This window comes from Nonomuraea sp. 10N515B (genome assembly GCF_052245915.1).
In the GTDB taxonomy this organism is placed as follows: Bacteria; Actinomycetota; Actinomycetes; order Streptosporangiales; family Streptosporangiaceae; genus Nonomuraea.
Genome location: NZ_JBQQBQ010000061.1, coordinates 1 through 55696 on the forward strand (window position 1 = coordinate 1; position 55696 = coordinate 55696).

The window sequence follows — 55696 nt, forward strand, 5'->3', positions numbered from 1 at the left end:
CCGGCGTTGCTCGCGATCCAGGCGGTGGTGCTGATCGCACTTCCACTCGCCTGGTGGGTGCACACGCACGCTTCTTCGCGCCGCGCGGGCGCTGGGACGGTGACGGGATGAGCGCCTTCTCGGCCCCTGCCAGGCCTGCGGTCGACTGTCGGCCGGACGCCCAGGAGTTCTGGATACTCCTGGTCGCCGGCCGGCAGGGTGATCAGACGTCGAGGAGCTCGACGGTCACGCTCGCCAGGTCCCCCACGTCGAGCCCTTCGGTCTCGCGCACGGTTCGCTTGATCGGCAGCGCGTAGCAGCCGCGCCCCTTGTCCGGGAAGATGGAGGTCTTCCAGCTGCTCCCGCCGATCGTGACCCGCACCCGCAGCGAACCGAACCCACGCCGCGACCCGCCGGTCATGTCCTGAATCGCCTCGGACTCCTCGACGGGCAAGCTGACGAAGGTCCAGCTATCTGCCCGCCGAGCATCCCAGATCCACAGCTCGGCATCGAAGACGATCATCACGGGCACAGCATGGCACACGGGTCCGACATACCTTCGGCATACCGCCACTTCGTAAGTTGTGATCAAGACTTACGAGAGGGACACCATGAAGATCCTGCGTAACGTGGCTGTCGTCGCCGCCATGGGCCTGGCCACGTCGATCACGGCGGCGCCTGCCATGGCATCCGCCGACCAATACCTCATCGCACGCTGCGCGAAGGGCAACTTCGGCATCGAGATCAGGGCCCGCTACCTGACGTCCGGGACAAAGCACGTGTTCAACCAGCTGTCCTGGCGGATCTCCGGCAATGTCGGTAGCAAGAACACCGTCCGCTTCTCCTTCATGCAGGACGCCCAGCCGGACTTCGTGTTCAAAGTTTTCAACTACGAGGGCGGCAAGACGGGCTCGCGGAACATCTCGGTGATCAGGCCGAAGGCGCACCAGGTCTTCGTGAGGTTCGGTGTCCGGTTCGACACGAGCGCCTCCTCCGACCCGGGCTGCACGTACCAGACCCGCGGCATCTAGAGTGATGGGCCGGTCACCTCCGAGAGTGTGACTGGCCCGGGGAATCGACCCACGTAGTAGGGGCGGACGGCGTGGTTCTCTGCGGGATGTGGTCTCAGCGCGGTTGATAGTTGAGCGTCCCGAAGGGCCAATGCGTGGACAGCCAGGCTGTCACGGCTTCATACAAGGGCACGTCCAGTTCGGCACGGTTGGCCCGGACCCAGGAGGATACGTCAGCGTCGTGGTCGTCGCTGGGAGAGGGATAGATGTAGACGCATCCGATCACCTCGTCGCCGGCCGCATCGAGGACGGTGTAGGTGAATCCGCGGCGCTGAGCGAAGTCGTTCGCGTGGCGCTGCAGGTCGGCGAGGTTCGCCTCCAAAGTCATGCCGCCTACGGGGGGCCATGCTCCATCCGGGAAACCCGGGGTCGCGCGGATGTGCTCGATGCTGCTGGTCCAGGCAGCGTGGTCGGCGGCGTTGTGCTGGGGTCCCAGGGGTTCCAGACGGAACTGTGGGGTGGCCAGGTAGGAGGGAACAGCGAAGTCGTCGGGGACGAACGCATGGTCGTTCATGAGACCGAGGCTATGGGGCTGACCTCGCGGGTTGCATCTGGATTGATCCGCCCCTCATGCCGCTCATCAACCGGCCCATCTATCGCGACGCCAACAGCAGTCGACTCCGCCGCTGAAGATGCCCTTGGCCGCCACGTATCCCGCTCTGGCGGAAAGTGTCTACCGGCGCGCCTGAATCACCGCCGACCGGGCACCTGCCGGTTTTATTGCCGGCCTGAACCCACCGCGCCGTGCCTATGTATTCCCCGGTTTTCGGGCTTGCGTACTCGACCTTCCAGGCAGCGCTCAAGCTGGCCGCGCTCGCCGGTTCCTGAGCCGTTCTGTCGAGAGGTCGGTGCCTACGGCGCCCCTTGCTTCCGGCCATCGAACACCGTAATGACCGGAGGGGCATCATGCACGCTCGATGTGGCCCCGGCGGCCATCACAAGTGCGGCAGCGGAAAACGTGGGACCCGGTTTCCGTATGTGCGGGGAAGCGGTCAGGCAGATGCTCCCATACGCCAGCCGAGTCGCTGTCGCGCATGGCCATCAGGAAGGCTCCCTCCGGATCCTCTGGTGCATAGGCGGAGAAATCCTCCTTGCCCCACTCCCCGAGGTACGTCATGGCCTGGCCACAGCAGAACAGCCACACTTCTCCTTGCCAGGTCGAGTACGTCGGCGTGCGCACGAGTTCGAGAAGGATCTCCGAAGAGATGAAGACTCCCACCCAGTCGTCGCCGTCGGGCATGTCCAGCTCGAACCCAGGGGCATGGTGAAGAACGGGGACGCCGTGGGTGCGACCGCGCATCGCATCCTCCCAGCGCACCATTCCGTACTCGGTGTCCTTGGTCAGGGCCGCCTTGCCCTGGCGCAAGCAGGAGACGCAGACCGCCGGGTCTTCCAGCCTGGCCACCGGCATCGCGGCTCGGCAGTGCGGACAATCCACTGTGGCCGTCTCATGCTCGTCGGCCGGCACCGCGAACGACCGAGCGCAGTGCGCGCATTCGTGGATGACATCGGCGCCGATACCGAGATCGAACGTGGGATCGGCCTCCAGGGAGCACAACGAGCAGCGACCCGTTCCGGCGTACTCGCTGGATTCCGTCAGGGGCGCGGCGAACAGGAGGAAGGGGGATGGCTGTATGGGCGAGCCAGACATGGACGCAAATATAGGGCCGGAGGGAATCGGATCCGGAGTGCCACGGTCAGGACTAGCCACGCCGACCCCCATCGACGCGGCGTCCTGCCCGCCCACCAGCATCACGGCGCCGCCAGCCGCGCCCGTACCACGAGACCGTGCAGCGCCTCCTCCGCCGTCGCCCGCTCCGGCAGAGACGAGGCGTCCCGCGCCTCCTCCAGCGCGGCCGTCATCCGCTCCACGTCCGCCTCCACCCCCAGCACGGACGGCGACCGCCCGTGCTCGGCCTCCCGCTTCAAGGCGACCAGCTCGGGCAGGTACGCGGGCCCATACGTGTACAGCCGCGTCAGGTCGGCCTCCAGCTCCCCGGCACGCATGAGGTGCGTCCCCGTGGCCAGCACGCGGAAGGTGTAGAGCAGCGGCTTCAGCTCCATGGTCTTCGTGAAGAGCCCCCACTGCGTCCGCGCGAACCCCAGGTAGTGGTGGGCGTGGTGCCGCGTCACGCAACCCGGCGCCAGGGCCACCAGCTCCTCGTGGACCGGCGACGACGCCACCACCAGCGGCGACAGCAGCTGCTCCAGCACATAGCCGTTGCGCCCGAGCAGCAGGCGGCAGAACTTCGCGAGGTCGTGCGTGACCAGGTCCATCTCCACGCCGTCACGCGTCCACGTCCGCTCCAGCGTCTCCGGCCCGTGCCGCAGCCCCGCCACCTCCTCGACCGGCAGCACGTGCACGCCCCGCAGGTCCACGTCGGAGTCCACCGACGGGAACCCGTACAGGTGGGCCCCGCTCACCGTCGCGAACACCAGCGGGTACGGCTGCTCGCCCGGGATCTCGGACAGCCAGCCGGGTAACACGCTCACAGATTCTCCTTACGCACACCGAACAGGAACTCCTCGACCCGCTCCCGGTCCGGCGCAGCGGGCAGCACGCTGGGCGTGGCGGCCAGCTCGGCGGACAGGGCCGCACGCCAGCCGTCCACCTCCGCCCACGGCACCTCGCCCCGTTTGATTGCCAGCAGTTGCTCTCGGTACGGCCCCATATCGACCAGCGGTTCACCGTAACGCATCAGGTGCAGGCCGCTGAGCAGCAGTCGCACCATGTGCATGGCCTGCTTCCACTTCGGCGCGGCCGGGTCGAGCCGGCGGAACTGCGCGTCGGCGTATCCGGCGAAGGACTGCTGCGCCTTCGCCGACACGAACGCCCCGCGCAGGTCGCGCAGCTGCCGCCCGGCCGGCGTGATCAGCTCCACGATGGGGGACCACAGGCACTCCAGAACGGTGGGGTTGGCGTCGAGCGCGAGTACGCAGAAGCGTTCGACCTCCCACGAGAACTGCTCGGGCAGCGGCCCGTCCCGGTGCGTGGCGGGCTTGTCCAGCCGCCAGAACGCGGCCGTCGGCGCCACGAACACGCCCCGCCGGTCGGTGTCCGAGGTGTCCGTTTCGAGCCCGTACGCCCGCGACCCCATGACGACAGAAAGGATCAGGTCATCAGCAATTTCCGCTCCGCCCTTCACCTCAGGCCGGAGAGAGAACGACTCCTGTCAAGCAGGACAGGAACAGGCGATCCGCCGTCAGGCGAAACGCCGTCGAAACGGTCACATTGGCGCATCGTTTCCGCTTTCTGCCTGGTAGTGGTAGGCGTAGCCGTCGCCGCGTTGCAGCAGCCGGATATGCCGGTGGTGAACACCCTGCACGACACCCCTCACGGTAGTGATGTTGAACTTGCCGGTGGTACGGACCGAGACCCGGCCGATGTGTACTCCGGCATTCTTTCCGGACGGCACGCTCGCGCGGACCAGGTCGCCCGTGGCGAACCCGTGGACCTGCTTGACCCGGGGCAGACGCAGCCGGGGGAACCCGTACCGGTCGGTGCGGGTGCGGGCGTAACCGCCGCGCCCCGCCGCACCCGCCACCAGCACCGTGGCGGGCCAGCCTTGCACGTCGGCGAGCTCACCGACGTGCAGCGCGTCCAGGGTATGGGACTTGGGGGCGCCGGTCCGTGACCGGTTCCATTTCGTCCGCCCGCCCGAGGCGGCGTGCACGGGCAGGCCGGTCGCCGCCAGGGCCCGCCCCAGCGCCCATCGGGTGGCGTTGACCGCCGCCGCGTCCCGCAACGGAACCTTGGCGTTCGCCTGGATGCGGGCCGCCACCTCCGGCTGATCGGCCAGGAACTCGGTCACCGGCCGCGCGTTCTTGCGCTGGTTACAGCCGACGCAGGCCACGGCCAGGTTGCTGACCCGGTCCGAGCCGCCCCGGGATCGAGGGTGGATGTGGTCAATGTTCAGCGGCACGCCGGTCTTGCCACAGTACGCGCAGGCCCGGGCCCACTTTTCCAGCAGGTACTCGCGCACCTCGTACCCGGCCAGCGTGCCCTGCTGGTACTCCACTCCCTCCAACGGGCGGCCAGCGGACATGGCGTGGACATCGAACGCCACCCGCTCGATGTGCACGGCGCGGACCGGCGCCCACCGGGCCAGCCGCGTGACCCACGAGATCGTGGTGTCCACCCGGTGGCGCAGCGACGGGGCCAGCCACCCCTGCGGCCGGGCGCGGTTGTCAAACCGCGGCTTACGGTAGCGCAGATTCTTAGTGCGGCGGCGCCGCCGGAAGGCGGCCCGCGCCGCCAGCCGGTCACGGATGCGTCCGCCCCGGTGGTCGAGCTGCACCGCGAACAACCCGGTCCGGGTGCCCTCGTCGTTGTGGAAGACGGCCAGGCCGGTGTGCTTGCTGCCCGGGTCGATGCTGGCCTCGACACCGGGCACCCGGCAGGAGTCCACCTCGCGGTCCTTGAGCCGGATCACCAGCGGGGTGTGCCGGTGGATCACTGCCCGGCCCGAGGCCAGCAGCTTGCGCGCCATGCCCGGCCGGGTCGGCTGCAACGGTCGTCCGTGCTTGTCCAGCACGAAAACGTGGGGTTGGTGTGCGGCGGGAATGCCGCGGCCTCCCTCAGCGTCGCGCGACGCTGAGGGGTGACGCCCGCCGCGTGGTGCGGTGCGGCGGGTCTCCCCTCGCCCATGTCCCACACCGGGTGCGCGGCCTGCCGCGCGCCTGTCTCCCGTTTCGTCCCTGCTCCCGGGGTTGTCTGCTGAGACAGGTTCCAGAGCGTGCCGCTGAGGAAGCACGGCACGGTGGGTCTGCTGTCCTGCGTGAAACGTAGCCATCAAGGATGCACCTCCTTGTCGGTGATGGCTCGGGCTGGTCAAACAGGGCCGACCCGCCTACAACGGCGAACCGTCTATGGCGGGCAGGCCCCGGCCTTCAGCCTTCAGGCCGGGGAACCTTTGACCACTCACCCGAACATCTTGCGCCATAGGGCGGGTGGCTGGTCTGATCGATAAGTGGGCGGTTATGACGAAGCTTATCGGCACAGCATTCAGCATCCCGACGAGTTCTGGGCCGCGGCGGCCCGCGGCATCGACTGGGACGTGGCGCCCGCCACCGTCTTCGGCGACGGCCGGTGGTTTCCCGACGGTCGGCTCAACACCTGCTACAACGCGGTGGACCGGCACGTGGCGGCCGGGCGCGGTGAGCAGGCCGCGCTGATCTACGACAGCCCCGTCACGGGCGTGGTGCGCACCTTCACGTACACAGACCTGCTCGACCAGGTCGCGCGGACCGCGGGCATGCTGAGGGACCTCGGCGTGCGCGCCGGCGACACTGTCGTGATCTACATGCCGATGGTGCCGGAGGCTGTGGTCGCCATGCTGGCGTGCGCGCGGCTGGGCGCCGTGCACTCGGTGGTGTTCGGCGGGTTCGCGGCCAGGGAGCTGGCCGTGCGGATCGACCACGCCCGGCCGAAGGTCGTGATGTCGGCGTCGTGCGGGATCGAGCCGGCTCGGGTGGTGGAGTACAAACCGCTGCTGGACTCGGCGCTTGAGCAGGCCACACACCGGCCCGACCGGTGCGTGATACTCCAGCGGCCGCAGTGCGTCGCCGTGCTTGCCGAGGGGCGCGACGTGGACTGGGCGGAGGCCGTACGCGGCGCCGAGCCGGCCGACTGCGTGAGTGTGGCCGCCACCGACCCGCTCTACATCCTTTACACCTCCGGCACCACGGGCTCGCCGAAGGGCGTCGTGCGCGACAACGGCGGGCACGCCGTCGCGCTGCACTGGAGCATGTCCAACGTCTATGGTGCCGCGCCCGGCGAGGTCTACTGGGCGGCCTCCGACGTGGGCTGGGTGGTCGGCCACTCCTACATCGTGTACGCCCCGCTGCTGGCCGGCTGCACGACCGTGCTGTACGAGGGCAAGCCCGTCGGCACCCCCGACCCCGGAGCGTTCTGGCGGGTGGTGTCGACACACGGCGTCCGGACGCTGTTCACCGCGCCGACCGCGATCAGGGCCATCAAAAAAGAGGACCCATCCGGAAATTTCGCGAAAAAGTGGGATCTGTCTGGACTTCGCTACCTCTTCCTGGCCGGCGAACGCCTCGACCCCGACACCTACCACTGGGCGTCCGACCTGCTCGGCATCCCCGTCATCGACCACTGGTGGCAGACCGAGACCGGCTGGCCGATCGCCGCCAACTGCGTCGGCCTCGAGCCCCTGCCGATCAAGCCCGGCTCCCCGACCAGGCCCGTGCCCGGCTGGGACGTGCACATCCTCGACGCCGACGGCAACGACCTCCCGCCGGGCGTCGACGGCGCGGTCACCGTCAAGCTGCCGCTGCCGCCCGGCGCGCTGCCCACCCTCTACCGCGACGACGGCCGTTACCGGCGTTCCTACCTGGAGCGCTATCCCGGCCACTACCTGACGGGCGACGGCGGCCACCTGGATGCCGACGGCTACCTGTACGTCATGGGCCGCATCGACGACGTGATCAACGTGGCCGGGCACCGGCTCTCGACCGGCGCGATGGAAGAGGTCATCGCCGCGCACCCGGACGTCGCCGAGTGCGCCGTGATCGGCGTGGCCGACCAGCTGAAGGGCCAGCTCCCGGTCGGCTTCGTGGTGCTGAAGGCAGGCGCGGAACGCGACCCGGAGGAGCTCGAACGCGAGCTGACCGCCCTGGTGCGCGAGCGCATCGGCCCCGTGGCCGCCTTCCGCCGCGCCGTGGTGGTCGCCCGGCTGCCGAAGACCCGCTCGGGCAAGATCCTGCGCGCCACGATGCGGGACATCGCCGACGGCAACCCGTACACCATGCCGTCCACGATCGAGGACCCCGCCACGCTGCCCGAGATCGCCGAGGCCATAGGAGGAAAGTGACGGGAAGCCTGCGAGACGGTGGCATACGGCGCATGATGGGACATCCCAGTCCCGGGAGAAGGTCATGATCGAGACTCCGAGCTACGCAGACGCCCTGAGGACGCTCGGATGCAAGGACAGCAGGCTCGCCAAGGTGATCGGCTTCGCCGCGGCCGCCGAGCGTACCGGCTGGCCGCTGGCCGGCGGTCAGCAGCTGGTGACGGGGCTGGCCGACATGCGGCACTCCATCGTCCGCTACGGCGAGGACATCGCCGCCCGCATGGCCGAGCTGCGCGGCGGGGTGGACCGGCACACCCGCACGCAGCGCCTGGCCGCCGCGCACGCCGTGATCGTGGTCTCGGCGTACTTCGAGGCGCTCGGCGAGGCCAAGCTGCCGTTCACGCTGGAGCAGCTCGACCGGACCGAGGCGATCTCGCACGGCGTGCCGACCCCCGAGCGCTTCGCCAGGCTGATGGCGGAGCTGCTGCTCGAGCGGCTCCCCACGCCCGAGCCGCACCTTCCGTACGGTGAGACCCGTCAGGCCGTGGAACGTGCCTACCTGCGCATGTCCGAGGCCATGGCGGGGTATGTCGGCGGCCTGTCCATCTGGGACGAGCTGACCGTCGACGACCAGCTCCTGCTGCCCAGGATGCTCGCCGAGGGGCCGCCCGCGCACGCGCTGCGCATCTACGACGAGGACTACCGGTCACTGGCGCTGGACAGCCACGAGTTCGGGGTGCGCAGCCTCGTCACCGAGCGTCCGCAACCGGCGACGGCGCTGTCGCGGGTGGCGTGGCTGCTGGCCGAGCTGGCCCCGCCGCGGGTGGGCGACCGTCCCGTGATCCACCTGGCCAGGATGGCCGCGAACGCCCTCGACCAGCCGCTCCTGCTGGCCGGCAAGCTGCCGGAGGACGTCTATCTGCCGCTGCTCGGCGAGGGCTACCTCACCCCGCGCTGCCGGGTCGCCGAGCTCACCCGCGAGGCCACCCCCGCGTTACGCACCTGGTGGGAGAGCCGGCGGCTGCTGCCCGACACCGAGGCGTTCCTGGTCGGGCACCTCACCTCGCTGCGCGCCACCCAGGCGCCGCTGCTCGTGCTCGGCGAGCCGGGCTCCGGCAAGACGAAGCTGACCGAGGTGCTGGCGGCGCGGCTGGCCCGCTCGGAGTTCCTGCCGATCAGGGTGGACCTGCAGAGCGTGGCCGCGCGGGCGAGCGTCACCGAGCAGATCGAGCAGGCCGTCGGCGCGCTCCTCGGGGACCAGGTCGAGTACGCCGAGCTGGTGTCGGCCGCCGACGGGGCGCTGCCGGTGATTCTGCTCGACGGGTTCGACGAGCTGGTGCAGGGCGGCGTCGACCGCTACGACTACCTGGCGCAGGTGCAGGCGTTCCAGCACCGGGAGGCAGGCCTCGGCCGGCCGGTCGCGGCGATCGTGACCAGCCGCACCGTGGTGGCCGACCGGATCAGGTTCCCCGACGGCCTGCTGGCGCTGGAGCTGCAGCCGTTCGAGGACGACCAGGTGCGTCAGTGGCTGACCATCTGGGACCAGGCCAACCGCGCCCTGCTGGCCAGGCGCGACCTGAAGCCACTGCCCGCCGAGGCGGCGCTCGCCCACGGTGAGATGGCCAGGCAGCCGCTCCTGCTGCTCCTGCTCGCGCTCTACGACGCCGGCGGCAACGCGTTGCAGCGCGGCACGCCCGCGCCGCTCAAACGCTCCCGCCTGTACGAGGTCCTGCTGAGGGACTTCACCGAACGGGAGACCGGCGGGGCGCGGCGCGTACTGATCGACCAGGAGCTCGTCATGCTGGGCACAGTGGCACTGTCCATGCTGGCGCGCGGCCGCCAGGTCATCACCGACGAGTCCCTCGACCGGGACCTGCCCGCCCTGTGCCACGGCGGCGAAGACGACGGTGCCGACGAGCACGGCCACGTCGACTGGGCGCGCAGGGCCACCGAGCGGTTCTTCTTCGTGCGCAGGAACGGCCACGCGTTCCTGCATTCCACGTTCGGCGAGTTCCTGGTGGCCTGGCTGGCCATGTACGCGCTGCGCGACCTGGACCGGCGGCGCCGCCACGCCGGGGACGAGCCGCTCGCCCTGGTGCAGAGCGTGGACGACGACCTGCTGTACGCCGTCACGTCCCACTCCTGCCTGGCCGAGCGGGGGGCGACGGTCGGGTTCATCCTGGAACTGCTCGACGAGGTGCCGAGCGCAGTGCGGGCCCGCTGCGCCGAGCTGCTGACCGGGCTGCTGCGGCGCTCCCTGTACGAGCGGAGCCGCCGCCATTTCACCGGCTTCCGCCCGGTGCGTCACACGCTGACCCGGCGCCTGGCCGCGTACTCGGCCAACCTCACCCTGCTCATCGCCTGCGCCTCGGAGGAACCGGTCGCCGTCTCGTCGCTGCTGCCGGGACCGGACTACCTGGAGCGCTGGGCGTCGTTCACCCACCTGTGGAAGGGCCAGCTGGGGGAGGAGGGCTGGCAGGGCCTGGTCACCGCGCTGTCGGCGCAGCGGGTGGTCGAAGGCGGCAAGGAGGACGTCGTGCTCGGCGGGACGCGGCCCTCCGGCATGGGCGACGTCGTCGTGGCGGTCGCCACCGGCCACTCTCCGCGCCACCGCCGGCTGCTGGACCTGCTGCTGCGCGCGCTGGGGGAGGGGCGTGCGCTGCCCTTCCGGGACCGCGTCGGCATCCTGGAGGAGCTGCTGCGGACGGCGGCGGTCCGCTCGCCCGCCATGCACCAGGCGCTGGGGGCGCTGTGGGCGGAGCCCGGCGCCGACCACGCCGCGTTGCGGCCGCTGCTGCAGGCACTGCTCGCCGACCCGGCGGGCCGGATGGCGACCTGGGAGCAGCTCGTCAAGGCCGGCATCCCGGAGACTGAGCTGTGGGACCTCTACGACGACGTCAGGGAGCCGACGGATCCACCGGCGGCTCCACGATGATCGTCACCGGCCGTCCGCGCGGCTCCCACGCATGCCGTACCCGGCCGCTCTAGGCCGCTCGACCTGCTGGCTACGCGCTGCTTGGCTACGCGCTGCTCGGCGCGACGGCGCTTGGGGGCTCGGGCCGGCCTGGCTGTGCGCACGGCCCGAGGCCGCGCCGGGGCCGCTGCCGCGCGGCGCCCAGAGCCGCGGCCGCCGTCCTGGTATCTGGCCCGCGCTTGGCCGCCGCCTGGCGCCACTCCGTCGGCGCGCTACTGCGGGGTTTTCAACGACGCGCCAGGGAAGGGCACGCGGACTCGTCGATGCGCATCAAAGGGGGCGGGCCGGGGCGTCGGTGCTGGTCGACGCACGAGTCGCGGCGCCGTTCCGGTGCCCGCGACCGTGGAAAGCGCTTGGCGCGTGCACATGGGGTTCCCGGCCCTGACCTTTCCGAGGCTGACACTCCGCCCGAATGTTACGTAATATCCGAACATCACGAGCGTTGGGGGCGCCAGGGTGCCAGGACAGAGCGTGGGTGTGGTCGTCGATCCGGGAGTTCCCCCGGAGGTAGCCGGTTTGTTGCGTGCGAATGCCCCGCTGCTGTCGAGGGTGCGGGCAGGCTGGGTGCCCCCCGCCGCGGAGCACCACACACGCCGCAAAGGCCCCTCCAGCGTCATGCTCCTGGCCATCACGCCCGCCGTGATCGCGCTCATGGCCGTCCTCCTGGCCTCGCGCATGGCGCCGGCCGGGTTCGTGCTGCTCGGCACGTACGTCTTCATCGTCCTCGTCAAGATCGCCTCCATGAGCGAGGTGCCCGAGGACGACCGCCCGCACGAGCGGCACGTGTACGAGCAGGCCCGCTGGTACGACGGCCGCTACCTCCTGGCCGACGACTTCGACCACGACGCCAGGCTCGTGCTGGGCAGGGCGCAGCGGGCCATCGGCTCGGTGCTGCGCTCCCACGTCAACGCAGAGGGCCTGCTGGACGACACCCGCAACGCGGTGATGCTGCCCGCCCAGGAGTGGGAGATCGCCCGCCTGCTCGCCAAGCTGTCGGCGCTGCGCGGCGAACACAAGGAGCTGCTGGCCCGGGGCATCGCCCCGGAGGTCGCCTCGGTGATCGAGCCGCTCGAACGCGCCCTGGCCGGCAGCGAGGCCGCCGTGGTCGCCCGCGTGGAGGCCCTGGAACGTTACGCCGGCCACGTCGCCGAGGCCGAGCGTGCCTACCACGCGCGCGGCCAGATCGAGGAGCTGCGGTCGCGGCTGCCGCGCTACGAGGAACTGCTGGCCGAGTCGGGAGCCGACGCGCTGGGGGTGAGCGAGATCGAGCGGCTGGCCGAGGACGCCGACGTGCTGGAGCGGACTTTACGGCGCAGCGTCGCCTCCGCGCATGAGGCGTTCAAATATCTGGAAGGCTGACAGCCGGACAGACTGTCCCAGAGCATGAGTACATAGGATCAGTTACGTGGCCGGACGTCAGGCGAAGGTGATAGTCGATCCGGCGGTCCCCCGCGACGCCGCGGCCCTCTTACGTGACAACCCCGAGATCCTCGCCCGCATCCACGACGGCTGGGCGCCCGCGCACAAGCGCCTGCGCCTCGTGGCCGGTCTCACAGCCCAGCTGGCCGTCACCGGAACGGCCGCGCTCGCCGGGCTGTACGGCCTCACCCTCTTCGTCGCCGGTCTCTACACCCCCTTCGTCGTGATGACGACCGGAGCCGCGCTCATGGTCGTCGCCCTCCTGCTCAGGCCCAGGCCCGACGCCGAGGTGGAGCGCCGCCACGCGCTCGAACGTCTCGTCCACGACAAAAGCCGCGGCCACCACGGCCGCTACGTCCTGCGCGAGCACCTCGACGAGCCCGCCCGCGCGCTCATGGCCCGCGCCCAGGAGGCCGTCGAGCAGGTCGTGGGCTCCCAGGTCAACGCCGAGGGACTGCTCGACGACGCCGGCAACGCCGTGATGCTGCCCGTACAGGAGTGGGAGATCGCCCGGCTCCTGGCGAAGTTGTCCGAGCTGCGTGCCGAGCATCAGGAGGTCGTCTCCGAAGGGGTCACCCCGGAGGTGGCCGCCGTGGCCGAGGCCCTCGGTGAGGCGCTCGACAGCAGCCAGCGGGCTGTGCTCGCCCGCGTCGAGGCGCTGGAACGTTACGCCGGCCACGTCGCCGACGCCGAGCGCGCCTACCGCGCCAGGCGCCAGATCGAACGCTTCAGCGCCCGGCTGCCCCGCTATGAGGAGCTCCTGGCGGAGTCGGGCGCCGGCGGGTCGGCCGTTCCGGAGCTCGGAAGGTTATCCGATGACGCCGACCGCCTTGAGCAGGCACTACGCGACAGCGTCAGTTCGGCGCATGAGGCTTTTCGCCACCTTAGGGGGTGACTTCGCTTAGGATCCGATTTTGTGGCGGATGTCGTGGTAGACCCCGGAGTGCCGCCGGACGACGCGCAACTGCTGAAACAGAGCCGGCGGATCCTCATCAAGATGCGTCAGGGCTGGGCTCCGCAACCACGCAGGGTCCTGTCCAGCGCGCACTGGCGGATGGTGGCGGCCTTCGCCACAGTGGCCTTCTTCGGGCTGATGCTCGGCTTAGGCGCCGCGGGCAGGGGACTCGGCCTGCTCATGCTCGTGCTCTTCGGCATCCCCCTCATGATCGTGCTGTTCGTCCGCAACGACCTGCCGGGCGAGGAGGAGGACGACTTCGAGCGCGAGATCTACGAGCAACTGCGCTGGTACGAGGGCCGCTACGTGTTGACCGACGACCTCGACGAGTCCTCCAAGAGGCTGCTCAGCCGCGCCCAGCGGGCCATCGCCGCTGTGACCGGCTCCCGGGTCAACACCGAAGGACTGCTCGACGACGCGCGCAACGCGGTGATGCTGCCCGCCCAGGAGTGGGAGATCGCCCGCCTCCTGGCCAAGTTGTCGGCACTGCGCGCCAAGCACAGGGAGACCGTCTCGCGTGGCGTCACGCCCGAGGTCGAGGCGGTGGCCGCGCCCCTGGCCCGGGCGCTCGACAGCAGCGAGGCCGCCGTGATCGCCCGCGTCGAGGCGCTGGAACGTTACGCGGCCAACGTCACCGAGGCCGAGCGCGCGTACCGCGCCCATCAGCAGATCGAGGAGCTGCGCGGCCGGCTGCACCAGTACGAGGAGCTGGTGGCCGAGACCGGCGCGGACGGCTTCGCCACGACGGAGCTGGAGCGGCTGGCCGCCGACGCCGACCGGCTGGAGCAGGCGCTGAGGCGGAGCGTCAGCTCCGCCCACGAGGCCTTCCGCTACCTCGACCCGAGCCCACCCGGCGACGACGGCCCCCCGACCCTTCCGGGCCGCCCCGCCGACGGCGGCCTGCACTAGCCGGGTGCGTTCACGGCGTTCACGCGTTCACGCGTTCACGGCGTTCACCGCGTTCATTGCGTCGAGTTCGGCGGCACGGACGTGGCGCGGTCGGCGCTTGAGGGGAACTCCTCGATGCCGAGCACCCGCAGCAGCTCCAGCCGCTCGCGGGTCTCGGCGTCCGCCGGCGTGAACACCAGCAGTTGCTGACGCTGGTCCGGGGTGACCAAGGTCTCGCAGTTCATCACCATGCGGCCCACCCGCGAGTTCAGCAGGGTCTTGCGGCTGGCGCGCCGGACCGCCACCTCGTGCTCGGCCCAGAGCCGGCGGAAGTCGGCGCTGGCGGCCTGCAGACGGTCGACGAGTCCGGCGACCGTGGGGTCGCCTGACCGGCGGCCGACGGCCGCGCGCAGGTCGGCCACGAGCTGACGGGCCTGATGTTCCTGCTCCTCGGGCGGGTGGACGGCGCGGGTGGCGGGGTCGGTGAACCAGCGGTAGACGATGTAGCGCCGGTCGCCGGAGATGCCGGTGAGGTCGCTCGTCAGCAGGACGGCCGCCCGGTTCTGAGCCAGGACCTCCCCCAGGTCGGACAGCACCACGGCCGGGGTGTCTCCGAGCAGGTCGAGCATGCGCATCAGGCCGGCGCGGGCCAGGCGGGCCACCCCGTCGGCGGGCGGGGGCCGGTGGCCGGCCAGGTGGAACAGGTGGTCGCGCTCGTCGTCCGACAGGCGCAACGCCCGGGCCAGCGCGGCGAGCAACTGGGCCGAGGGCTGACTGCTGCGGCCCTGCTCGAGGCGTACCACATAGTCCACCGACATGCCGGCGAGCATCGCCACCTCTTCCCGGCGCAGGCCGCTCGTGCGGCGGCGGGGGCTGTCGGGGAGGCCCACCTCGGCCGGACGGATCGCCTCGCGGCGGCGGCGCAGGAAGTCGGCGAGCTGGTCACGTTGCATGGTTCCATGCTGCCTCGCGGCAGGCGAGCCGAGCCAGGGAGCGGCTCTCCCATGATCAACGCTCCGATTCCGCCCCGCCCCGGCCCGGGCCCACGATGGGGCGAGACGACGTCAGCAAGGGAGAACATGATGCAGAGACGAACCCTGGGCCGCACGGGACCGGCCGTTTCCGCGCTGGGCCTGGGCGCGATGGGCATGTCGAGCGGTTACGGCGCGGCCGACCGCGCGGAGAGCATCGCCACCGTGCACGCCTCACTGGAGGCCGGCCTCACGCTGATCGACACCGGCGACTTCTACGCCATGGGCCACAACGAGTTGCTGCTCGCCGAGGCACTGCGCGGCCGGGATCGCGACGGCTACGTGCTGAGTGTCAAGTTCGGCCAGCTGCGGGGGCCCGGCCGCGAGTTCGGCGGGCAGGACGGCCGTCCCGAGGCGGTGAAGAACTTCCTGGCCTACTCACTGACCCGGCTGGGCACCGACCACATCGACATCTACCGTCCCGCGCGGCTGGACGCTGCGGTACCGATCGAGGAGACGGTGGGCGCGATCAAGGAGATGGTCGACGCCGGGTACGTGCGGCACATCGGGCTCTCGGAGGTCGATGCGGCGACGATCCGCCGGGCACACGCCGTGCACCCGATCGCCGACCTGCAAATCGAGTACTCACTGATCTCCCGCGCGGTGGAGGCGGAGGTTCTGCCCACACTGCGGGAGCTCGGCATCGGCCTGACCGCGTACGGCGTCCTCGGCCGCGGCCTCATCTCCGGACACTGGAGCGCCGGCCAGACCGCCGGACCCGGCGACATGCGCGCCATCAGCCCGCGCTTCTCCAGCGGGAACGTGGAACACAACCTCGCCCTCGTGGACGCTCTGCGCCGGATCGCCGAGGCGAAGGGCTGCACCGTCGCTCAGCTGGCCATGGCCTGGGTGGCCGCACAGGGCGAGGACATCGTGCCGCTGGTCGGCGCGCGCACCCGCGAGCGGCTCGCTGAGGCGCTGCCCGCGATCGACCTGAACCTCACCGCGGACGACCTCACCGACATCGAGAAGGCGGTGCCGATAGGCGCGGCACGCGGCGACCGATACCCGTCCGCGTTCATGTCCAACCTCGGCGTGGGCAACTGAACCCGCCTTCCCGGCGGGACCCGCTCCGGCGTGAGGTCCCGGCCGGGCCATGAAGCGGAGACGAGGAGGCCGTCGTGGGAGGGGGTGCCGGGGTTCGGCGGTCCGCGTGCCCGACCCGGCCACGCCCGGCCTGCCCGCGGCGATCCTCGTCCGCCCCGACGGCTACGTGGCCTGGGCGAGCGACGACCGCACGGACCTGGCGGCCCAGGCGAAGGCCGCCGTGGCACGCGGCTTCTCGGCCGAGCCGGTGTCCCGCGCCTGACCCGTTATATGGCGCCGTACTGGGCCGGTCGTGCAAGCCTTCGACACCGCCCGCGGCGCGCTAGACCGTCTGGACCCTGGCCGTCTCCAGCAGCAGGTCGCACAGCGCGTCCGCGGCGTCCACGCGGCCGAGCTTGGCCGCCGCCTGTCCCATCGCCTGCCGCAACCCCGGGTCTGCCAGCAGCGGCATCAGCTCGGCCAGCAGCTGCTCGGCCGTCGGATGCGGCTCGAGCAGCGCCCGCGCCGCCCCCGCCGAGGCCAGGTAAGCCGCGTTCTTGCGCTGCTCGTCACCCCCGGTCGGGATCAACGGGATCAGCACGGCGGGTTTGCCGATCGCGGTCAGCTCCGACACCGTGCCCGCCCCGCTCCGCGCGATCACCACGTCGGCGGCGGCGAACAGGTCGGCCAGCTCGCCGCCCACGTACGGCACCGGGTGGTAGCGGTCGGCCAGGTCGGCGGGCACCTCGACGGCCCGCATCTGCTCGATCCAGGCGGGACCGCACTGGTGCACGACCTGCGCGTGCGGCAGCAGGCGCGGCAGGATCTCCGCGATCAGCGTGTTGATCTGCCTGCTGCCCTGCGCGCCCCCCGTGACGTAGATCAGCGGCACCTCGAACGTCAGCCCGAACAGGTCGTAGGCCGCCGCCCGGTTGCCCTGCAGCAGCTCGGGCCGGACCGGGTTGCCCGTCACCACGGCCCGCTTCCTGGCCGAGGCGGGCAAGTGCTCCAGCGACGACTCGTGCGACAACGCGATCCTGGTCGCCAGCCTGGCGAGGATCCGGTTGGCCAGCCCCACCACGGTCGTCTGCTCGTGCATCACGAGCGGCCGCCTGATCAGCTTGGCCGCCACCCCGATGGGCACCGCCACGTAACCCCCGGTCGACAACACCACGTCGGGCAGGTAGCGGGCCGCGTGCCCGATCGCCTGGCAGACCCCGACCGGGATGCGGAACACGTCGGCGATGTTGGTGCCCAGCTCCTTGAGGTTCGGGCGGCGGCGCAGCTTCCCCGTGGTGATCGCCTTGAACGGGATGCCGTGCTCGGCCGTGATCCTGGCCTCCAGGCCGTTGGCCGTCCCCACCCACAGCACGTCGTGCGGTATCTGCCGCCGCTGGATCGCCGACAGGGTGGTCAAGGCCGGATAGGTGTGGCCACCGGTGCCGCCGCCGGTGATCAACAGTCGCAGGGTTCGTGACATGCGATCAGACTATGGCCGCACAGCGGAAACCCGTGTGCCCGGTCGAGGAGTCCGGTGTGTTGGCCGTGCGGGCCGCCACCCGGTAGCGGTTGCAGTAGGAATCGTGGCACATGTACGAGCCGCCGCGGATCACCTTCGCCGTCCCCTCGGCGGGCCCGGCCGGGTTGTCGGCGCGCGGCTCCCACGTCGTGGCCCACCAGTCGGCGGTCCACTCCCATACGTTGCCGGACACGTTGTACAGGCCGTATCCGTTCGGCTGGAACGACTTGACCGGCATCGTGCCCCGGCTCGGCGCGGTCGGGAAGCGACCCTGCCAGATGTTGCACCGCGGCCGCCCACTGGGGGCGAGCTCGTCGCCCCATGGAAACCGCTTCTGCTCCAGCCCGCCGCGGGCCGCCATCTCCCACTCCGACTCGGTCGGCAGCCGCTTGCCCGCCCACGCGGCGTAGGCGGTGGCGTCGTGCCACGACACGTGCACGACCGGGTGGTTCTGCCGGTCGCCGATCGACGACCCCGGGCCCTCGGGGGAGCGCCAGGTGGCGCCCTCCACGCCCGCCCACCACGGCGCGCCCGGCACGGTCGCGTCCATCACGCCGCCCGTGACGAACTGCCGGAACACGAATGACCAGCCGATCCGCTCGGCCTCGGTGACGTATCCGGTCTCCTTGACGAAGGTGGCGAACTGGGCGTTCGTCACACACGCCGGATCGATCATGAACGGGTCGAGCCGCACCTCCCTGACCGGGCCCTCGCCGTCCTCGGGCCGGCCGTCCGGGTCGCTCCCGCCCATGAGGAACGTCCCTCCGGGAACGCGCACCATCCCGCGCGGCGCCGCCCGCCGCGTGGTGATCCCCACCGGCCGCGGGTGCGTCCCCGCGGCGGTGCCGTCTCTGCTCGGGCCACAGCAAGCGCTCAAAGATCCCCCCAAACGTGTCGCGACACCAAGGAAGGGTAGTGCCTGGAGCGTGCGCATCGGAGTTCGGATCACCGGGCCGCCTGCTCTGGTCGTCGTCCATCCGGATCTTCGCGTCCCCGGGCGTCCCCGGGCGTTTCTGCGTGAGCGCTCAGTCAGGCCGACCGTCACGTTGGAGGATCCGATGCCGGCACTCACCCTCTGTTTCGTAGTAAAAGCGGCAGAACGGTAGCGTTTGCCCATGCGACTCGGCGTGCTGGACATCGGCTCGAACACTGTTCATCTACTGGTCGTCGACGCCCACCGCGGCGCCCGGCCGATGCCCGCGTTCTCACACAAGGAGGGGCTCCGCCTGACGGAGTACCTTCGCAAGGACAACCGGCTGGCCGACGAGGGCATCGAGCGGTTGTGCGACTTCGTCCAGGAGGCCGTCCACCTGGCGGAGGACAAGGGGGTGGAGGACCTGCTGGCCTTCGCCACCTCCGCCGTGCGCGAGGCGGCCAACGGCGAGGAAGTGCTCGCGCGCGTCGAGGAGAGCTGCGGCGTGCACATCGAAGTGTTGTCGGGGCGGGACGAGGCCAGGCTGACCTTCCTGGCCGTGCGCCGGTGGTTCGGCTGGTCGTCGGGGCGGCTGCTGGCCTTCGACATCGGGGGCGGCTCGCTGGAGATCGCCGGCGGCGTGGACGAGGAGCCGGACGTGGCGGTGTCGCTGCCGCTGGGCGCCGGGCGCCTGACGCGGGACTGGTTCACCACCGACCCCCCGGCCGCCGACGAGGTGCGCAGGCTGCGCAAGCACGTACGCACCGAGATCGCCCGCACCGTCGGCGACGTCGTCAGGTACGGCGAGCCCAACCGCGCCGTGGCCACCTCCAAGACCTTCAGGCAACTCGCCAGGATCGCCGGGGCCGCGCCGTCCAGCGACGGCCCGTACGTGGCGCGCTCGCTGACCCGGCAGGACATGGCCGACTGGGCGGTCAAGCTCACTACCATGACGGCGGCCGAGCGGGCGGAGCTGCCCGGCGTGTCCGAGGGCAGGGCCGCGCAGTTGGCGGCCGGGGCGCTGGTCGCCGACGCGGCCATGGACCTGTTCGAGGTGGACCGGCTGGAGGTCTGCCCGTGGGCGCTGCGCGAGGGCGTCATACTGCGCCGCCTCGACCTGCTGCCCGGGCGTCACGACCAGTCCACCGCCGCCCCCAAGAAGACCGAGAAGTCGAAGTAAGGGTGATATATCCCCAAAAATCGGCATAAGGCGCTGGTGGCCGGGCACCTTCCGGCGAATGTTGGACGTGTTCGGCACCATCGGGTCCGTGGTGGTCGTACTCCTGCTGGTCGTCCTGGCCACCCTCGTCATCGCGGTCGTCGCGCTGGCGGCGCTCGCGGTCATGGCCGGGTCGATGACCAACTGGCGCAGGCTGTGGCGGCGGCTGACCGGCAGGCAGGCGCGGCTGACGCTGAAGCTCAGCGGGAGCACGGTGCCCGAACGGCGGCGAGCGGAGCTGAGCGGGGACACACCCCGGCTGCGGCGGCGTTTCCTGCTCGGCGGCGACTAGGGCTGGGTCACGACGCCATGAGGGGCGGACCTGCCGCCCCCGGCGTGTACCGGAGCCGCTTCTCCAGGCACACCACCGCGCCGTTCTCGCGTTTGTTGGTGAAACGGATGTCGTCGGCGAGCGCCCGCATGATCTGCAGTCCTCGGCCGTACTCGGCCCCCGGCTCGGGTTCGAGCACCGCGCGGGGGTCGAAGCCGTCGCCGGTGTCGACGACCTTGATGACGCACACGTCGTGCTGGACGGTGGCGCTGACCGTGTAGTCGTCGCTGGGCGCCGCATGTTTGATCACGTTGGCGCACGCCTCGGTCAGCATGAGCTCGATGTCGTCGCGCACCTGCGGCTCGACGCCCAGCGAGCGGAGCGTGCCGTCCAGCATCTGCCTGATCACCGGGACGCTCGCCGCATCCCTGGGCAGCCGGAGCGCGATTGTGGCTTCCACGGCGCCTCCTCCCGAATGGATGCGTGTGGGGCCCCTGCCCTCGATCCTCCGCCCCAATCGTCCCTTTAAAGGCCAAAAGTCCGGAAACGTTACGGTGGTTCGCGTCCAGCGGGCCACCGCAGGCGGCGACGGGTGCACCTACAGCTCCAGCAGTCGCCGGGCCACCTCCATGGACGCCTTGTCGACCTCGTCCTCGGTCAGATCGCCCGGCATCCACCTGCCGGCGTGCAGCGCGAACAGCGCCAGCGAGCGGCTGATCCGCTCCACCGGCGTGGCGCCGGGCTCGTTCATCTGCTTCGTCAGCTCGATCATCATGTCGCGCATCCTGGAGAGCTTGGGATGCTCGCGCAGCGCCGTCTGGTTGCGCTCGAGGAACCTCGCCATCTCGATGTGGCGGGGCCCCCGGAGGTTCGCGGCATAGCGCTCCAGCAGCTCGCGCCGCATCTCCGGCGTCTTCGGCTGGGTCTTCGCCCACTCCACCAGGTTTTCGATCTCGGCGACGTGCAGGTCCACCAGGCTCGCGACGATGTCGTCCTTCGTCTTGAAGTGGTAGTAGAGGGCGGCCTTCGTCACGCCGAGCTCCTCGGCGATCTCCCGCAGCGAGGTCGCCTCATACCCCTGCTCGGTGAAGAGCCTCAGCGCGATCTCCTGGATCCGGGTTCGCGTGTCTTCCCGCACATTGCACCTATTTCAGCTTGACGGCCGGCAAGTAAGTCTTTAGCTTAGTCTATGCTTGCCGGTCGGCAAGTAAGCAAGATCTTCACATGGGGGTGTGCGGGTGGCGGAGACAGTCGGGCGGCGTCGTGAGGTCATGGTCGTCCTGCCGGGGCTGATGCTGGCGATGGTGCTGGCGATGCTGGACAACATGATCGTGGGCACGGCCATGCCCCGCATCGTGGGCGAGCTCGGCGGCCTGTCACAGCTGTCCTGGGTCGTGACGGCGTACGTGCTGGGCACCACCGTCTCGACGCCCATCTGGGGCAAGATCGGCGACCTGTACGGGCGCAAGAGCATCTTCATCATCTCGATCGTCATCTTCATGATCGGCTCCGCGCTCTGCGGCATGGCCGGGTCGTCGTTGCTCGGCGGTCCGGACGGCGGCATGGCCGAGCTGATCGCGTTCCGGGCGGTGCAGGGCCTCGGCGCGGGCGGCCTGATGGTGAACGTCATGGCGATCATCGGCGACCTGGTGCCGCCCCGCGAGCGCGGCCAGTACCAGGGCATCATGGCCGGCGTCATGTCGCTGGCGATGATCGCCGGCCCGCTGGTCGGCGGGTTCATCACCGACCACCTCGACTGGCGCTGGGCGTTCTACGTGAACCTGCCGGTGGGCGCGGTCGCGCTGGTCCTCATCGTGACCAACCTGCATCTCCCCAAGCTGCACAACACGGTACGCATCGACTGGGCGGGCGCGACCCTGCTGTCGATCAGCATCACCGCGATGGTGCTCATCACGACCTGGGGCGGCAACCAATACCCGTGGGGCTCCTGGCAGATCCTCGGCCTGGCCGCGCTCGCGGTGCTCACGCTGGCGGCGTTCGTGCTGGTCGAGCGGAAGGCCGCCGAGCCGATCATGCCGCTGCAGCTGTTCAGGAACCGCAACTTCACGCTGATCTCGGCCATCGGCTTCCTGCTCGGCTTCGCCATGTTCGGCGCGATCAACTTCCTGCCGTTGTTCCAGCAGACCGTGCAGGGCGCCAGCGCCACCAACTCCGGCCTGCTGCTCCTGCCGATGATGGCCGCGGCCATGGTCGTGTCGCTCATCGTGGGCAAGGCCATCACCAGCACCGGCACGTACAAGATCTACCCGGTGATCGGCGGCGTCGGCATGGCGGCCGGCATGTGGCTGCTGTCCACGATGGACGCCGGCACCCCCACCTGGCTGACCGGCGTCTACATCGCGGTGCTCGGCCTCGGCATGGGCTTCCTCATGCAGACCACGCTGCTGATCGCGCAGAACAGCGTCGAGCAGCGCGACCTGGGCGTCTCCAGCAGCGCGACCACGTTCTTCCGGTCGATCGGCGGCTCGTTCGGCGTCTCGTTGTTCGGCGCGGTCTTCAACAGCACCTTCCACTCCGAGCTGACTGCCAGGTTCGGGGCACGCGCGGCGGAGGGGATCGCCGCGGGCGGCGGCAGGATGGACCTCGCGTCCCTCGCTCAGCTGCCGAGCGCGCAGCGGACGGGGATGCTGGAATCGCTGGCGACGTCGATCTCCGGCGTCTTCTGGTGGGCCATCGCCTTCGCCGTGGTGGTGCCCGTGCTGGCGGCGTTCATCAAGGAGATCCCGCTGCGCGGCGGCGGCCCCGTGACCGCCTCGGCGAAGGAGCCCGTTACTCCGGCGGCAGGCTGAACAGCAGGTCGAGCGCGGTCATCGTGAGGAGCTTGCGCAGGTAAGGCGTCAACGCCACCACCTGCATCACCGCACGGGCGGCCGCGGCTCGCTGCTGGAGGCGGACGAGCGCGGCCAGGCCGGAGGAGTCGATGAAGGTCAGCGCCGACAGGTCCACGTCGATCCTGCGGTAGCCGTCGGCGAAGGTCAGGGCCGCGAGCTGGTAGGCGGAGCCGTGGTCCAGGTCGCCGCGGAGCGCGAGCGCGACGGTCGTCGCGTCCGGGGCGGCGACCTCGATGCGCAAGGGCATCCTGTCGAGCACTCCCATAGCTTAACCGGGCGAAAATGGGAGGCGCCGGGCAGGGCGGCCGGTGCACAATCCAGCCCATGCATACTCTCCGCCGGCCCCGCGTGGACGACGCCGCCGCCATGTACGAGCTCATCTCGGCATATGAGACCGCGGTCCTCGGGGCGCCGGACATGACGCTCCAAGACGTCCAGGACGAGCTGGTGGAGCCCGATTTCGACCGCGACAAGGACGGGTGGCTGGCACAGGACGCCGACGGCAGGCTCCTCGCGTCGGCCTGGGCATGTAGCGACGGCGACAGTGATCTCGTGCACGTCGACGTGATCGTCCGGCCCGGCGTCGAAGGGCTCGCGGACGAGCTGTGGCCGCTGGTCATCGGGCGCGCCCGCGAGCTGGCCGCCGAGCGGGGGCACGACGGCGTCACCCTGCACATCGGGATCTACCGCGCCGACCATGTCAAGCAGGCCATGGCCAAGGAACAGGGCTTCGAGCCCGGCACGAGCTTCCACCGCATGCGCATCGACCACGAGGGCCCCGTCGAGGCGCCGGTCCCGCCGGCCGGGCTCACGCTGCACTCCGGCGAGAGCGAGGACGTGCGGCGGGAGGCGCATCGCGTGCACCAGGAGGCGTTCGCCGAGCACTTCGGTTTCGTGAAGCTCGACTACGACCTGTGGTACGAGCGCAGGCAGGCGCAGAGCGTCAACGATTGGAGCCAGCTCGCGCTCGCCAGGGTCGACGGGCGCGCGGCGGCGGTGCTGATCGGCAACAACCAGTTCCTGCCGGACCAGGAGTGCGGGTATGTGGCCACGCTGGCCGTGCTGCCCGAGTTCCGGGGGCGAGGGCTGGGGCGCTTCCTGCTGCGGCACGCCTTCGCCGCCGACGCGGCCCGCGGGCGCAAGGGCACGATTCTGCACGTGGACTCCAACAACACCACGCCGGCGCTGGGCTTGTACGAGTCGGCGGGGATGCGGCCGGTCATGGTCATCGACGTCTGGCGCCGCCGCCTCTGAACCAGCAGCGTCGCCGCGCTAGACGCGGTGGCGGGACAGATGCTCCAGCACCGACTGGTTGGCCTCCCACCCGTCCGGGAACTTCACCGGCACGCCCAGCTGCACCGGCTCCGCCGACGGGTGGGCGTCCAGCAGCTCGGCGATGCCCGCCCGGGCCACCACCACGCAGGCGTGCCGGTGCCGCGAGGCCAGCACGCACAGCCGCCCCGACTCCAGGTGGAAGGCCGTCGCGTCACGCCGCCCGGACAGCGGGTGCAGCACGATCGTCACGTCGTACTCCCGCCCCTGCAGCCGGTTCGCGGTGTCGACGGTGATCTCCGGCGGCAGGCCCGCCGCCCGGATGGCCGCCACCTGGTCCCGGTGCGCGGCACCGACGGCGATCCGATCCGCCGTCACCGGCCGCTCGCCCTGCTCCGAGCTCGCCACCGCGCCCCGCTGCAGCAGCCGCTCGGCCAGCAGCGCCACCGCCTGCACGGCCTCCCCGTCGGTACGCACCGTGTGCCGGTTCGGCAGCTCCAGCAGCGCCCACCCCGACCGGGCGGCCTCCTCCAGCGCCCGGTCGTGCACGGTCCCCATGCCGCCCGTGACCAGCTCCAGCCGCCGATCCCCGGGCCCGGTTCCCGACCTGAACCCGGTGAACGGGTAGAACGCCCGCGACACCACCGGCGCCGCCGACGCCGGCAGCCGCCACGACACCGGCAGCCGGTGCACCGGCAGATCCGGATTGTGCCGCAGCAGCACCGACACCGCGCTCTGCAGCGGATCCCACGACAGTCCCGACCACCGGTCCCCGTCCACGATCGAGAACGGGTCCAGCTGTCCAGGATCGCCCACGAACAACGCCCGCTCGAACAGCCCCGCGATCCGCAGCAGCTTGTCCGAGCGCATCTGGTAGGCCTCGTCCACGATCGCCCACGGCCAGACCCGGTCGCCGATCCACGCCCATTTGTCGGCGGTGGCGATGACGATGTCCGGGTCGCCGAGGTCCTGGATCCTGGTGCCGAACCGCACGCCGGGCAGCTCCAGCAGCCGCAGCGGCGGCACGTACCCGCCGGCCGACAGCCGCCCCACGGTCAGCCGCGGATGTTTGTCCGAGATCCTGGACACCAGGTCGTCGACCTGCTCGTTGGTCTGGGCGACGATCATCAGCGGCTCGCCGGCGTCCGCGATGTGCGCGGCGGCGCGTACGACGAGGGTGGACTTGCCCGCCCCCGGCGGCGAGTCGACGACCACGCCCCGGTGCCGCGGCAGGTCGGCCAGCACGTCCGCGATGACCTGCTCAGGGCTGCCGGTCACGACCACTCCTCCTGGGCGTCCTCGTCGTCGGGCGTGTACTCCTGGGGCGGGCCGCCGTGCGTCCACGGCGTGGCCTCGGCGTCGGGCAGGTTCGGCGAGCCCTGGAAGTCGTCGGTGAGCGAGGTGTAGCAGACGCGCTCGCCGACCTCGGGCACGGCGCCGGGGGTCGGCGTCTTGCCGCGCCCCATCCCTTTGGTGATCTTCACGGTGATCAGGCCCTCGTCCGCGGACACCAGCTCGGCGCCCTGGGCGCGGCGTTGCGGGGTGCCGAGGGACGCGCCGGGCGGCAGCCGTACCGGATCGTCGGTTTTGATCACCACCAGCGGGCGGAGCTTGCGTGAGCGGCCCTCACCCTCGACGTTGTCCGGGACGGTCTCGACCACCTCGCCCGCGAAGGCCTCCCCGGTGAGGCGGTGCTCGGCCATGATCAGCGGGTCGTCGTAGGCGCGCTGCACCTCGTACGCCGCCTGGGCGCGTTCCATGCGGGCCAGCTTGGCCGCGGCCGCGACCGCGCCGTCCCTGCGGGCCTGCGGCGGCCCGCCTTCGGCGATGCTCTGCGCCATGCCGCTGAACGAGCCGCGGTCCTGCTCCCACCGCTGGGCCACGCTCGCGCCCGCCTCCAGGCCGGCCAGCAGGTCGATCGCCTGCCACATGAGCCGCCACGTGGGCTCCAGCTGGCTGCGCAGCGCCTCGGTGACGCGCTCGGCCGAACCGCTGTCCATGGCGGGCGCGAGCACCTCCGCGTCGAACCCCGGGTCGGTCGCGGGCCCGGCGGGCGGCCAGATCAGCGGGTCCTCGGCGGCCTCGCTCGGCCCCTCGGTGATCCAGCCGAGCAGAGCGGCCAGGTTGGCGTCCTCCAGCGAGCTCTGCCCGCTCGCCCAGTGCCGGCCCAGCTCCTCGGTCGCGGCCGTCATGAGCGACGAGCCGGGGTAGGCGGCCCGCTCCCCGAAATAGGTCAGCCACCGGCCCAGCAGCGGCACCACGTCCGGCACCGGGTAGGGCCCGTCGGCGCGGCGGAAGCGGGTGGAGCGGCCGAGGAGCCGGGTGAAGGCCACGCCGGCCGCGTTCGGCACGATGAGCTGCGGCGCGTCCACCGCCCGCTCGTAGGGGTCGGCGCCGCGCCGCTCCACCGTCTCGGTGTCGGCGAGGAAACCCTCGAGGTACGGCAGCAGCACCCCGGCCAGCTCGGCCGCCCAGGCGAAGCGCAGGTCGCGGTTGCGCGGCTGGGTCACCACGAGCAGGCGCGGCCGGTCGCGTTCGGTGCCGAGCATGGCCGCCAGCGGCGCGGCGGCCTCGCCCGACAGTTTGAGCGGGATGAACACCATCGGCCGGTCCGACAGATGGCAGTGGCGGACGGTCGCGATGGGCTGCGCGATGCCCTCGTCCAGGGCGCGCAGCCGGGCGAGCGAGGTGAGCAGGCTCATGCCAGGCACTCTCTGCGCAGGCGTTCGGCGTTGCGGAGCAGCCGGGCGATCTCCTCCTGACCCTCTCGCGGATCCCGGACCCCGTCGGCCAGGCCCAGCGCCTCCGCCACCGACGCGACCCCGCCCAGCTCGTCACGCACCTGCCGCCCGAGCTGGTCGGACGCGCCCTCCTGCCGGGCCTCGTCGCGGCAGAAGAAGCACAGGTCGCAGGCGGACAGGCAGTCGGGCGCGTAGCGCGCCGTCGTCCTGCGCAGCGCGTCGGCCAGCTCGGCGACCGGCCTGGCAGGCCGGCCGTCCTCGCCGGGCCGCAGGTCGAACGTGAGATCGTCGGGCAGCCCCTCGAGGAGCCGGTCGAGCGTGGTCATCCTGGTCAGCTGGCGCCTCAGCACGGCGAGCTGTTTGCGCACGTCGACCAGTGTCGCGACCGGGCGGTTGGCGAAGTTCTCCGGGCAGACCAGCACCACGTCGTGGGAGACCTTCAGCGGGTCGTGGCCCAGCTCCTCCAGCAGCGTGCGCAGCGCCAGCACGTAGACGGCCGCCTGCCGGGCGGCCGCCGCGACCGCCGCCGGGTCGGCCTGCCCGTCGATCACCGCGAACGACTTGACCTCCACGATGTGGAAGCGGCCGCCCAGCTGGAAGGCCACCACATCCGGCTCCAGGTAGGCGGTGTGGCCGGCGATCTGGAGGGTGAGCAGCGGGTGGTCGTACAGAGTGCCCGCGTCCTGCTCGTCCCGGGCCGCCCGGTCGATCAGCGCGCGGGTGTGGGCGTGGCGCAGGTGGGCGCCGACGTTCTCCACGTCGTGGTAGGCCACCTCGGCGATGGGCAGGCCGAGCAGCTCGCGCAGCATGCGCAGCAGCTCCGCGCACCCGTCCGCCTTGACCAGCGCCTCGAACACGTTGCCGCGCGTGATCGCGAACGGCGACTGCCCGAACGGCGCGGGGAACCCCAGGTGCCGGGCCGCGGCGTCCTTGTCGACGCCGGCCCCGTCCATGAGCGCCCGGCGGGTGCAGCCGGGGTTGGCGGCCAGGGCCGCGATGGCGCGGGCGTCGTGCGGCCGCGGCGGCGTCGTGCCCCGCAACGCGTCCAGCCGGCGCAGGGTGTCGCCTTCGCGCTTCAAGCCGCTCACGTGACGTACTCCTTCTTGATCGTGCTCAGCGTAGCGGCGCCGAACAGGCGGGCGGCGTCATCCAGTTGCGCTGCGGCGCGTCGCGCCAGCTCGGCGCGGTCGTGCGTGTCGCGCTCGGCGTGCACCGCCAGCTCGGCGCGGGCCGCCTCGATCACCCGCCCGGGGTGTGGCGGGGCCAGCGAGCCGTTGGTGGCGCCGGGGATGTTCCTGGCCATCCGCACCAATAACCTGGCCGCCCGCTCGTCCTCGGCCGCGTGTGAGGCCACCGCGATGGCGCAGGTCAGGAAGTCGACGCGGGGACTGAGGGGCCCGACCACGCGCTGCTCCAGCGGCCAGCTGCTGAGCGTGAGCAGGCCGCGTGCGGGGGAGAGGCGGTCCGTCAGCGCCGCGCACAGGTAGTACGGCCGCCCGTACGGGGAGGAACGGAACGAACGCTCCTCGTCCCTGCGCAGGCTGGTGAGCTGCGTGCTGCGGATCGTGCCGCCGAGGAACGCCTCGCTCACGGCCACGATCAGGCGGGGCTGGGCGGTCGCCCCGAGCAGCCGCAGCCCCTGATGCACCTGCTCGCGCACGGTGACCAGCGGCGCCGGCTCGGGCGCGCCTCCCGGCCGCTCGCGGCTGACCAGGACGTCCCAGTCCCGCTCGGCGGTGCGCAGCTCGGCGCGCAGCACCCGGGCCTTCGCGCCGTCCCTGGCCCGCATGGCCTTGCGCACACCGGCCCGCAACTCGTCGATCCGCCGCTCCAGATCGTCCAGCCGGTCACTCATGGCCGTGAGCGTATCAACAGTCCCAGTATTTTCCAGTAATTACCTGACGATCGAGGCCATCACGTGATCTACGCTGTAAAGGGCGCGGCGAGGACCCACGTCCGACGCTGCCGCCCGCGACCGCGCGCGTAACCGGTGCTGGAGAAGGGGACGATGCCGGTGTGACCCGTGAGAGTCGTCATGTGATGGGAGCCGCCGCCGGCCTGGCCGCCCTCGTCCCCGTCTACTACCTGACCGAGGCCGGCGCCAAGGCCCTGCGCATGGGCACGGCCGCGGCCGGCCCCGCCCCGGCCGGGCTGGCCTGCCTGGCGGCCGTGGCGGTGCTCGTCGCCGCACTGACCGCCTGGCCGGCGGCGGCGCTGACCTGCGGCGTGCCCCTGATCTCGGCAGGGGCGCTGTTCGCCCTGGACACCAGCGCCGCGCTGGGCCTGGCGGCCACGCTTCCGTGGTCGGGGCCGACCTGGGACGGCCTGCCGCCGGCGGAGCTGGCCGAGCCGCCCGGCACGCTGGCCGGGCTTACCGGCCTCTACACCATCATCGGCGCCCTGCTCGTGCTCTCGGCGCTGCTGCCGGCGCGTTGGCGATCTATCCTGGGCGGGTGAGCGGACGGGACCCGGATCGGCGCAGGGCGCTGCTGGACGCCGCGGACCGGGTCATCTCCAGCGAGGGGCCCGAGGTGTCGATGGCGGCCATCGCGGCCGCGGCCGGCATCACCAAGCCCATCCTCTACCGCCACTTCGGCGACAAGAGCGGCCTGTACGAGGCGCTCGCCGACCGGCACGTGCGCACGGTGATCGCCCAGCTGCGGCCGCGGTTCGCCGAGCCGGGGGCCGACCTGCGCGGCCGGGCCAGGGCGACGATCGGCGCCTATCTGGACCTCATCGCGGCCAACCTCAACCTCTACCGCTTCCTGTTCCACCGGGCCGGCGCCGAGGACAGCAGGACCCGCTCCCACATGACCTCGCTGGTCCGCGGCCTCGGCGAGGAGCTGGGCGGGGTGCTGGCCGCCGAGCGGGCGGCGCTCGACCCGGTGCGGGCGCAGGTCCTCGGCCACGCGTTCGTCGGCATGGTGCAGACGACCGGTGACTGGTGGCTGGAGCATCCCGAGGTGGAGCGGGATCAGGTGGTGGAGGGCCTGGTGGAGGTGATCGCCGCCGCGCTCAGTCCCCGAAGCGCGAGAGCTTCCCATGCCGCCGGGCGTACCTCAGCGCCCACGCGAACAACCCCAGCGTCGCCGCCAGGTATCCCACGTTGAGCGCGGCCGCCCAGGCCAGCCGGTCCCAGGGCAGCGCGCCGCCCGCCATGACCGTGCGCATGCCCTCGAACACGTGGGAGGCGGGCAGGAACCACGACACGGCCTGCAGCGGCGCGGGCAGCACGGACACCGGGTAGAAGATCCCGGCGAGCGGCTGCACCACGAACACCAGTGACCAGGCGATGACCTGCGCGTTCTCGCCGAAACGCAGCACCGCCGCGATGCCGACCAGGCCGAGTGACCAGCCGAGCACGAGCAGCACGCCCATGAACGGGACCAGTCCCACGCCGATGCTCGTCACCCCGAACCCGTAGAGGCCGAAGGCGAGCGCGGCCATGATCGCGACCGCGAAGGCCACCTTGCCCAGGGAGAACAGCATCAGCCCGATCAGGTATTCGACGCTGGACAGAGGGCTGACCTGCACGTTGAGCAGGTTGCGCGACCAGATGTCCTCGAGGAAGGCAATGGAGATCTCGTTGCTGGCCTTCTGCAGCAGCTGCCACAGCAGCACCGCGCCGAGCAGGAACGACACCACGAACGGCACCCGCTGCGCCTGCAGGAACAGCGTCATGAAGCCCCACAGCACCAGCTCGACCGTCGGCCAGAACAGGATCTCGAACACCCGGATCGAGCTGCGCCGCAACGCCGCGAAATCGCGCCGGACCACGCCCATGACGCGCATGCGCCGCGCGGCCGGGCTCAGCGGAGGCAGGGTCAAGGTCGTCATCCGCGCGCCACCTTCAAGAACACCTCTTCCAGGTCCTCGGCCCCGTAGTGCCCGGCCAGCTCCGCGGCGCTGCCGGCGGCCACGATGACGCCGTCCGACATGAAGTGGATGCGGTCGCACATGCGCTCGACCTCCCGCATGTTGTGCGAGGTGATCAGCATGGCGCTGCCGTTCTCCCTGGCCAGGCGGGACAGCAGCCCGCGGATGCGGTCCCCGGCGTCGGGGTCGAGGTTGGCTGTGGGCTCGTCGAGCACCAGCAGCCGCGGCGCGTTGAGCAGGGCTTTGGCCAGCTGCACGCGGGTGCGCTGCCCGGACGACAGCGCCATCATCGGCCGCTTGTGGAGCGGGCCGAGCTCGAACAGCTCGATCACCTCCTCGACCCGCCGGCGCGGATGGCGCACGGCATAGAGCCGGGCGAACGCGTCGAGCACCTCCCGCACCCGCAGCACGCCGGGCAGGTCGACGTAGCTGGCGGCGAAGTTGACCTGGCTGAGCGCCTCGATCCGGTGCTGGGCCAGCTCCATGCCGAACAGCTTGATGCTGCCGGCGTCCGGGGTGATGAGGCCGAGCAGCATGTGGAGCGTGGTCGACTTGCCGGCGCCGTTGGGGCCGAGCAACCCCACGACCTCGCCTTCGCCGATGGTGAGGCTCAGGTCGCGGACGGCCGTGACCGATCCGAACCGCTTGAGCAGATGGGATGCCTGCAGGATGGTCACCGCACAAGCCTGCGCCGCCGCCCAGGTCAAAGCAACGGGTTTTCCACCCGCTCACGCAACATGCCGAGCAGATCCCACTCGTTCTCACACACGCGGCGGCCGATCGCCGCCAGTTCGACGGAGCGGGCGCCGCCACGCAGGTGCCGCATGGTCTGCATGACACAGATGACGCCCCACTTGAGCACGCCGAAGGTCTCCCACCAGCGCAGCGCGTCCCGGTCCACCGGGTCGCCGCCGGCCCGCTCGTAGGCGTGGATGAGGTCGTCGTACGTGCCGAACCCGCCGACCGGCAGCGGCGAGCCGAACCGCCAGGCCTTCACGCACAACCAGCCGAGGTCCTCCAGCGGGTCCCCGGCGTGGGCGAGCTCCCAGTCGAGCACCGCTCTGATGCCCTCGGGGCCGACGATGAGGTTGCCGTTGCGGAAGTCGCCGTGCACCACGGCGCGCCGGCCGGGGCGCGGCCGGGTCCTGGCGAGCCGCCGCAACGCCAGCTCGAACACCGGGTGCGGCTCGCCCAGCCGGTCGAGCACGTCCCGCCAGCGGCGCAGCGGGTCGGTCTCGGCCGCGGTCTCAGCCGCAGCGGGAACGCACGACAGCGGCATGCGGTGAATGGCGGCCAGCGCCTGGCCGCACTGCGCGGCGAGTCTGCGCCGGGCCGTGGCGTAGGCGTCGTCGCGCAGGATCTTGCGCGGGATGGTCTCGCCGGGCACACGGGTCATGAGGATGTGGGACTCGCCGCTGGAGACGATCCGCGGCACCGGCACCCCGGCCTGGAACGCGGTGCGCATCAGCACTGCCTCGGCCGCCAGCGTGGCGCCGGCCTCCAGGGCGGCGCCGGGGGACTCGAGCCGCAGGACCAGCTCATGCCGGGTGCCGTCGGCGGCGGCGACGTCCAGGGCCCACGTCTCGCGGGAGGCCCCGCCGGGCAGCCGCACCCGATGCGGGATCGCCGACCCGGCGCCGAACACCGTGCGGACGATCTCCTCGAGCCGGCTCATCGCAGGCCGAACTCCCAGGTGCCGCCCGCCGCGTAAGCGCCCAGGATCCGCCGTCCCACCGAGTCGATGTGCACCTCGTCGGGGCCATCGTAGATCCGCCCGGCCCGAGCATGCCGGTACATCCGCTCGAGCGGGGTGTCCGGCGTCAGGCCCGCGGCCCCGTAGACCTGGATGGCGCGGTCGATCACGTTGTGCAGCATACGCGCTCCGACGACCTTGATCGCCCCGATCTCCACCCGTGCGTCGGAGCCGGCGTCGATGGCCTCGGCGGCCTGCAACGTGAGCAGCCTGGCCGCCTGGATCTCGGCGTAGGAGTCGAACACGTGCTGCCGCATGAGCTGCTTGTTCGCCAGCGGCTCGCCGAACGCGCTGCGCTCGTGCAGCCTGCGGCACATCAGGTCGAAGGCCCGCTGCGCCTGCCCCAGCCAGCGCATGCAGTGGAAGATCCGGCCGGGCCCCAGGCGTTGCTGTGCGATGACGAACCCGTGGCCGCGCCGTCCGAGCAGGTTGGCGGCGGGCACGCGGACGTCCTCGTAGCGCACCTCGCAGTGCGCCCCGTCCAGTCCCAGCACCGGCGTCTCGCGGACGATGGTGTAGCCGGGTGTGTCGGTCGGCACCAGGATCATGGAGAAGGCCCGGTGTGGCGGGGCGTCGGGCTCGGTGCGGCACATCACGGTCGTGTACGCCGCCCGCGACGCCCCGGTCGTGAACCACTTGTGCCCGTTGATCACCCACTCCTCGCCGTCGAGCACGGCGGCCGTGCGGAGCTGGGTGGGGTCGGAGCTGGACACCGACGGCTCGGTCATGGCGAAGCTGGGCCAGATGTCGCCGCGCACCAGCGGCTCGAGGTAGCGTTCGCGCTGCTCGGGCGAGGCGTGCTCGTGCAACATGAGCGAGTCCTGCAGGGTGAACGTGCCCAGCGCCAGTTGCCCGTACTCGCTGCGTCCCTGCACCTCGTTGACGTAGACGTAGTCGAGGAACGGCAGCCCGCCGCCGCCCAGCTCCCGCGGGTGGCCGAGCGCCCACAGGCCTTCCTTCTTCGCCTCGGCCCGCAGCTCGTCCAGCGCGGCCGCGGCGGCGGCGCCGCCGGCGTGCAGCACCGGCTCGGCGGGCTCGACCCGCTCGGTCATGAACGCGTGGACGGCATCGCGGATCGGCCGGACACCGGCGGGCACGGCGAAGCTCATGAAATGATCTCAGCCGACAATCGTTGCCGAGTCAACGGTGTCAGGGCAGCCAGCTGACCCGTCCGCGCAGGAACGCGTACCCGACGAAGGCGACGGCGTCGATGAGCGTGTGGGCCACCACGAGCGGCGTCGCGCGCCCCCACCGCTGATACAGCCGCCCGAACACCACGCCCATCACCACGTTTCCGGCGAACCCCCCGAACCCCTGATACAGGTGGTACGACCCGCGCAGCAGCGACGAGAGCGCGAGGGCCTTCCACGGGCTCCATCCGGCCTGCCCGAGCCGGTGCAGCAGGTAGCCGGCGACCAGCACCTCCTCCAGCACGCCGTTCTGAGCCGCCGCGAGCAGCAGCACCGGCACCTGCCACCACACCTCGGGCAGTGCCCCGGGAACGACGGTCAGGTTCACCCCGGAGGCCCACACCGCCAGGTAGAACGCCAGCCCGCTGCCGCCGATCGCGGCCGCGAGCAGGGCCCCGCGCACCAGGTCCCGCCGCGGCTCGCGCAGGTCCGCGCCGATCGTGCGCATGGACTCCCCGGAGCGCACCAGCAGGTACGCCACCAGCCCGACCGGCGCCACCGAGATCACGATCTGGACCAGCTGCAACGTCAGGTCCAGCCACGGCCGCCCCGGGGCCATGGACCCGACGAGCACGGCCTGCTGGCTCTTCAGCTCCTTCGGCGCGGTGAGCGCCCCGATCAGCCGCACGAGCGCCACCAGACCGCTGGCGCCGAGCGAGACCGACATCACGACGAAGATCTCGGCCCGGATCAGCTGGGGCCCGAGCACCGGGGTAGATGCGGTGGGAGACTCTGTGCGCATGGCGGCAGGGTAGTCGTTCCCCGCTAAAAAGGAGATCAGATGACGAAGGGGCCGCACGACGTGCCCACGGCGGCGCAGCTGGTGGCCGCCGTGCGCGACTTCCTCGAGAGTGACGTGTTGCCGGCCGTCGAGGGCCGGGTGCGGTTCCACACCCGGGTCGCGATCAACGTGCTGGGCATGGTCGAGCGGGAGATCGAGCTGGGGCCCGCCCAGGCGGCCGAGCACGCCGCCCGGCTGGCCGCGCTGGGCGTGGCCGGCGACGCCGAGCTGGCCGCCGCCGTTCGCGAGGGCCGGATCGCCGACGACCACGAGCTCGTCGCCGCCCTGGTGGATGCCGTGCGGGCCAAGCTGGAGGTCGCCAACCCCCGCTATCTCGTGGCGGATTGAACCGGCGGCCCGCCCCCGCGGGGGGACGGGGGCGGACCGCCGGGGTTCAGTGCGAGCCGGTCAGGTCCAGGTCCTTGACCTTGGGGTCGCCCTCGTCGGCGAAGTAGTCGTCGCGCGAGGTCGCGTCCGGCCCGTCGGCCATCTTGAGCGCCCGGAACACCAGCGTGCCCAGCGCCGCCACCACCAGGTTGATGATCACCGCGACGAACCCGACGTAGATCGTCATCTTGGTGTCGAACCCGAAGTTGGCCAGCGGGAACGCCGAGCCGCCGAAGTGCAGCTTGCCGTTGGCGGGGTTCGGGATGAGGTAGAGCATCCACATGCCCGCCCCAAGGCCGGCCGCCCAGCCCGCGATGAGGCCGCCCTTGTGGAACCAGCCCGTGTAGAGGCCGAGCGCCACCGACGGCAGCGTCTGCAGGATGATCACGCCGCCGATGAGCTGCAGGTCGATGGAGAACTGCGGGTCCAGCACCAGGATGCACAGCACCGCGCCGACCTTGACCAGGAGCGAGGCCAGCTTGGAGACCTTGGCCTCCTGGGCGTCGGTGGCGTGCTTGTTGAAGTACTCGCGGTAGATGTTGCGGGTGAACAGGTTGGCCGCCGCGATCGACATGATCGCCGCGGGGACCAGCGCGCCGATGCCGACCGCGGCGTAGGCGACGCCGGTGAACCAGTCGGGGAACATCTGGTCGAACAGCTGCGGCACGATCGTGTTGGCGTCCGGCTTGCCGTTCGCGTTCATGACCGGCTTGGTGCCGGCCGCGATCGCCATGTAGCCGAGCAGCGCGATCAGACCGAGCAGGAGGCTGTAGGCGGGCAGCGCCGACATGTTCCGCTTGATCACGTTGCGGTTCTTGGAGGCCAGCACGCCGGTGAGGCTGTGCGGGTAGAGGAACAGCGCCAGCGCCGAGCCGAAGGCCAGGGTGATGTACTGCAGCTGGTTGGCGGCGTTGAGGATGATCCCGTCACCGGGCGCGGGGGAGGCGGCGAACTTCTCCTGGGCCTTGTTGAAGATCACATCCCAGCCGCCCAGCTTGGCCGGGATGTAGAAGACCGCCGCCAGGATCACGATGTAGATCAGCGTGTCCTTGACGAAGGCGATCAGCGCGGGGGCGCGCAGGCCCGACTGGTAGGTGTAGGCGGCCAGGATCGCGAACGCGATGATGATCGGCAGGTGCCCGGTGACGCCCATCGACTTCAGCACGGCCTCGATGCCGACCAGCTGCAGCGCGATGTACGGCATGGTCGCCACCAGCCCGGTGATCGCCACCAGCAGCGCCAGCGTCGGCGAGCCGAAGCGGGCCCGGACGAAGTCGGCCGGCGTGACGAACCCGTGCACGTGCGACACCGACCACAGCCTGACCAGGACCAGGAACACCAGCGGGTAGATGATCACGGTGTACGGCACGGCGAAGAAGCCCATGGCCCCGGCGCCGAACACGAGCGCGGGCACCGCCACGAACGTGTACGCGGTGTACAGGTCGCCGCCCACGAGGAACCAGGTGATCCAGGAGCCGAAGTTGCGGCCGCCCAGGCCCCACTCGTTCAGGCTCTCGATGTTGTCGGGCCGCCGCCAGCGGGCCGCCACGAATCCCATGGCGCTGACGACCAGGAACAGCACGGTGAAGACGACCAGCTCGGTCGTGTGCCCGCTCACTTCGTCATCCTGTACACGATCGTCGTGGACACGACGCCGACCCCGATGAAGGCGAGCTGCAGCCAGTAGAACAGCGGGAAGCCCAGCAAGCGGGGCTCATCGGCGTTGAACAGGAACGTCAGCAACGGCAACACGATCGGCACGAGCAGCAGCCAGTTCCAGGGGCTGCGGTCGGTGCGCGGCTGCCCGGGTTCCCCGGTAGTCATCGACCCTCCGATGGCATGGATCAGCAGCCGGCGGTGACCGGCTCCTGACAGGTAGTCAATGGAGGGAGACTAGCTTTACGGCGGTATTAAACCCAATGTCGGTTATATTACGGTTTGGCCTAAATACTGAGATTTCATCCCGGCATATGAGACACGCAGCCGTAACGCCGTTGTGGGAGCTTAGTTACCGGGACCTCGCCCGCCGGTCATCGATCGGCGAGTGGTCGGTTGCACGCGCCGAACGGCCTCTCGCGGAAAACATGACAAGAGATGTCCTCTTTTCCGGACACCATCGGTCGCATGATTGCTTTGGTGGCGGGCTCGACCCGCGGCACGGGACGAGGGATAGCGGTCGCGCTGGGCGCGGCCGGCGCGACGGTTTACTGCACGGGCCGCAGCACGCGCGAGCGGCGCTCGGAGATGAACAGGCCGGAGACCATCGAGGAGACGGCGGAGCTGGTCACGGCGGCCGGCGGCACGGGCATCGCCGTCCAGGTCGACCACCTCGACCCCGCGCAGGTCGAGGCGCTCGCGGGGCGCGTGGAGCGCGAGCAGGGCCGGCTCGACGTGCTGGTCAACGACGTGTGGGGGAGCGACCACCTGTGGGAGTGGGACACCCCCGTGTGGAAACACGACATGGACAAGGGGCTGCGGCTGCTCCGGCTGGCCGTCGACACCCACATCATCAGCAGCAGGTTCCTGCTCCCGCTGCTGATCAGGAACGAGGGCGGGCTGGTCGTGGAGGTCACCGACGGCACCTGGGAGTTCAACGAGACCCGCTACCGGCAGAACGTCTACTACGACCTGGCCAAGATGTCGGTGAACCGGCTGGCGTTCGCCTGGTCCAACGAGCTGCGCCCGTACGGCGGGACTGGCGTGGCGGTCACGCCCGGGTTCCTGCGCTCAGAGGCGATGCTGGACAACTTCGGGGTCACCGAGGACAACTGGCGCGAGGCCAAGGTCGACCACAAGAGCTGGCTGGTCTCCGAGACCCCCGCCTACGTGGGCCGCGCGATCGCCGCGATCGCCGCCGACCCTGACAAGCAACGCTGGTCGGGCAGGTCAGTGGACAGCGGGCAGCTGGCCGAGGCATACGGCCTCACCGACGTGGACGGCAGCCGCCCGCAGGTGTGGCGCTTCATCACCGAGGTGGAGGAGACCGGCAAGGACGCCGACCCGGCCGACTATCGGTAGCCGCCGACCCCGCTACCCACCGTAGAGAGCGGAGGTGCGGGCGGCGGCCTCGGCGACCATCGTCCGCAGCTCCGGCGGCGCCAGCACCTCCGCCTCCGGCCCGAACCGCAGCACCTGCGAGAACGCCACCTCCACCGACTCCACCGCCAGCTGCACGGTCCCGTCCGGCTGGAGCGAGCCGAGCGCGTCCGCCAGCGCGGCCGGGTCGGCGATGTGCCGCAACATGCGCTGTCCCCGCTCGCTCAGCCGCAACGTGATCACGTCCCGCAGCAGTGAGCGGGTGAACTCGGCCGACTGCTGCGCCCAGAAGCCGGCCAGGTCGAAGCCGGGATCCCGGTCGAAGGTCTCGGCGAGCACGTCGATCGCGCCGAACCGGTGCACCCGGAAGATCAGGAACCGCGTCCCCAGCCGCGCGGCGAGGTACCAGACGCCTGCCTTCAGCACCAGCCCGTACGGCTCCAGCGTGCGCTGGTTGCCCTTGTACACCGTCCGCACGCGCCGGTCGTTCCACACCGCCCTGGCCAGCGGCGCCAGCGCGGCCGGCGGCGGGTCGTCGCCGGCGAACCAGCCCGGCGCGTCCAGGTGGAAGCGCTGCGCCGCGGTCGCCGGCGCGTCACGCAGGGCCGGGGACAACGCGGCGGCCGCCTTCAGCCGGGCGGTCGCCGCCACGTCGTGCAGCCCCATCTCGCGCAGTGCGGCCGGCACGCCCGACAGGAACAACGCCTCGGCCTCGGAGCGGTCCAGCCCGGTCAGCCGGGTACGGTAGCCCTCGAGCAGCCGGTAGCCGCCGCCGCGGCCGCGGTCGGCGTACACCGGCACGCCGGCCTCCGACAGCGCCAGCACGTCGCGGTGCACGGTGCGCTCGGAGACCTCCAGCTCCTTGGCCAGCTCGGTCGCCGTCATCCCGCCCCGGCCCTGCAACAGCAGGACCAGCGACATCAGCCGCGAGGCGCGCACAGCGGCATCACCACCGCCGAGGGCCGGTCGGGTGAGTGGAACACCTCGACGTCGGCGGGCACCATCGGGCCGCCCGCGCCGAGGGGGTCGCCGGTGCCGGGGTTGCGGGCGATCGTCGGGTACGCCCCGGCCGCCACGTGCACCCGGATCCGGTGGTCGCGCCGGAACCGGTGCGCGATCGGCCACAGGTCCACCTCCACCCGCCGCACCTCCCCGGCTGACAGCGGCCCGAGGCGGCGCACGCCCTCGCACACGTTGACCGAGCGCCCGTCCGGCCAGACGTCGCACACCCGCACCACCACGTCCACGTACGGGGTGCTGGAGCGCACGAACACCTCCGCGCGGACCGGGCCGATCATCTCCACACCCGACTCCAGTGCGGGCGAGCTGTAGACCAGCACGTCGCGGCGCTGCTCCAGCCGCCGCTGGTCGCGCGGCCGGGAGTCGCCGAGCAGCACCGGCCCGCCGATCACCGGCGTCGGATGATCGGGATGGTAGCGGAACCGGTCGGGCCCGGCCTCCCGCGGACTGTCCACACCCAGCCCGAACCCGTGCTGCAGATGCCACCGCTGCTCGCGCATGCCCGGCACCGGCCAGTCGGGGTAGTCACGCCACTCCTCGGCGCCCGTCACGTAGATCCGCACAGGGTCGGGCCGCAGCCGGGACAGGTCACCCATCAGATGCGCGCGGAACCACGCCGACGCCTCCACCATCGTCGGCCGGGCGTGCCGGGTGTCGATGTGGTACCACGGGCCGATCGTCAGATAAGGCCGCCGGCCCGCCGCCCGCAGCGCCGCGTAGTCCTTCAGCTGCCACGGCAGGAACACGTCGTACCAGCCGCCCAGCATGGTGACGGCCGCGTCCACGTCGCCGACCTTCAGGGAGAAGTCCCGCTTGTCCCAGTACGGCACCGCCGGGTCCGCGTGATGCGTCACCAGATCCTGGAAGAAGGGCAGCGGCCGGCCCGCCGACACCAGGTCCAGCTCGGCCACCGGCCGGCCGGACAGCACCGCCCTGCGGGTGAGCCGGGGCGCGGTCCACAACGCGGCGCCGCCGAAGCGGCGCGACATGGCGTCGGTGAGCGTGGTCCAGCTCAGCGCCGACTCCAGCGCGAACGCGCCGCCCACATAGGCGGCGTCCCTGAACTGGGAGGCGGTGATCTGCAGGGACATGGCCTTCAGATCCGGCCCGGCGTAGGGGGCTATCGCCCACTGCGTGTAGCCGAGGTAGGAAGGGCCGAACATCGCGAACGAGCCGCCGTACCAGGGCTGCTCGCGCAGCCACGCCACGGTCGCCACGCCGTCGTCGTGCTCGTCGCCGAGCGGGTCGAGCAGGCCGCCGGAGCCGAACCCGCCCCGGCAGCTCTGGATCACGACGTGGAAGCCCTGCCTGGCGAAGCCGCGGCCGAAGAACCAGCCGAACGGCCCGCGCCGGCCGTAGGGGGAGCGCATCAGAATGACGGGAGCCCGCTCGCCCGCGGCCGGAGCGTAGTGGTCGGCCAGCAGCGTCACGCCGTCGGGCATCGGCACCGGAAGATCGCGGTGGAGCCGCACGCGTCTCATGTACTAACCAGTAACAGATGCCGCCCGGGGTGCGGTAGCCCGGGGGCACCGTGGGACCTATCTGTCGAGCTGGACCGCGATGTCGCTCACTTGGCGGTTGGACGGGAACGTTCCAACCAAGGTCGCCGCGCCGGTGAGCACGTTGACCGAGTAGAAGCGGTAGGCACCGCGGACCTTGAGCGTGGCGTACGCGGCGTTGGACACCGTCACGCCCCTGCTCAGCCTGCTGTAGACGTCGAACCCGGCGTCGGTGGCCGCGTCCACGCCCAGCTTGCCGGTGGGGGCCAGGTTGCCGGCGTTGGCGGGGGACTGGAGCGAGACCTGGTCGTTCATGGTGTCCACGTCGATCAGGGTCGTCGCGGTGGCCGCGTTCAGGTCGTTGTTGGTGTAGCCGGCGGCGGTCACGCCGGTCGCGGTCGCCCCGGCCGTGGCGGGGGGCACGGGCGGGTTGGTGAGGGTGCCGTCGGTGGCGGTGGTGTTCCGGGCGGGCGCGCCGTTCGGGTCGTCGATGTTGTGCCGCAGGTTCTGGCCGGTGTCGCTGATCACGCGCAGCCGGTTGGCGGCCGGATTGAAGTCGACGCCGAAGGTCCTGCCCTGCAGCGCGACGGTCAACTGCGACACCTTGGTCGCCCGCGCGCGGCTGTCGAGCGTGTAGATGCCGCCCCGGTCGCCGACCGCGTACAGCCGGCGGTCCTGGACGCGGTAGTCGATGCCGACCACCCTCACATCGCCCCTGAGGCCGCTGATCCTGCCGGCCCGGTCGACGTTGCGGGGGTTGTCGCTACGGAAAACCACCAGATCGCCGGCGGTCGTCAGGCCCGCCACGAGCGGTCCGGCGTTTCGGTGCTGGGCCTGCGCGGGCGAGGCCAGAACCGCGCCCGCGCCGAGGACGGCGACGGCGAGCGCCAGTTGCTTACGCATCAGATCTCCTTGTGTGGGGTGTTGCCTTGCCCCCTTCTTCGCTGATGGGACCGTTGCGGATGACGTTCGGAGACGCGCACGACGTTGGCGGGCCGTCGGGCTGGACGCGCCGCGCGAGCCGCGTTGCGCGATCTTGATTGGCCGGATAACCTGTCGGCATGCGAAATCACGCTCAGCTCCAGTGGTGGCGCCGCTCCTAGGCGGCGCGGGTTTCGCATTTCTCGACGGACGGCCGCCCCGGATGGCGGCCTTTCTCGTGTCCGCCCCCGGGGCTCGATCTTTTGACGTGATAAGGGGCAGCAGATGGAGACCAGCGGATATACCACCGCCGGGGGCATCGGGGTCGAGCGCGAGGCTCGCGAGGTGGACGAGACGGCGCTCGAAGAGATCGTGACGGCCCTCGGCGAACGACGCGGCGGCGCGTTCTCCTCGGGCATGGACTATCCGGGCCGCTACAGCCGGTGGGCGTTCGGCTATGTCGATCCGTGCCTGGAGCTGGTCGCCAAGGGACGCACGATCAGCGCGACCGCGCTCAACGAGCGCGGCAGGGTCGTGCTGCCCGCCGTCGCCTCCTGCCTGCTGGCCGCGGGCAAGCCGGTCACCGAGCCCACGGCCGACCGCGTCGAGGTCCACGTACCCGAATCCGAGGACCTGCTGCCCGAGGAGATGCGCAGCCGCCGGCCGACCGTCTTCACCGCGATCCGCGAGGTCATCGCCGCCTTCCGCGGCGACGACCCGCACCTGGGTCTCTACGGCGCCTTGGGCTACGACCTGGCCTTCCAGTTCGAGCCCATCAGGCAGGAGCTCCAGCGCCCCGACGACCAGCGCGACCTCGTGCTCCACCTGCCCGACCGGCTGGTCGTCATCGACCGGCAGCGCGAGACGTGCGTCGAATACCGCTACGAGTTCACCGTGGACGGGACCACCACCCGCGGCCTGGAGCGCACCGGCGCGAGCACGCCCCTCGCCGTCCCCGGCGAACTGCCCGCGAACCCCACGAAGGGCGACTACGCCAAGGTCGTGGCCGCCGCCAAGGAGAAGTTCAAGCGCGGCGACCTGTTCGAGGTCGTGCCCGGGCAGGTCTTTCACGCAGCCTGCACCGACCCGGCCGCCTTCTACCGCGGCCTGCGTCACAGCAACCCGGCCCCCTACGAGTTCATCATCAGCCTCGGCGAGGGCGAGCACCTCGTCGGCGCCTCGCCCGAGATGTACGTCCGGGTCAGCGGCGACCGTGTCGAGACCTGCCCCATCTCCGGCACGATCGCCCGCGGCAGCAACCCGGTCGAGGACGCCGAGGCCATCCGCACGCTCCTGTCCAGCATCAAGGAGGAGTCGGAGCTGACCATGTGCACCGACGTCGACCGCAACGACAAGTCGCGGATCTGCGTGCCGGGCACGGTCAAGGTCATCGGCCGCCGCCAGATCGAGCTCTACTCCCGCCTCATCCACACCGTCGACCACATCGAGGGCCGGCTGCGTCCCGAGTTCGACGCGCTCGACGCCTTCCTCACCCACATGTGGGCCGTCACCGTCACCGGGGCCCCCAAGACCTGGGCCATGCAGTTCATCGAGGACCACGAGGCGACCACCCGCCGGTGGTACGGCGGCGCCATCGGCTTCATCGGCTTCGACGGCTCCATGAACACCGGCCTGACCCTGCGCACCGCCCAGGTCAAGAACGGCGTGGCGACGGTCAGGGCCGGGGCCACGCTCCTGTTCGACTCCGACCCCGAGTCCGAGGAACGCGAGACGGAGCTCAAGGCCAGCGCCCTGCTCGGCGCCCTGGCCACGGTCAATGAGCCCGACGCCGTCCCGGTCGCCGAGCCCAGGCCGCAGCCGGGCTTGGGCATGAAGGTGCTGCTCGTCGACCACGAGGACTCCTTCGTCAACACGCTCGCCGACTACTTCCGCCAGGAGGGCGCGGACGTCGTGACGTTGCGTCACGGCTTCCCGGCCCACATGATCGACGAGATCGGCCCCGACCTCGTGGTGCTGTCGCCCGGACCGGGCTGGCCGACCGACTTCGGCATGGCGGCGCTGCTCGACCAGGTCTACGCCCGCGACCTGCCGGTCTTCGGCGTCTGCCTCGGCCTGCAGGCCATGGTGGAGCAGGCAGGCGGCACGCTGGAGCTGCTCGGCTACCCCGAACACGGCAAGCGCGGCCAGGTCACGCGGCTCGGCGACAGCGCGCTGCTGGAGGGGCTGCCCGAGCAGTTCACCGCGGCCCGCTACCACTCGCTGCACGCCAAGCAGCCCGGGGTGGTCGGCTTCGCCGCGACCGCGCTCACGCCCGACGGCAACGTCATGGCCATCGAGGACGTCGAGCGGCGGCGCTTCGCCGTGCAGTTCCACCCCGAGTCGATCCTGACCCAGGAAGGCGGCGCCGGCGCGAAGGTCATCGCGAACGTGCTACGGCTCTGCCGCCGTTAGGGCGGTGCGAGTCTGAGCCGCCCGGCTGGGGGCGGCCCGCGCTGTCGCGCAATGGGGTGGCCCGCGCTGTCGCGCAATGGGGTGGCCCGCGCTGTCGCGCAATGGGGTGGCCCGCGCTGTCGCGCAATGGGGTGGCCCACGCTGTCGCGCAACACGCCAGGCGCGCGGAGCTCGTAAAAGGGCGGCGGGTGCATGCGGGACTCCCATAGAGTCTCCGCATGCACCCCGTAGATCTACCCGGCACGCTGCGTGACGCGCTGCTGGCCCCGCTCGTCGACCACCACTGTCACGGGGTGCGCAGAGACGACCTGACGAGAGCCCAGTTCGAGCTGCTCATCCACGAGGGCGGCAGCGCGGCCCCGCCGGGCACCACCCACTTCGACACACCCTTCGGCCTGGCGATCCGGCGCTGGTGCGCGCCCCTGCTCGACCTGGAGCCGCACGCCCCGCCCGCCGTCTACCTCGCCCGCCGGGCCGAGCTGGGCGCCGCCGAGGTCAACAGCCGGCTGCTGGCCGCGGCCGGGGTGGTGGCGTTCCTCGTGGACACCGGGTCCGAGGACGCGGACCTGCTGTCGGCGGCCGAGATCGGACGATATGGCGGCGCGGCGGCCGACGAACTGGTCAGAATCGAACAGATCGAGCACGACGTCGCCGAGACCGCCGAGCTCGCCGTCGACTACCTCGACAACCTCGGCGAGGAGCTGACCGCCAGGGCCGCCAGGGCGGTCGGCCTCAAGACCGTCATGGCCGGCCTCTGCGGGCTGGACTTCGATCCGGCCAGGCCGAGCAGGGGCTCGGTGATCGCGGCGGCCAACCGGCGGCTGGCCGACCCGAAGCAGCCGCTCACCGACCCCGTCCTGCTGCGCCACCTGCTGTGGAACGCGATCGAGGTGGCCAGGGAACGCGGCCTGCCCGTGCAGTTCCACACGGGCCTCGGCGGCGTGCCCGGACTCGGCGTGGGCGGGGCGGCCCGGTTCGGCGGTGGCGCGGGGGCGGACCTGCACCGCACGGACCCGGCCCGGCTGAGCACCTTCATCGCCGGGCTCCAGCCCGCCGGCGTGCCGGTGATCCTGCTGCACTGCCATCCGTTCCACCGCCAGGCCGCCTACCTGGCCGGCCGCTACCCGCACGTCTACGTGGACGTCGGGCTCGCCCTGCCGCACACCGCCGCCGCGTCCGCCAGGGTCATGGAGGAGCTGCTGGAGCTGGCGCCGTTCCACAAGCTGCTGTTCAGCTCCGGCTGCCGCGGCGCGGCCGAGAGCTGTCTGCTGGGCGCCCTCTACTACCGGCAGGCGCTGGGCGCGGCGCTCGCGGCCAGGGTCGGCGCGGGGGAGTGGAGCGCCGCGGACGCGGCCAAAATCGCCCACATGATCGGCTCAGGGAACGCCCGCCGCATTTACCGCTTGTGAGAGGACTCCTCCTCCTGGAGGGAGTGAGCGTCCAGGCCCTCGGCCCGCTGTGGTTCCCAAGGGATGCTGCCGACTGGGTGGATCAGGGCTGCCCTCCCCGGACGTGTCGCACCGCAGGCGCATGATGATCGGTCGTCCACGCTCATTGGCCGACCTGGATCCGCTTGTGGACGGCCGCCCAGGCGCTGCCCGGCCGATCCTCGATGGCGCGGAACACCGGGAGGTGATGTCCGGCCTGCTGCCGCCGAGTCGCGTCGGCGTCGACTGTTCGTACGCCGGCTGCGGGTCATCGCCAGCCCGGATTCGCGCTCGGGGCCGTCGGGTCAGTGGGGGCGGCCGTCGAGGCAGGCGCCGAGTTTGGTGCCGACGACCTGCATGGCGTCGGCCAGGGCGGCCGTCTGCTCCGGCGTCAGGTGGTCAAAGAGGACCTCACGAAGAGCCTGTGCATGGTGAGGGGCGATCTCCGCGATGACCGCGCGCCCCGCATCGGTGATCTCCGCCACGCTGGCCCGCCCGTCGCTCGCGTCCGGCCGCAGCCGTACGTACCCGCGCTCGACGAGCTTGCTGACCCGATGGCTGAGCCGGCTGATCGACACGTTGCCCACGGTCGCCAGGTCGCTCAGCCGGAGCGGTTGCCTGGTCAGGGCGTTGAGCAGCCCGTATTCGATGTGGACCAGGCCGTGAGCGCGGAAGGTGCGCTCCACCTGCGGGATGCCGACGAGCATGACCGCGAGCAGACCCTGCCACGCCCGCTGCTCGTCCTCGCCGAGCCCTTCGACCAACGAACCCCCACGGTCAGATGCGTCCCGCCACCACGACGACGGCCATCGCCAGCAAGACCAGATTAACCGTGAAAGGCTCCTTCCGCCTCCGGTGCACCAGAGCGGCACCGATCATGATGAGCCCGAGCCCGGCGGCCGCGAGCGGGGTGAGGACAGGGGCGATCCCGGTGGCCCAGGGCAGCACCACGCCGATCCCGCCGAGCACCTCCAGTGCCCCGATGCCCTTGAGCTGCGCGCCGGTGAAGTCCTCCCGGTACGCCTGCTGCTGCCGCATCCGCTCGCTGAGCGGTACGAACTTGCCGATCCCCGAGAGGACGAAGGCGACGCCGAGCAGGATCTGCACGATCCAGAGGAAAACGTCCATAAGCTTGACCCTTCAAGTTTTCAGTGGGGTCCCGACTGTAGACCTAAAAACTTGAAGCGACAAGCATTGTCTGGCCGCACCGCCCCTGACCTGCCCGGGCACTCGCCGTACCGCAGAGAATGGGGCCAGAGGATGGGGAGGGACACCGACTCGCGCCGAGGCGTGCGAGCTGGTTTGCTTGGGGCTGTCACAACGCAGCCGATCCGAGCGGGGGCTCCATGGGCACTGTCGAACCCGAGATCAAGTTTCGGAGCGACATGGACGTGGAGCTGATCAAGTCCGCCGCATCGGACGCCGATGTGCTGTGGGCCGCACGCGTCTCCACGAAGGGGGAGAGCTCGCTGGCCGAGCTCGAAGCCGACCCTCAGCGCTCCAAGGGCCTCATCAACTTCCTGATGCGCGACAGGCACGGCACGCCGTTCGAGCATTCGTCCATGACCTTCTACATCAGCGCGCCGATCTTCGTCTTCCGCGAGTTCATGCGGCACCGCACCTTCTCCTACAACGAGGAGTCCGGCCGATACCGTCAGCTGGTCCCGGTCTTCTATGTGCCCGGCCCTGATCGCCAGCTGGTGCAGGAAGGCAAGCCCGGGAAATACGTGTTCAAGGACGGCACTCCCGAGCAGCACGAGATCGTGACCGAGGCGACTCAGGAGAGCTACCGGCAGTCCTACCGTGCCTATCTGGACATGCTGGAAGCCGGGGTCGCCCGCGAAGTGGCCCGCACGGTGCTCCCGGTCGGTCTTTACTCCTCGATGTATGCGACCTGCAACGCCCGCGCCTTGATGAACTTCCTGTCTCTCCGGGTCAAGCGAGAGGACTCCACGTTCCCGTCCTCTCCGCAGCGGGAGATCGAGATGGTCGCGGAGAAGATGGAGAGACTGTGGGCGGAGCTCATGCCCCTGACCCATGAGGCCTTCGAGGCCAACGGGCGCGTTTGCCCCTGAACGACCCCCTGAACGACATCGCCTCGCGCACCCCGCTCACGCCTCCGGGCGGAAGCGGCGGGGCGGGGTGTGGATGTCGAAAGGCAGGCGCCGCTGGCCCAGGACCGAGTGCGGCGGCGTGCCGGGCGTGATCAGGCCGAGGCGCTCGAACACGGGGAAGCTCGCGGAGGCCGCGGCGAGATAGCGAGGGCGCATGACCGGGTGCCAGATGCTGTAGACCCCCAGCTTGCCGCCCCGACGCCGATACCAGCCCAGGGTGGGATGGGTGAGCCGCTCCAGCCAGTCGGGCTCGCCCGTGAAGCCGTCCAGGAGGCTGAGCGGCTGGGGGAGCTCGGTGGCGCCACAAGAGGCGTCCCCGGCGTCGAGCCGCCAGTGCGCCGGGGTGCCGTCCCAGTCCGCCTCGATGCGGATGCGGTCGCGGCGCCACGGCATGCCCCACAGGTGCTGCGGGATCGCGACGACGGGGTGGTCGAGGCTGGTGCCGAAGAACCACACGCCCGTCTTGCCGTACGCCGTGACGTAGGCCCGGTAGTTGATCTGGCCGCAATCGATGCTCACCTGCGGCAGAAACCGGAAGTGGAAGTCGCGGTCCTTGAAGGCCACCGCGGAGATCAGGGTGCCCGGCCCGTCGTCGAAGTCCATCTTCATCGGAGCGAAGCCCTCGGGCAGGTGCCGGGCCACCGCGTCGGCATCCACCCGGTAACTGATGATGGCGAAGTCGTCGAGGTCGGTCTGCGCGTGGTGCCAGCGCGGGTCCGGCCGGGGTGTGCCGTCGAAGCTCATGATGTCAACAGTATGATCGCCACCGCCCAGCCGAGCGGCGTGGACCCTGCGCGGCCGGCATGCGTGGAGACCCGGTCGGTCGCCGTGGCGCGAGACGGCGACCGCCGGATCGGACAGACGCGGGCTCAGGCCAGCGCGGGCATCACGTAGACCTCGGCGCCCGGCGGCAGGGCGCAGTCCAGGCCGCCGAGTCCCCGGGAGTTCTCCCCGCATACGATCATGCTGATGTGCCTGCGGATGCATCCGTAGTCGTCGCGCAGCCGCTCCTCCAGCAGCGGATGCGTACGCCGGAGCATGTCGAGGGCGGAGCCCAGCGTGGGCGGGGAGTCGCGGTCGGCGCCCACGGCGAAGACCTTGACCTCCGTGCGCCCGCTCACCCAGCGGCGCAGCACGCTCGGCAGCACGAACACCACCATCGTCACGGGTTTCGTCACCATCGGCTAGAGCACCGCCGCGCGCACGGTGAGCACGTCGGGCAGGTGCCGGCCGACCAGCGTCCACGTCGCGCCGTCGTCGCGGGATCCGTAGACCTCGCCGTCGCGCGTGCCGAAGAACAGGCCCGCCTCCGACATGGTCATCGCGTCGCGCAGGACGGTCGCGTGCACGGGCTCCTCCGGCAGCCCTCGATCGAGGGGCTGCCACGTGGCGCCGGCATCGTCGCTGCGGTAGACGCGGTAGTGGTGGTCGACGGGTGTGCGGTCCATGTCGGCGTGCAGCGGCAGCACGTAGACCGTGTCCGGCCGGGCCGGGACGGGTGCACGACGATCGGGAAGCCGAAGTCCGACGGGAGCGGGGAGCCGATGTCGTGCCAGGCCCCGCCGAAGTCGTCACTGCGGTAGACGCCGAAGTGGTGCTGCAGGAAGAGCCGGTCGGGCCGGGACGGGTGCATGGCGACCTTGTGCACGCACTGCCCGAACTCCGGATATTGCTGCCCCTCGGGCATGAACGGGGCGCGAATGCCCTGGTTGGCCGCCTCCCAGGACAGGCCGCCGTCGGTCGAGCGGTAGAAGCCGCCTGTGGAGATCGCCACGCCGATGATCTTGGGGTCGGACGGGTGCGGGATGATCGTGTGCAGGCACAGGCCGCCGCCGCCCGGCTGCCACTGCGGCCGGTGGGGGTGCTCCCAGAGGCCTTCGACGAGCTCGTAGGTGACGCCGCGGTCCTGCGAGCGGAACAGCGCGCCCGGCTCGACGCCCGCCCACACGACGTCGGGCTCGGAGGGCGAAGGTGTCAACTGCCACACCCTGGTCAGGGTCGCCTCGGTCTTCTCGGGGAAGGCGATGGGCGGCTTGTCCGCCTCACCCCAGGTCCGGCCGAGGTCGTCCGAGTACATGACAGACGGGCCGAAGTGCCCGTATTCAATGCCGGCCAGGAGCCGGGGTGTGGTGCCGCGGGTGTCGATCGCCACCGAGGGCACCGCGACCGTGGAGAACTGGATCGGCTCGATCTCGAACGGACCGCCGTCCGCGGAGCGGGCGAGGAAAAGGCCCTTACGGGTGCCGATCGCGAGCAGTGTGTCACTCATGCGGTTGCTCCCTTCGCTTGCGGCCATCGTGCCACGCGGGGCCGACAAGTTCCGAGGACTGGGAGATTCCCGCCCGCCCGCTCCACGCGGCCCTCGGCCGGGAACCGGCATTACCTGCCGGGTAATCGTGACGCTTCCCTCCAACCGATAGGTTTCCGGGCATGGGAGCGGTAGCCATACGAGAAGAGTCTTTTGGTGATCTGTTGCGCTCATGGCGGCAGCGGCGCCGGGTGAGCCAGCTCGACCTGGCCATCGAGGCCGACGTCTCGGCTCGCCACATCAGCTTTCTGGAGACCGGGCGCGCCCGGCCGAGCCGTGAGATGGTGATGAAGCTGGCCGAGGAGCTGGGAGTGCCGCTGCGGCACCGCAACAGGCTGCTGATCGCGGCGGGGTTCGCGCCGGTCTATCCCGAGCGGGAGGTACGCGCCCCCGAGATGCAGGTCGTCCGCCAGGCGCTGGACAAGATCCTGGCGGGGCACGAGCCCTATCCGGCGCTCGTGGTGGACGCGACGTGGAACCTGGTGGCGGCCAACTCGGCGGCCGGGATGTTCATGGAGGGCGTGCCGGCCGAGCTGCTGAAGGAGCCGATCAACGTGATGCGTCTGTCGCTGCACCCGGACGCCATGGGCGGCAGGCTGCTCAACCTCGCCGAGGTGCGCGCGCACCTGCTGCATCAGCTGCGCCGGCAGGCCGAGATGTCCGGGAACGGGAGGCTGGCCGAGTTGCACGACGAGCTGGCGTCGTACACCTATCCCGGGGTGGATCTCAACGTGGCGCACGTGCCGGGGCCGGCGGACATCCTGGTGCCGCTGCGGATCGCGGCCGGTGACCGGGTGTTGTCGATGTTCACGACGATCGCGACGTTCGGGACGCCGGTGGACGTGACGGTGTCGGAGCTGGCCATCGAGACGTTCTGGCCCAATGACGAGGAGACCGCGGCGGCGTTCCGGTAGCCGGCGGGCGTCGGGTGGTGGTCCCGGGGGTCAGCGGGCAGTGGCCGGCGCGTCGGGCGGCGGGGTGTCGCCGGCCGCGACCGGGCCCTCGATGGACAGCAGGGCGGGGCCGCCGCCCGTGATGGGCAGGCCGCCGGAGACGGTGTAGGTGCGCACGTCGTACGCGCCGCCCGCGGGTGCGGCGGCGGCCGTGAAGGCGGGGAAGGCGTTGCCGCCGGGGACGATCGAGGTGGAGATGTAGTCGCCGGCCATGCGCCCCTGCGCGGTGTTGGCGAGCCAGTCCGGCTTCATCGGCCCGCGCAGCTCGGCGGGCGGGGACCAGCTGCCGCCGCCGTTGGCCGAGGAGGTGTAGGCGACGGTGAGCCGGCAGGTCGCCTCGGCGCAGGCGGCGTCGGGGTAGCGGTAGTAGGTGAGGGCGAGCCTGGCCGAGCCGCCGGAGGTGGAGCGGTCGACGCCGAGGCCGGGGATGAAGTGGTCGCCGCCGTCGGCGGTGACGCGGGTGACGTGGTCCCATTGGGCGCCGTCGGCCGACGTGGCAAGCACGATGTCGTTGCCGGCGCAGAAGAGCTGGAAGCGGCAGTCCTGCCAGACGACGTACACGGTGCCGGCCGCGTCCGTCTCGGCCGACGGCAGGGGTAAGGCGCGTAACCCGCCCGCTGGCGTGTGTCGCTGCACCGTGGAGACCGGCACGCTGTCGCTCCAGGTGGCGCCGCCGTCGCGGGAGCGGACGGCGCGGATCCGGTCGTCGTCGCCCAGGTAGGGCACCACGACGGCGCCGTCGGGCCGCACCACCGGCTGCGCGCCGAGGCCGGTCGCGGCGGTGGCGGTCACCGTCCAGGTCAGGCCGCTGTCGGCGGAGCGGGCGACGCTGATCGCATTGCCCGCGCCGTGGTCGTCGAACGCGACGTGGCAGCGGCCGTAGTACGGGCTGGCGGGGGTGTTGTCGCAGGCGATCCAGCTCTTGTCGAGGTCACCGCCCGCCGCGACGACGACCGGGTTCGCCCAGGTGCGGCCGCCGTCGTCGGAGCGGCTGACGACGACGGCCGCGCCCGTGATCCCGTCCGTGTCGGTGAGCCCGAGCGAGGCCACGAGCCAGACGTCGTGCCTGGCGTCATAGGCCACGGAGGGATTGCTGACCCGCTGGTACGGCCCTCCGCCGAACCCGGTGATCCCCGGCAGCACGCCCTTGGCCCACGTGGCGCCGTTGTCGCCCGACGTCGCGAACGCGATGCCGGACGCCCCGCCGTCGAAGAACCTGCCCGCCTGCTGCGCGGTCACGATGGTCGTGCCCCACTGGAAGGTGTCGGGGCCGGCCTGCGTGTCGTGCTGGCTGGTGGCATTGGCGTACGCGTCCGCCCCGATCTCGGTCAGCCGGACGTCCGCCGCCGCCGCCGGGGCGGAGGCGAGGAGCAGCGTGCCGGCGATGACGAGCGCGCCGATGGCTCGGCCGGCGGGCGATGGCACAGTCGACCTCCAGGACTGGACGGCGCGCGTGTCACCTTCCACAACGCACCGTCCAGCCCCTCCTGTCAACCTTCCGATCAGAAGACGGGCCTGCGGGCCGTGAAGATCTCCTGCTCGTTGGCCGGGTCGGCCTGCGGCATCGGCGCCGTGCACGTCTTGGGCGGCATACCCGGCTGACCCGTGCCCGGGCACAGGAACAGCGCCGGCTCGCGGGTGTCCACCCAGGCCGGGTAGGCGCCGGTCGCGGTGGCCGACACCTGGATGTAGTCACCGAAGAACAGCCCGCCGAACTGCGTGGGCGGCGGCATGCTCGACGAGGTCACCCGCTGGGTCGCGTAGCCGGAGCCGGTGCGGGTGGACAGCGAGATGTCGGAGAAGCCGGTGATGGCGGCGTTGCCGTACTGGCGGTCGTAGTAGGTGACCACGTACTTGCCGCCAGAGGTGTAGTCGGAGCCGTGGAAGAACTGGTCGGTTGTGCGCTGCCCGGGCCGGTCGGTGGCCGAGGGCAGGGTGCGCACATTGGCCGAGGTGCCGGCGAAGCTCGCGCCGCCGTCGGTGGACTCGGAGACCACGATGTCGTTGTTGCAGGCGGACTTGACGCCGGTGTAGAGCGGGTTGCCCAGCGGCCCGGTGAAGCCGGCCGGCGTGCAGCCGCCGGACTCGCGCGAGTTGCGGCTGATGAACGATCCGTACGACACCGTCACCTGCGCCGGGTTCTTCGGGTTGACGTTGACGTAGGGGTAGTTGGCGGCCCGGAAGATCGAGGTGAACGTGGGGCCCTTCTCCGGCACGCAGGAGCGGCCGGGGTCCTGGCCGTTCTGGTAGGTGGCGCAGTCGGGCAGCTCGAAGAAGTCGCCGGCCTTCACCGGCGCGGAGTAGCTGGCGCCGCCGTCGGTGGACTTGGCCAGCAGCACCTGCAGGTGGTTGTCCCCCGGCCCGGCCGGGGTGGTGTTGTAGTTGGCCCACACCACGTACAGCGCGCCGTCGGGGCCGACGCTGGGGTGCGAGAACTGGTTGACGTTGCACCTGCCCCGTGGCGTGGGGACGCCGAAGGTGCTGGAGCACAGCGAGGAGTCGCCGCTGATCAGGACGGGGTCGCTGAACGACTCGCCGTAGTCCGCCGAGTACGCGCCGAAGATGTACGCCGTCCCGTCGGCGTCGAACGTCGTCCACGTCACGTACACGCGGTCCCTGAACGGGCTGGAGACGTAGTGGTCGACGGCCATGAGCTGCTTGTCCAGCAGGACGTTCCCGGCGCCCGCGGTGTCGGCGTGTTCGGCGACGGGCCGCCCGGTGAAGTTGAAGGAGGCGCCGGCCGTGTCCGTGGAGCGGAAGACGAACATGGCGCTGGACTGGTCGGGGTTGGGGCTGACGGTGCGGCCCCGGTTGAAGGCCAGGCACGACAGGTACACGTTGCCGCGGCTGTCCCAGTCCACCGACGGGTCGCCGCCGCCCTGCCAGTACTGGCGGGCGGCCCCGCCGAACGCGGTGCCCCTGGTGAAGCCGTTCGGGACGGTGGAGTCCGCCCAGCTCGCGCCGGCGTCGCCCGAGTACGACACACCGCAGGTGCCGTCACCGCGCCGGTAGTCGTTGTAGCCGGCCACGATCTGCCGGGGGTCGTTCGGGTTGACCGCGATCCAGGTCTCGTTCTGGGCCTGCGAGCGCCCGTGCAGGTCGGCGTCGGTGATGGTGGCGCAGTTGACGTTGACCTTGACGTTGTCGCCGCGGCGGTCGCCGCAGTCCGGCGTGGCCGCGGGTTTGAAACCGGTCAGCCCGCGCCGGGCGGCGCCGGACCGCTCGGCCAGGGCGTCCACGAGGGCACCCGAGACCAGGCGCTGCTGCCAGGGCTTGAGATCGTCGTAGCCGAACCCCTCGGCGCTGGCTTGGGGGCCCGATAAGGAGGTCGCGGCGAGCACGAGAGTGCCCGCGGCGGCCATGCTGAGGGCATGCCGGAAGCGCATCCTGCCTCCAAGAGACGGTCGGAACCGATGTCGGGTTCTCCCCGATCGGCCGCTCCACCCTTGGGGGAAGGACCCGAGAACTGGACGCTATGCCGGTCTGGCCGCAGCGCCAATCCCTCGACGCTGACCTCATGTGGACATTTTGGTAAAGGGTCAGCGTTCGCCCTGGATGATGTCCCGGTGGATGCGCGACAGCGGCACGCCGTCGATCTGCAAGCGGCGCACGGTCTCGTTGACCATGCCGGGCGGGCCGCACACGTAGACGTCGTGCTCGGCCCAGGAGTGGAAGCGCTGCGTCACCTCCGGCAGGCGGCCGCGCATCCCGTCGTACGACTGCTGGTGGGAGACCACCGGAAGCACCCGCAGCCAGGGGAACGACGACTCCATCGCGATCAGGTCGGGCAGGTCGTAGAGCTCCTCGGCGGTGCGGGCGCCGTACAGCAGGTGGATGTTGGGCCGGCGGCCGGAGGCGATGATCGACTCGATGATCGCCTTCAGCGGCGCCAGGCCGGTGCCGCCCGCCACGCACAACACGTCGCGCATGCTCTGCTCGCGCAGCGTCATCGTGCCCATCGGCGGGCCCACCATGAGCGTGTCGCCGATGCGGGTATGCCTGATGAGCGTCGTGGACACCCAGCCGCCGGGGATCGAGCGCACGTGCAGCCTGATCGTGTTGTCCGTGCGCGGCGCGTTGGCGATGGAGAACGTCCGCCACACGCGCGGCCAGCGCGCGGTCTGCACGTTGACGTACTGGCCCGCCTGGTACGGCAGCCGCTGCGTGGGCCGCAGCGTGATGACCGCGATGTCACGGTGGCGCAGCTCATGGTCGATCACCTCGGCCAGCCACCACGCGGGGGAGACGCCCGAATCGTCGTCGGCGGATTCGATCATCAGATTGGCCGCGGCCGTGTAGGCCGCCACCCAGGCGGCCTCGATCTCATGGTCCCAGATGTCGGCGGCGAAGCGGCGGATCGTGGCGAGCAGGGCGTTGCCGACCGCCGTGTAGTGCTCGGCGATCACGCCGTACTTGCGGTGGTCCCTGCCCAGCTGGCCCAGGAACGCGGCCAGGCTGTCCGGGCTGTCCAGGCTCCACACGATCCGGGTCAGCGCGCTGAACAGGCGGTCGCGCTGGACGTCCATGGCGGGTGGGAACATGGCGCGTAGGTGCGGGTTCTCCGCGAACAAGTGGCCATAGAAATAGGCCGTGGCGCGCTCGGCCTGCGGCTCGACGACGGAGAAACTCTCCTTCACCAGGCGCGGATTCAGCGACATAAAGAGCCCCACTTTTCGCCCGGAAATATATTCCGGTCTTGTCGTTCCACCTCCCTGACGGCTCCGGGTCGTGAGCGTGCGGCGGCCCCGGCACATCCGGCGCGCTCGAAAATGAGTCTTACACCGCCCACGACACGCCACAACCGTTTCCCCCCAATACGGTGCGAAGCAGAACTTTGCGTAGCGGTCTCGTGATTCTGCGCACAGGGCGTTAATATCGTTTCGGACGATTAATGTGAATAAAAGTCGTGTTCGCAGTTTGGTGTTCGGTTCGGCTGCCCGTTGGCCTGGCCTCGATGACTCAGGGGACGGTCGTCCCGGTTGAGTTGTGAGGGCAGACGGAGGTTTCCGCCTGATCGTCTGATTCCTTCGTGCGCCGGGGTGTGGGTGGCCGCCCGAAGCGCTCGGTGGGCGGCG

Annotated in this window: 55 protein-coding genes; 20 read left to right on the plus strand and 35 right to left on the minus strand. The window is 71.0% G+C overall.

The features are described from left to right. Positions 1-202: 202 nt before the first annotated feature. Entirely contained in the window at positions 203-502 is a 300-nt protein-coding gene (locus ACTWQA_RS47915; RefSeq protein ID WP_443165565.1) for a DUF1905 domain-containing protein, read from the minus strand. An 88-nt stretch (positions 503-590) separates the two neighbouring features. Here ACTWQA_RS47915 and ACTWQA_RS47920 point away from each other — a divergent pair, with 88 nt between their 5' ends. Then, complete coding sequence (locus tag ACTWQA_RS47920) at positions 591-1010, plus strand: hypothetical protein (RefSeq protein WP_443165517.1); 420 nt, start codon at positions 591-593, stop codon at positions 1008-1010. Between the two features lie 94 nt (positions 1011-1104). On the opposite strand, the gene ACTWQA_RS47925 is transcribed toward ACTWQA_RS47920, so the two are convergent. The 5 genes from ACTWQA_RS47925 to iscB form a co-directional block, all read right to left on the minus strand. After that, entirely contained in the window at positions 1105-1563 is a 459-nt protein-coding gene (locus tag ACTWQA_RS47925) for a GNAT family N-acetyltransferase (protein ID WP_443165518.1), read from the minus strand. 390 nt (positions 1564-1953) lie between these two features. Beyond that, a complete protein-coding gene (locus ACTWQA_RS47930; RefSeq protein ID WP_443165519.1) occupies positions 1954-2700 on the minus strand; it encodes a CbrC family protein in 747 nt (248 codons plus the stop codon). Positions 2701-2801: 101 nt separating this feature from the next. After that, a complete protein-coding gene (locus ACTWQA_RS47935; protein WP_443165520.1) occupies positions 2802-3542 on the minus strand; it encodes a nucleotidyltransferase domain-containing protein in 741 nt (246 codons plus the stop codon). After that, entirely contained in the window at positions 3539-4195 is a 657-nt protein-coding gene (locus ACTWQA_RS47940) for a nucleotidyltransferase domain-containing protein (RefSeq protein ID WP_443165521.1), read from the minus strand. Before ACTWQA_RS47940 ends, ACTWQA_RS47935 begins: the two co-directional genes overlap by 4 nt. Positions 4196-4276: 81 nt before the next feature. Beyond that, complete coding sequence (gene iscB / locus ACTWQA_RS47945; protein ID WP_443165522.1) at positions 4277-5584, minus strand: RNA-guided endonuclease IscB; 1308 nt, start codon at positions 5582-5584, stop codon at positions 4277-4279. 435 nt (positions 5585-6019) lie between these two features. Between iscB and ACTWQA_RS47950 the strand changes: the two genes are divergently transcribed. The 5 genes from ACTWQA_RS47950 (at position 6020) to ACTWQA_RS47970 (ending at position 14121) form a co-directional block, all read left to right on the plus strand. Beyond that, positions 6020-7885, plus strand: coding sequence for a propionyl-CoA synthetase (locus tag ACTWQA_RS47950; RefSeq protein ID WP_443165523.1), 1866 nt, complete (start codon positions 6020-6022; stop codon positions 7883-7885). Positions 7886-7949: 64 nt separating this feature from the next. After that, the gene (locus ACTWQA_RS47955) at positions 7950-10799 is read left to right on the plus strand and encodes an NACHT domain-containing protein (protein WP_443165524.1); all 2850 of its coding nucleotides are present in this window, start codon (positions 7950-7952) and stop codon (positions 10797-10799) included. Positions 10800-11354: 555 nt separating this feature from the next. After that, the gene (locus ACTWQA_RS47960; protein ID WP_443165525.1) at positions 11355-12197 is read left to right on the plus strand and encodes a hypothetical protein; all 843 of its coding nucleotides are present in this window, start codon (positions 11355-11357) and stop codon (positions 12195-12197) included. A 46-nt stretch (positions 12198-12243) separates the two neighbouring features. Beyond that, entirely contained in the window at positions 12244-13152 is a 909-nt protein-coding gene (locus tag ACTWQA_RS47965; protein WP_443165526.1) for a hypothetical protein, read from the plus strand. A 21-nt stretch (positions 13153-13173) separates the two neighbouring features. Next, positions 13174-14121, plus strand: coding sequence for a hypothetical protein (locus ACTWQA_RS47970; RefSeq protein ID WP_443165527.1), 948 nt, complete (start codon positions 13174-13176; stop codon positions 14119-14121). A gap of 53 nt (positions 14122-14174) precedes the next feature. On the opposite strand, the gene ACTWQA_RS47975 is transcribed toward ACTWQA_RS47970, so the two are convergent. Next, complete coding sequence (locus ACTWQA_RS47975) at positions 14175-15053, minus strand: helix-turn-helix transcriptional regulator (protein ID WP_443165528.1); 879 nt, start codon at positions 15051-15053, stop codon at positions 14175-14177. 126 nt (positions 15054-15179) lie between these two features. On the opposite strand from ACTWQA_RS47975, the gene ACTWQA_RS47980 reads away from it, so the two are divergent. Together ACTWQA_RS47980 and ACTWQA_RS47985 are read left to right on the plus strand one after the other, a co-directional pair. Beyond that, positions 15180-16178: an aldo/keto reductase gene (locus ACTWQA_RS47980; RefSeq protein WP_443165529.1), complete on the plus strand. Its 999-nt coding sequence runs from the start codon at positions 15180-15182 to the stop codon at positions 16176-16178. A gap of 106 nt (positions 16179-16284) precedes the next feature. Next, on the plus strand, positions 16285-16440 hold the full coding sequence (locus tag ACTWQA_RS47985; protein WP_443165530.1) for an aromatic-ring hydroxylase C-terminal domain-containing protein: 156 nt from the start codon (positions 16285-16287) through the stop codon (positions 16438-16440). A 60-nt stretch (positions 16441-16500) separates the two neighbouring features. On the opposite strand, the gene ACTWQA_RS47990 is transcribed toward ACTWQA_RS47985, so the two are convergent. After that, positions 16501-17637: a UDP-N-acetylglucosamine--N-acetylmuramyl-(pentapeptide) pyrophosphoryl-undecaprenol N-acetylglucosamine transferase gene (locus ACTWQA_RS47990; RefSeq protein WP_443165531.1), complete on the minus strand. Its 1137-nt coding sequence runs from the start codon at positions 17635-17637 to the stop codon at positions 16501-16503. Between the two features lie 4 nt (positions 17638-17641). After that, positions 17642-18457: a formylglycine-generating enzyme family protein gene (locus ACTWQA_RS47995; protein ID WP_443165566.1), complete on the minus strand. Its 816-nt coding sequence runs from the start codon at positions 18455-18457 to the stop codon at positions 17642-17644. Between the two features lie 334 nt (positions 18458-18791). On the opposite strand from ACTWQA_RS47995, the gene ACTWQA_RS48000 reads away from it, so the two are divergent. Then, the gene (locus ACTWQA_RS48000) at positions 18792-19769 is read left to right on the plus strand and encodes a Ppx/GppA phosphatase family protein (protein WP_443165532.1); all 978 of its coding nucleotides are present in this window, start codon (positions 18792-18794) and stop codon (positions 19767-19769) included. A gap of 58 nt (positions 19770-19827) precedes the next feature. Then, a complete protein-coding gene (locus tag ACTWQA_RS48005) occupies positions 19828-20100 on the plus strand; it encodes a hypothetical protein (protein ID WP_443165533.1) in 273 nt (90 codons plus the stop codon). Positions 20101-20107: 7 nt separating this feature from the next. Here the strand turns inward: ACTWQA_RS48005 and ACTWQA_RS48010 are convergent, their stop codons facing one another. Both ACTWQA_RS48010 and ACTWQA_RS48015 read right to left on the minus strand, forming a co-directional pair. Continuing rightward, positions 20108-20539: an ATP-binding protein gene (locus ACTWQA_RS48010; protein ID WP_443165534.1), complete on the minus strand. Its 432-nt coding sequence runs from the start codon at positions 20537-20539 to the stop codon at positions 20108-20110. 138 nt (positions 20540-20677) lie between these two features. Then, positions 20678-21217 (minus strand): TetR/AcrR family transcriptional regulator, encoded by a 540-nt coding sequence (locus tag ACTWQA_RS48015; RefSeq protein WP_443165535.1) that lies wholly within the window; start codon positions 21215-21217, stop codon positions 20678-20680. Between the two features lie 100 nt (positions 21218-21317). Between ACTWQA_RS48015 and ACTWQA_RS48020 the strand changes: the two genes are divergently transcribed. After that, the gene (locus ACTWQA_RS48020; protein ID WP_443165536.1) at positions 21318-22889 is read left to right on the plus strand and encodes an MDR family MFS transporter; all 1572 of its coding nucleotides are present in this window, start codon (positions 21318-21320) and stop codon (positions 22887-22889) included. On the opposite strand, the gene ACTWQA_RS48025 is transcribed toward ACTWQA_RS48020, so the two are convergent. After that, a complete protein-coding gene (locus ACTWQA_RS48025) occupies positions 22870-23190 on the minus strand; it encodes an STAS domain-containing protein (protein WP_305918904.1) in 321 nt (106 codons plus the stop codon). The genes ACTWQA_RS48020 and ACTWQA_RS48025 overlap by 20 nt on opposite strands. Before the next feature lie 65 nt (positions 23191-23255). Here ACTWQA_RS48025 and ACTWQA_RS48030 point away from each other — a divergent pair, with 65 nt between their 5' ends. Then, positions 23256-24185, plus strand: a complete 930-nt coding sequence (locus ACTWQA_RS48030; RefSeq protein WP_443165537.1) for a GNAT family N-acetyltransferase — start codon at positions 23256-23258, stop codon at positions 24183-24185. 18 nt (positions 24186-24203) lie between these two features. Here ACTWQA_RS48030 and ACTWQA_RS48035 read toward each other — a convergent pair whose 3' ends face one another. From ACTWQA_RS48035 to ACTWQA_RS48050, 4 genes are read right to left on the minus strand one after another with little or no spacing between them, the layout of a single operon-like run. Continuing rightward, positions 24204-25481: an AAA family ATPase gene (locus ACTWQA_RS48035; RefSeq protein ID WP_443165538.1), complete on the minus strand. Its 1278-nt coding sequence runs from the start codon at positions 25479-25481 to the stop codon at positions 24204-24206. Then, positions 25478-26905: a hypothetical protein gene (locus tag ACTWQA_RS48040; RefSeq protein ID WP_443165539.1), complete on the minus strand. Its 1428-nt coding sequence runs from the start codon at positions 26903-26905 to the stop codon at positions 25478-25480. The genes ACTWQA_RS48035 and ACTWQA_RS48040 overlap by 4 nt, the downstream gene beginning before the upstream one ends. Further along, positions 26902-28032 (minus strand): hypothetical protein, encoded by a 1131-nt coding sequence (locus ACTWQA_RS48045; RefSeq protein WP_443165540.1) that lies wholly within the window; start codon positions 28030-28032, stop codon positions 26902-26904. Before ACTWQA_RS48045 ends, ACTWQA_RS48040 begins: the two co-directional genes overlap by 4 nt. Next, entirely contained in the window at positions 28029-28799 is a 771-nt protein-coding gene (locus tag ACTWQA_RS48050) for a hypothetical protein (protein ID WP_443165541.1), read from the minus strand. Before ACTWQA_RS48050 ends, ACTWQA_RS48045 begins: the two co-directional genes overlap by 4 nt. Before the next feature lie 161 nt (positions 28800-28960). Between ACTWQA_RS48050 and ACTWQA_RS48055 the strand changes: the two genes are divergently transcribed. After that, on the plus strand, positions 28961-29401 hold the full coding sequence (locus ACTWQA_RS48055; protein WP_443165542.1) for a hypothetical protein: 441 nt from the start codon (positions 28961-28963) through the stop codon (positions 29399-29401). Next, positions 29398-30054: a TetR/AcrR family transcriptional regulator gene (locus tag ACTWQA_RS48060; RefSeq protein ID WP_327582064.1), complete on the plus strand. Its 657-nt coding sequence runs from the start codon at positions 29398-29400 to the stop codon at positions 30052-30054. Before ACTWQA_RS48055 ends, ACTWQA_RS48060 begins: the two co-directional genes overlap by 4 nt. Here ACTWQA_RS48060 and ACTWQA_RS48065 read toward each other — a convergent pair. From ACTWQA_RS48065 to ACTWQA_RS48085, 5 genes are read right to left on the minus strand one after another with little or no spacing between them, the layout of a single operon-like run. Continuing rightward, the gene (locus tag ACTWQA_RS48065; RefSeq protein ID WP_443165543.1) at positions 29960-30781 is read right to left on the minus strand and encodes an ABC transporter permease; all 822 of its coding nucleotides are present in this window, start codon (positions 30779-30781) and stop codon (positions 29960-29962) included. The genes ACTWQA_RS48060 and ACTWQA_RS48065 overlap by 95 nt on opposite strands. After that, on the minus strand, positions 30778-31497 hold the full coding sequence (locus tag ACTWQA_RS48070) for an ABC transporter ATP-binding protein (RefSeq protein ID WP_443165544.1): 720 nt from the start codon (positions 31495-31497) through the stop codon (positions 30778-30780). The genes ACTWQA_RS48065 and ACTWQA_RS48070 overlap by 4 nt, the downstream gene beginning before the upstream one ends. A gap of 26 nt (positions 31498-31523) precedes the next feature. Continuing rightward, complete coding sequence (locus ACTWQA_RS48075; RefSeq protein ID WP_443165545.1) at positions 31524-32495, minus strand: phosphotransferase family protein; 972 nt, start codon at positions 32493-32495, stop codon at positions 31524-31526. After that, the gene (locus ACTWQA_RS48080) at positions 32492-33682 is read right to left on the minus strand and encodes an acyl-CoA dehydrogenase family protein (RefSeq protein WP_443165546.1); all 1191 of its coding nucleotides are present in this window, start codon (positions 33680-33682) and stop codon (positions 32492-32494) included. The genes ACTWQA_RS48075 and ACTWQA_RS48080 overlap by 4 nt, the downstream gene beginning before the upstream one ends. Positions 33683-33722: 40 nt before the next feature. Continuing rightward, on the minus strand, positions 33723-34505 hold the full coding sequence (locus tag ACTWQA_RS48085; protein WP_327582059.1) for a CPBP family intramembrane glutamic endopeptidase: 783 nt from the start codon (positions 34503-34505) through the stop codon (positions 33723-33725). 39 nt (positions 34506-34544) lie between these two features. Here ACTWQA_RS48085 and ACTWQA_RS48090 point away from each other — a divergent pair, with 39 nt between their 5' ends. Beyond that, entirely contained in the window at positions 34545-34892 is a 348-nt protein-coding gene (locus ACTWQA_RS48090; RefSeq protein WP_443165547.1) for a DUF6285 domain-containing protein, read from the plus strand. A 46-nt stretch (positions 34893-34938) separates the two neighbouring features. On the opposite strand, the gene mctP is transcribed toward ACTWQA_RS48090, so the two are convergent. After that, positions 34939-36549 carry a monocarboxylate uptake permease MctP gene (mctP, locus tag ACTWQA_RS48095; RefSeq protein ID WP_443165548.1) on the minus strand — a complete coding sequence of 537 codons (1611 nt, stop codon included), beginning with the start codon at positions 36547-36549 and terminating at the stop codon, positions 34939-34941. After that, complete coding sequence (locus tag ACTWQA_RS48100) at positions 36546-36755, minus strand: DUF3311 domain-containing protein (RefSeq protein ID WP_443165549.1); 210 nt, start codon at positions 36753-36755, stop codon at positions 36546-36548. The genes mctP and ACTWQA_RS48100 overlap by 4 nt, the downstream gene beginning before the upstream one ends. Positions 36756-37055: 300 nt before the next feature. Here ACTWQA_RS48100 and ACTWQA_RS48105 point away from each other — a divergent pair, with 300 nt between their 5' ends. Continuing rightward, complete coding sequence (locus ACTWQA_RS48105; protein ID WP_443165550.1) at positions 37056-37949, plus strand: SDR family oxidoreductase; 894 nt, start codon at positions 37056-37058, stop codon at positions 37947-37949. A 12-nt stretch (positions 37950-37961) separates the two neighbouring features. Here the strand turns inward: ACTWQA_RS48105 and ACTWQA_RS48110 are convergent, their stop codons facing one another. From ACTWQA_RS48110 to ACTWQA_RS48120, 3 genes are read right to left on the minus strand one after another with little or no spacing between them, the layout of a single operon-like run. Next, positions 37962-38906: a helix-turn-helix transcriptional regulator gene (locus ACTWQA_RS48110; protein ID WP_443165551.1), complete on the minus strand. Its 945-nt coding sequence runs from the start codon at positions 38904-38906 to the stop codon at positions 37962-37964. After that, positions 38888-40468: a CocE/NonD family hydrolase gene (locus ACTWQA_RS48115; protein ID WP_443165552.1), complete on the minus strand. Its 1581-nt coding sequence runs from the start codon at positions 40466-40468 to the stop codon at positions 38888-38890. The genes ACTWQA_RS48110 and ACTWQA_RS48115 overlap by 19 nt, the downstream gene beginning before the upstream one ends. Before the next feature lie 57 nt (positions 40469-40525). Beyond that, positions 40526-41389, minus strand: a complete 864-nt coding sequence (locus ACTWQA_RS48120) for a DUF4394 domain-containing protein (protein WP_443165553.1) — start codon at positions 41387-41389, stop codon at positions 40526-40528. Positions 41390-41692: 303 nt separating this feature from the next. Between ACTWQA_RS48120 and ACTWQA_RS48125 the strand changes: the two genes are divergently transcribed. Further along, a complete protein-coding gene (locus tag ACTWQA_RS48125) occupies positions 41693-43819 on the plus strand; it encodes an anthranilate synthase component I (RefSeq protein WP_443165554.1) in 2127 nt (708 codons plus the stop codon). A gap of 218 nt (positions 43820-44037) precedes the next feature. Then, positions 44038-45228 (plus strand): amidohydrolase family protein, encoded by a 1191-nt coding sequence (locus ACTWQA_RS48130; protein ID WP_443165555.1) that lies wholly within the window; start codon positions 44038-44040, stop codon positions 45226-45228. Positions 45229-45551: 323 nt separating this feature from the next. On the opposite strand, the gene ACTWQA_RS48135 is transcribed toward ACTWQA_RS48130, so the two are convergent. Next, a complete protein-coding gene (locus tag ACTWQA_RS48135) occupies positions 45552-46010 on the minus strand; it encodes a MarR family winged helix-turn-helix transcriptional regulator (protein WP_327582051.1) in 459 nt (152 codons plus the stop codon). A gap of 13 nt (positions 46011-46023) precedes the next feature. Continuing rightward, complete coding sequence (locus ACTWQA_RS48140) at positions 46024-46374, minus strand: DoxX family protein (RefSeq protein WP_443165556.1); 351 nt, start codon at positions 46372-46374, stop codon at positions 46024-46026. A gap of 218 nt (positions 46375-46592) precedes the next feature. Here ACTWQA_RS48140 and thyX point away from each other — a divergent pair, with 218 nt between their 5' ends. Beyond that, positions 46593-47321, plus strand: coding sequence for an FAD-dependent thymidylate synthase (gene thyX, locus ACTWQA_RS48145; protein ID WP_443165557.1), 729 nt, complete (start codon positions 46593-46595; stop codon positions 47319-47321). A gap of 36 nt (positions 47322-47357) precedes the next feature. On the opposite strand, the gene ACTWQA_RS48150 is transcribed toward thyX, so the two are convergent. The 4 genes from ACTWQA_RS48150 to ACTWQA_RS48165 form a co-directional block, all read right to left on the minus strand. Further along, the gene (locus ACTWQA_RS48150; protein WP_443165558.1) at positions 47358-48104 is read right to left on the minus strand and encodes a DUF2071 domain-containing protein; all 747 of its coding nucleotides are present in this window, start codon (positions 48102-48104) and stop codon (positions 47358-47360) included. A 125-nt stretch (positions 48105-48229) separates the two neighbouring features. Then, positions 48230-48541 (minus strand): hypothetical protein, encoded by a 312-nt coding sequence (locus tag ACTWQA_RS48155; protein WP_305918872.1) that lies wholly within the window; start codon positions 48539-48541, stop codon positions 48230-48232. 3 nt (positions 48542-48544) lie between these two features. Then, positions 48545-48709 (minus strand): hypothetical protein, encoded by a 165-nt coding sequence (locus tag ACTWQA_RS48160; RefSeq protein WP_443165559.1) that lies wholly within the window; start codon positions 48707-48709, stop codon positions 48545-48547. Then, a complete protein-coding gene (locus tag ACTWQA_RS48165; RefSeq protein WP_443165560.1) occupies positions 48679-49629 on the minus strand; it encodes a WD40/YVTN/BNR-like repeat-containing protein in 951 nt (316 codons plus the stop codon). The genes ACTWQA_RS48160 and ACTWQA_RS48165 overlap by 31 nt, the downstream gene beginning before the upstream one ends. 203 nt (positions 49630-49832) lie before the next feature. On the opposite strand from ACTWQA_RS48165, the gene ACTWQA_RS48170 reads away from it, so the two are divergent. Next, a complete protein-coding gene (locus tag ACTWQA_RS48170; protein WP_443165561.1) occupies positions 49833-50582 on the plus strand; it encodes a helix-turn-helix domain-containing protein in 750 nt (249 codons plus the stop codon). A gap of 30 nt (positions 50583-50612) precedes the next feature. Here ACTWQA_RS48170 and ACTWQA_RS48175 read toward each other — a convergent pair whose 3' ends face one another. The 3 genes from ACTWQA_RS48175 to ACTWQA_RS48185 form a co-directional block, all read right to left on the minus strand. After that, positions 50613-52046 carry a sialidase family protein gene (locus ACTWQA_RS48175; RefSeq protein WP_443165562.1) on the minus strand — a complete coding sequence of 478 codons (1434 nt, stop codon included), beginning with the start codon at positions 52044-52046 and terminating at the stop codon, positions 50613-50615. Between the two features lie 77 nt (positions 52047-52123). Next, positions 52124-54007: a sialidase family protein gene (locus tag ACTWQA_RS48180; protein WP_443165563.1), complete on the minus strand. Its 1884-nt coding sequence runs from the start codon at positions 54005-54007 to the stop codon at positions 52124-52126. Positions 54008-54160: 153 nt separating this feature from the next. Beyond that, on the minus strand, positions 54161-55279 hold the full coding sequence (locus tag ACTWQA_RS48185; protein ID WP_443165564.1) for a globin domain-containing protein: 1119 nt from the start codon (positions 55277-55279) through the stop codon (positions 54161-54163). Between the last annotated feature and the right edge of the window lie 417 nt (positions 55280-55696).

Coding starts and splice junctions, on each gene's coding strand:
- ACTWQA_RS47915 (WP_443165565.1), bottom strand. CDS start 502: ATGATCGTCTTCGATGCCGAGCTGTGGATCTGGGATGCTCGGCGGGCA.
- ACTWQA_RS47920 (WP_443165517.1), top strand. CDS start 591: ATGAAGATCCTGCGTAACGTGGCTGTCGTCGCCGCCATGGGCCTGGCC.
- ACTWQA_RS47925 (WP_443165518.1), bottom strand. CDS start 1,563: ATGAACGACCATGCGTTCGTCCCCGACGACTTCGCTGTTCCCTCCTAC.
- ACTWQA_RS47930 (WP_443165519.1), bottom strand. CDS start 2,700: ATGTCTGGCTCGCCCATACAGCCATCCCCCTTCCTCCTGTTCGCCGCG.
- ACTWQA_RS47955 (WP_443165524.1), top strand. CDS start 7,950: ATGATCGAGACTCCGAGCTACGCAGACGCCCTGAGGACGCTCGGATGC.
- ACTWQA_RS47975 (WP_443165528.1), bottom strand. CDS start 15,053: ATGCAACGTGACCAGCTCGCCGACTTCCTGCGCCGCCGCCGCGAGGCG.
- ACTWQA_RS47980 (WP_443165529.1), top strand. CDS start 15,180: ATGATGCAGAGACGAACCCTGGGCCGCACGGGACCGGCCGTTTCCGCG.
- ACTWQA_RS47990 (WP_443165531.1), bottom strand. CDS start 17,637: ATGTCACGAACCCTGCGACTGTTGATCACCGGCGGCGGCACCGGTGGC.
- ACTWQA_RS47995 (WP_443165566.1), bottom strand. CDS start 18,457: ATGGTGCGCGTTCCCGGAGGGACGTTCCTCATGGGCGGGAGCGACCCG.
- ACTWQA_RS48000 (WP_443165532.1), top strand. CDS start 18,792: ATGCGACTCGGCGTGCTGGACATCGGCTCGAACACTGTTCATCTACTG.
- ACTWQA_RS48005 (WP_443165533.1), top strand. CDS start 19,828: ATGTTGGACGTGTTCGGCACCATCGGGTCCGTGGTGGTCGTACTCCTG.
- ACTWQA_RS48030 (WP_443165537.1), top strand. CDS start 23,256: ATGCATACTCTCCGCCGGCCCCGCGTGGACGACGCCGCCGCCATGTAC.
- ACTWQA_RS48040 (WP_443165539.1), bottom strand. CDS start 26,905: ATGAGCCTGCTCACCTCGCTCGCCCGGCTGCGCGCCCTGGACGAGGGC.
- ACTWQA_RS48050 (WP_443165541.1), bottom strand. CDS start 28,799: ATGAGTGACCGGCTGGACGATCTGGAGCGGCGGATCGACGAGTTGCGG.
- ACTWQA_RS48065 (WP_443165543.1), bottom strand. CDS start 30,781: ATGACGACCTTGACCCTGCCTCCGCTGAGCCCGGCCGCGCGGCGCATG.
- ACTWQA_RS48075 (WP_443165545.1), bottom strand. CDS start 32,495: ATGAGCCGGCTCGAGGAGATCGTCCGCACGGTGTTCGGCGCCGGGTCG.
- ACTWQA_RS48080 (WP_443165546.1), bottom strand. CDS start 33,682: ATGAGCTTCGCCGTGCCCGCCGGTGTCCGGCCGATCCGCGATGCCGTC.
- ACTWQA_RS48085 (WP_327582059.1), bottom strand. CDS start 34,505: ATGCGCACAGAGTCTCCCACCGCATCTACCCCGGTGCTCGGGCCCCAG.
- ACTWQA_RS48090 (WP_443165547.1), top strand. CDS start 34,545: ATGACGAAGGGGCCGCACGACGTGCCCACGGCGGCGCAGCTGGTGGCC.
- ACTWQA_RS48100 (WP_443165549.1), bottom strand. CDS start 36,755: ATGACTACCGGGGAACCCGGGCAGCCGCGCACCGACCGCAGCCCCTGG.
- ACTWQA_RS48105 (WP_443165550.1), top strand. CDS start 37,056: ATGATTGCTTTGGTGGCGGGCTCGACCCGCGGCACGGGACGAGGGATA.
- ACTWQA_RS48115 (WP_443165552.1), bottom strand. CDS start 40,468: ATGAGACGCGTGCGGCTCCACCGCGATCTTCCGGTGCCGATGCCCGAC.
- ACTWQA_RS48120 (WP_443165553.1), bottom strand. CDS start 41,389: ATGCGTAAGCAACTGGCGCTCGCCGTCGCCGTCCTCGGCGCGGGCGCG.
- ACTWQA_RS48125 (WP_443165554.1), top strand. CDS start 41,693: ATGGAGACCAGCGGATATACCACCGCCGGGGGCATCGGGGTCGAGCGC.
- ACTWQA_RS48130 (WP_443165555.1), top strand. CDS start 44,038: ATGCACCCCGTAGATCTACCCGGCACGCTGCGTGACGCGCTGCTGGCC.
- ACTWQA_RS48140 (WP_443165556.1), bottom strand. CDS start 46,374: ATGGACGTTTTCCTCTGGATCGTGCAGATCCTGCTCGGCGTCGCCTTC.
- thyX (WP_443165557.1), top strand. CDS start 46,593: ATGGGCACTGTCGAACCCGAGATCAAGTTTCGGAGCGACATGGACGTG.
- ACTWQA_RS48150 (WP_443165558.1), bottom strand. CDS start 48,104: ATGAGCTTCGACGGCACACCCCGGCCGGACCCGCGCTGGCACCACGCG.
- ACTWQA_RS48155 (WP_305918872.1), bottom strand. CDS start 48,541: ATGGTGACGAAACCCGTGACGATGGTGGTGTTCGTGCTGCCGAGCGTG.
- ACTWQA_RS48165 (WP_443165560.1), bottom strand. CDS start 49,629: ATGAGTGACACACTGCTCGCGATCGGCACCCGTAAGGGCCTTTTCCTC.
- ACTWQA_RS48180 (WP_443165563.1), bottom strand. CDS start 54,007: ATGCGCTTCCGGCATGCCCTCAGCATGGCCGCCGCGGGCACTCTCGTG.
- ACTWQA_RS48185 (WP_443165564.1), bottom strand. CDS start 55,279: ATGTCGCTGAATCCGCGCCTGGTGAAGGAGAGTTTCTCCGTCGTCGAG.